This window comes from Nocardia sp. XZ_19_369 (genome assembly GCF_015355715.1).
In the GTDB taxonomy this organism is placed as follows: Bacteria; Actinomycetota; Actinomycetes; order Mycobacteriales; family Mycobacteriaceae; genus Nocardia.
In genome coordinates this window covers 1-56,212 of record NZ_JACVED010000013.1, presented here as the reverse complement: position 1 = coordinate 56,212, position 56,212 = coordinate 1, and the positions used below count along the sequence as shown (strand labels likewise).

The 56,212-nt window shown below is 65.0% G+C and carries 57 protein-coding genes and 1 pseudogene (1 of these 58 cut by a window edge); 14 read left to right on the top strand and 44 right to left on the bottom strand.

Annotated elements, in window-relative coordinates; genetic code table 11:
• The 16 genes from IBX18_RS37850 to IBX18_RS42575 form a co-directional block, all read right to left on the bottom strand.
• Positions 1–252, bottom strand: the beginning of a protein-coding gene (locus tag IBX18_RS37850; protein ID WP_194838242.1) for an amidohydrolase. It extends 1,455 nt beyond the left edge of the window; 252 of the gene's 1,707 nt are visible here — the first part of the coding sequence; it begins with the start codon at positions 250–252; its stop codon lies beyond the left edge, outside the window.
• Positions 253–330: 78 nt separating this feature from the next.
• Positions 331–1,158 carry a hypothetical protein gene (locus IBX18_RS37845; RefSeq protein ID WP_194838241.1) on the bottom strand — a complete coding sequence of 276 codons (828 nt, stop codon included), beginning with the start codon at positions 1,156–1,158 and terminating at the stop codon, positions 331–333.
• Between the two features lie 159 nt (positions 1,159–1,317).
• The gene (locus IBX18_RS37840; protein WP_194838240.1) at positions 1,318–1,719 is read right to left on the bottom strand and encodes a hypothetical protein; all 402 of its coding nucleotides are present in this window, start codon (positions 1,717–1,719) and stop codon (positions 1,318–1,320) included.
• Complete coding sequence (locus tag IBX18_RS37835) at positions 1,716–1,979, bottom strand: hypothetical protein (protein WP_194838239.1); 264 nt, start codon at positions 1,977–1,979, stop codon at positions 1,716–1,718. The genes IBX18_RS37840 and IBX18_RS37835 overlap by 4 nt, the downstream gene beginning before the upstream one ends.
• Positions 1,979–2,341, bottom strand: a complete 363-nt coding sequence (locus IBX18_RS37830; RefSeq protein WP_194838238.1) for a hypothetical protein — start codon at positions 2,339–2,341, stop codon at positions 1,979–1,981. Before IBX18_RS37830 ends, IBX18_RS37835 begins: the two co-directional genes overlap by 1 nt.
• Positions 2,338–2,919, bottom strand: a complete 582-nt coding sequence (locus tag IBX18_RS37825) for a hypothetical protein (RefSeq protein ID WP_194838237.1) — start codon at positions 2,917–2,919, stop codon at positions 2,338–2,340. The genes IBX18_RS37830 and IBX18_RS37825 overlap by 4 nt, the downstream gene beginning before the upstream one ends.
• A 1-nt stretch (position 2,920) precedes the next feature.
• Positions 2,921–3,175: a hypothetical protein gene (locus IBX18_RS37820; protein WP_194838236.1), complete on the bottom strand. Its 255-nt coding sequence runs from the start codon at positions 3,173–3,175 to the stop codon at positions 2,921–2,923.
• 94 nt (positions 3,176–3,269) lie between these two features.
• Positions 3,270–3,551 carry a hypothetical protein gene (locus IBX18_RS37815; RefSeq protein WP_194838235.1) on the bottom strand — a complete coding sequence of 94 codons (282 nt, stop codon included), beginning with the start codon at positions 3,549–3,551 and terminating at the stop codon, positions 3,270–3,272.
• A gap of 118 nt (positions 3,552–3,669) precedes the next feature.
• Positions 3,670–5,052, bottom strand: a complete 1,383-nt coding sequence (locus IBX18_RS37810; protein WP_194838234.1) for a phage major capsid protein — start codon at positions 5,050–5,052, stop codon at positions 3,670–3,672.
• A gap of 157 nt (positions 5,053–5,209) precedes the next feature.
• Entirely contained in the window at positions 5,210–5,929 is a 720-nt protein-coding gene (locus IBX18_RS37805; RefSeq protein ID WP_194838233.1) for an HK97 family phage prohead protease, read from the bottom strand.
• On the bottom strand, positions 5,904–7,139 hold the full coding sequence (locus IBX18_RS37800) for a phage portal protein (protein WP_306796586.1): 1,236 nt from the start codon (positions 7,137–7,139) through the stop codon (positions 5,904–5,906). Before IBX18_RS37800 ends, IBX18_RS37805 begins: the two co-directional genes overlap by 26 nt.
• Positions 7,136–7,291 carry a hypothetical protein gene (locus IBX18_RS42580; protein WP_228542425.1) on the bottom strand — a complete coding sequence of 52 codons (156 nt, stop codon included), beginning with the start codon at positions 7,289–7,291 and terminating at the stop codon, positions 7,136–7,138. Before IBX18_RS42580 ends, IBX18_RS37800 begins: the two co-directional genes overlap by 4 nt.
• Entirely contained in the window at positions 7,288–8,811 is a 1,524-nt protein-coding gene (locus tag IBX18_RS37795; RefSeq protein WP_194838231.1) for a terminase large subunit domain-containing protein, read from the bottom strand. Before IBX18_RS37795 ends, IBX18_RS42580 begins: the two co-directional genes overlap by 4 nt.
• A complete protein-coding gene (locus tag IBX18_RS37790; RefSeq protein WP_194838230.1) occupies positions 8,795–9,091 on the bottom strand; it encodes a hypothetical protein in 297 nt (98 codons plus the stop codon). The genes IBX18_RS37795 and IBX18_RS37790 overlap by 17 nt, the downstream gene beginning before the upstream one ends.
• Positions 9,091–9,495, bottom strand: a complete 405-nt coding sequence (locus tag IBX18_RS37785; protein ID WP_194838229.1) for a hypothetical protein — start codon at positions 9,493–9,495, stop codon at positions 9,091–9,093. Before IBX18_RS37785 ends, IBX18_RS37790 begins: the two co-directional genes overlap by 1 nt.
• A 254-nt stretch (positions 9,496–9,749) precedes the next feature.
• The gene (locus IBX18_RS42575; protein ID WP_228542424.1) at positions 9,750–10,427 is read right to left on the bottom strand and encodes a hypothetical protein; all 678 of its coding nucleotides are present in this window, start codon (positions 10,425–10,427) and stop codon (positions 9,750–9,752) included.
• A 359-nt stretch (positions 10,428–10,786) separates the two neighbouring features.
• On the opposite strand from IBX18_RS42575, the gene IBX18_RS37775 reads away from it, so the two are divergent.
• The gene (locus IBX18_RS37775; protein WP_194838227.1) at positions 10,787–11,062 is read left to right on the top strand and encodes a hypothetical protein; all 276 of its coding nucleotides are present in this window, start codon (positions 10,787–10,789) and stop codon (positions 11,060–11,062) included.
• Positions 11,059–11,280 carry a hypothetical protein gene (locus IBX18_RS37770; RefSeq protein WP_194838226.1) on the top strand — a complete coding sequence of 74 codons (222 nt, stop codon included), beginning with the start codon at positions 11,059–11,061 and terminating at the stop codon, positions 11,278–11,280. The genes IBX18_RS37775 and IBX18_RS37770 overlap by 4 nt, the downstream gene beginning before the upstream one ends.
• Before the next feature lie 12 nt (positions 11,281–11,292).
• Here the strand turns inward: IBX18_RS37770 and IBX18_RS37765 are convergent, their stop codons facing one another.
• The gene (locus IBX18_RS37765; protein ID WP_194838225.1) at positions 11,293–12,543 is read right to left on the bottom strand and encodes a DNA methyltransferase; all 1,251 of its coding nucleotides are present in this window, start codon (positions 12,541–12,543) and stop codon (positions 11,293–11,295) included.
• 690 nt (positions 12,544–13,233) lie between these two features.
• On the opposite strand from IBX18_RS37765, the gene IBX18_RS37760 reads away from it, so the two are divergent.
• Complete coding sequence (locus IBX18_RS37760) at positions 13,234–14,154, top strand: hypothetical protein (protein WP_194838224.1); 921 nt, start codon at positions 13,234–13,236, stop codon at positions 14,152–14,154.
• Between the two features lie 233 nt (positions 14,155–14,387).
• Here IBX18_RS37760 and IBX18_RS37755 read toward each other — a convergent pair whose 3' ends face one another.
• The 14 genes and pseudogenes from IBX18_RS37755 to IBX18_RS37695 form a co-directional block, all read right to left on the bottom strand.
• Positions 14,388–14,663 carry an HNH endonuclease gene (locus tag IBX18_RS37755; RefSeq protein WP_228542423.1) on the bottom strand — a complete coding sequence of 92 codons (276 nt, stop codon included), beginning with the start codon at positions 14,661–14,663 and terminating at the stop codon, positions 14,388–14,390.
• Positions 14,664–15,336: 673 nt separating this feature from the next.
• Positions 15,337–20,214, bottom strand: coding sequence for a type ISP restriction/modification enzyme (locus IBX18_RS37750; RefSeq protein WP_306796585.1), 4,878 nt, complete (start codon positions 20,212–20,214; stop codon positions 15,337–15,339).
• A 506-nt stretch (positions 20,215–20,720) separates the two neighbouring features.
• A complete protein-coding gene (locus IBX18_RS37745) occupies positions 20,721–21,446 on the bottom strand; it encodes a hypothetical protein (RefSeq protein WP_194838223.1) in 726 nt (241 codons plus the stop codon).
• Positions 21,443–22,651: a site-specific DNA-methyltransferase gene (locus IBX18_RS37740; protein WP_306796584.1), complete on the bottom strand. Its 1,209-nt coding sequence runs from the start codon at positions 22,649–22,651 to the stop codon at positions 21,443–21,445. The genes IBX18_RS37745 and IBX18_RS37740 overlap by 4 nt, the downstream gene beginning before the upstream one ends.
• Positions 22,648–23,085, bottom strand: a complete 438-nt coding sequence (locus IBX18_RS37735) for a hypothetical protein (protein WP_194838222.1) — start codon at positions 23,083–23,085, stop codon at positions 22,648–22,650. The genes IBX18_RS37740 and IBX18_RS37735 overlap by 4 nt, the downstream gene beginning before the upstream one ends.
• Positions 23,085–24,119: a hypothetical protein gene (locus IBX18_RS37730; RefSeq protein WP_194838221.1), complete on the bottom strand. Its 1,035-nt coding sequence runs from the start codon at positions 24,117–24,119 to the stop codon at positions 23,085–23,087. Before IBX18_RS37730 ends, IBX18_RS37735 begins: the two co-directional genes overlap by 1 nt.
• Positions 24,120–24,189: 70 nt before the next feature.
• Complete coding sequence (locus IBX18_RS37725; protein ID WP_194838220.1) at positions 24,190–24,345, bottom strand: hypothetical protein; 156 nt, start codon at positions 24,343–24,345, stop codon at positions 24,190–24,192.
• On the bottom strand, positions 24,342–24,716 hold the full coding sequence (locus IBX18_RS42570) for a hypothetical protein (protein ID WP_228542499.1): 375 nt from the start codon (positions 24,714–24,716) through the stop codon (positions 24,342–24,344). The genes IBX18_RS37725 and IBX18_RS42570 overlap by 4 nt, the downstream gene beginning before the upstream one ends.
• 363 nt (positions 24,717–25,079) lie before the next feature.
• Positions 25,080–25,586: pseudogene (locus IBX18_RS42565) on the bottom strand (DNA cytosine methyltransferase); the annotation flags it as partial.
• A 57-nt stretch (positions 25,587–25,643) separates the two neighbouring features.
• Complete coding sequence (locus IBX18_RS37715; protein WP_194838218.1) at positions 25,644–25,991, bottom strand: WhiB family transcriptional regulator; 348 nt, start codon at positions 25,989–25,991, stop codon at positions 25,644–25,646.
• Positions 25,988–26,383: a hypothetical protein gene (locus IBX18_RS37710; protein WP_194838217.1), complete on the bottom strand. Its 396-nt coding sequence runs from the start codon at positions 26,381–26,383 to the stop codon at positions 25,988–25,990. Before IBX18_RS37710 ends, IBX18_RS37715 begins: the two co-directional genes overlap by 4 nt.
• Positions 26,380–26,559, bottom strand: a complete 180-nt coding sequence (locus tag IBX18_RS37705) for a hypothetical protein (protein WP_194838216.1) — start codon at positions 26,557–26,559, stop codon at positions 26,380–26,382. Before IBX18_RS37705 ends, IBX18_RS37710 begins: the two co-directional genes overlap by 4 nt.
• Before the next feature lie 137 nt (positions 26,560–26,696).
• The gene (locus IBX18_RS37700; protein ID WP_194838215.1) at positions 26,697–26,990 is read right to left on the bottom strand and encodes a helix-turn-helix domain-containing protein; all 294 of its coding nucleotides are present in this window, start codon (positions 26,988–26,990) and stop codon (positions 26,697–26,699) included.
• Positions 26,987–27,241, bottom strand: a complete 255-nt coding sequence (locus IBX18_RS37695; protein ID WP_194838214.1) for a helix-turn-helix transcriptional regulator — start codon at positions 27,239–27,241, stop codon at positions 26,987–26,989. Before IBX18_RS37695 ends, IBX18_RS37700 begins: the two co-directional genes overlap by 4 nt.
• A 275-nt stretch (positions 27,242–27,516) precedes the next feature.
• Between IBX18_RS37695 and IBX18_RS37690 the strand changes: the two genes are divergently transcribed.
• From IBX18_RS37690 to IBX18_RS37680, 3 genes are read left to right on the top strand one after another with little or no spacing between them, the layout of a single operon-like run.
• Complete coding sequence (locus tag IBX18_RS37690) at positions 27,517–28,035, top strand: hypothetical protein (protein WP_194838213.1); 519 nt, start codon at positions 27,517–27,519, stop codon at positions 28,033–28,035.
• Positions 28,036–28,055: 20 nt separating this feature from the next.
• Positions 28,056–28,580: a hypothetical protein gene (locus IBX18_RS37685; RefSeq protein WP_373889265.1), complete on the top strand. Its 525-nt coding sequence runs from the start codon at positions 28,056–28,058 to the stop codon at positions 28,578–28,580.
• A 47-nt stretch (positions 28,581–28,627) separates the two neighbouring features.
• Positions 28,628–29,455, top strand: coding sequence for a hypothetical protein (locus tag IBX18_RS37680; protein WP_194838211.1), 828 nt, complete (start codon positions 28,628–28,630; stop codon positions 29,453–29,455).
• Positions 29,456–29,639: 184 nt separating this feature from the next.
• Here the strand turns inward: IBX18_RS37680 and IBX18_RS37675 are convergent, their stop codons facing one another.
• Positions 29,640–29,783, bottom strand: coding sequence for a hypothetical protein (locus tag IBX18_RS37675; protein ID WP_194838210.1), 144 nt, complete (start codon positions 29,781–29,783; stop codon positions 29,640–29,642).
• Between the two features lie 393 nt (positions 29,784–30,176).
• Here IBX18_RS37675 and IBX18_RS37670 point away from each other — a divergent pair, with 393 nt between their 5' ends.
• The 3 genes from IBX18_RS37670 to IBX18_RS37660 all read left to right on the top strand — a co-directional run bounded on the left by IBX18_RS37670 (position 30,177) and on the right by IBX18_RS37660 (position 35,281).
• The gene (locus IBX18_RS37670) at positions 30,177–31,592 is read left to right on the top strand and encodes a competence protein CoiA family protein (RefSeq protein ID WP_194838209.1); all 1,416 of its coding nucleotides are present in this window, start codon (positions 30,177–30,179) and stop codon (positions 31,590–31,592) included.
• 214 nt (positions 31,593–31,806) lie between these two features.
• Positions 31,807–34,254, top strand: a complete 2,448-nt coding sequence (locus tag IBX18_RS37665; protein WP_194838208.1) for a UvrD-helicase domain-containing protein — start codon at positions 31,807–31,809, stop codon at positions 34,252–34,254.
• Between the two features lie 508 nt (positions 34,255–34,762).
• Positions 34,763–35,281 carry an RNA polymerase sigma factor gene (locus tag IBX18_RS37660; protein ID WP_194838207.1) on the top strand — a complete coding sequence of 173 codons (519 nt, stop codon included), beginning with the start codon at positions 34,763–34,765 and terminating at the stop codon, positions 35,279–35,281.
• A gap of 325 nt (positions 35,282–35,606) precedes the next feature.
• On the opposite strand, the gene IBX18_RS37655 is transcribed toward IBX18_RS37660, so the two are convergent.
• The 6 genes from IBX18_RS37655 to IBX18_RS43300 all read right to left on the bottom strand — a co-directional run bounded on the left by IBX18_RS37655 (position 35,607) and on the right by IBX18_RS43300 (position 41,979).
• On the bottom strand, positions 35,607–35,768 hold the full coding sequence (locus tag IBX18_RS37655) for a hypothetical protein (protein WP_194838206.1): 162 nt from the start codon (positions 35,766–35,768) through the stop codon (positions 35,607–35,609).
• Positions 35,769–36,212: 444 nt separating this feature from the next.
• Positions 36,213–36,959 carry a hypothetical protein gene (locus IBX18_RS37650; RefSeq protein ID WP_194838205.1) on the bottom strand — a complete coding sequence of 249 codons (747 nt, stop codon included), beginning with the start codon at positions 36,957–36,959 and terminating at the stop codon, positions 36,213–36,215.
• A 251-nt stretch (positions 36,960–37,210) separates the two neighbouring features.
• Positions 37,211–37,723: a hypothetical protein gene (locus tag IBX18_RS37645; protein ID WP_194838204.1), complete on the bottom strand. Its 513-nt coding sequence runs from the start codon at positions 37,721–37,723 to the stop codon at positions 37,211–37,213.
• A gap of 422 nt (positions 37,724–38,145) precedes the next feature.
• Entirely contained in the window at positions 38,146–39,129 is a 984-nt protein-coding gene (locus tag IBX18_RS37640; RefSeq protein ID WP_194838203.1) for an adenosine deaminase, read from the bottom strand.
• Between the two features lie 37 nt (positions 39,130–39,166).
• Positions 39,167–39,784 carry a hypothetical protein gene (locus IBX18_RS37635; protein ID WP_194838202.1) on the bottom strand — a complete coding sequence of 206 codons (618 nt, stop codon included), beginning with the start codon at positions 39,782–39,784 and terminating at the stop codon, positions 39,167–39,169.
• 38 nt (positions 39,785–39,822) lie between these two features.
• A complete protein-coding gene (locus IBX18_RS43300; RefSeq protein ID WP_306796583.1) occupies positions 39,823–41,979 on the bottom strand; it encodes a bifunctional serine/threonine-protein kinase/ABC transporter substrate-binding protein in 2,157 nt (718 codons plus the stop codon).
• A gap of 363 nt (positions 41,980–42,342) precedes the next feature.
• Between IBX18_RS43300 and IBX18_RS37620 the strand changes: the two genes are divergently transcribed.
• Positions 42,343–43,185: an ADP-ribosylglycohydrolase family protein gene (locus tag IBX18_RS37620; RefSeq protein ID WP_194838201.1), complete on the top strand. Its 843-nt coding sequence runs from the start codon at positions 42,343–42,345 to the stop codon at positions 43,183–43,185.
• A gap of 49 nt (positions 43,186–43,234) precedes the next feature.
• Here the strand turns inward: IBX18_RS37620 and IBX18_RS37615 are convergent, their stop codons facing one another.
• The 3 genes from IBX18_RS37615 to IBX18_RS37605 all read right to left on the bottom strand — a co-directional run bounded on the left by IBX18_RS37615 (position 43,235) and on the right by IBX18_RS37605 (position 46,669).
• Complete coding sequence (locus tag IBX18_RS37615) at positions 43,235–44,455, bottom strand: cytochrome P450 (protein WP_194838200.1); 1,221 nt, start codon at positions 44,453–44,455, stop codon at positions 43,235–43,237.
• Positions 44,456–44,467: 12 nt separating this feature from the next.
• Entirely contained in the window at positions 44,468–45,736 is a 1,269-nt protein-coding gene (locus IBX18_RS37610; RefSeq protein WP_228542422.1) for a cytochrome P450, read from the bottom strand.
• Positions 45,737–46,099: 363 nt separating this feature from the next.
• Positions 46,100–46,669 (bottom strand): TIGR03086 family metal-binding protein, encoded by a 570-nt coding sequence (locus IBX18_RS37605; RefSeq protein ID WP_194838199.1) that lies wholly within the window; start codon positions 46,667–46,669, stop codon positions 46,100–46,102.
• A gap of 176 nt (positions 46,670–46,845) precedes the next feature.
• On the opposite strand from IBX18_RS37605, the gene IBX18_RS37600 reads away from it, so the two are divergent.
• The gene (locus tag IBX18_RS37600; RefSeq protein WP_194838198.1) at positions 46,846–47,667 is read left to right on the top strand and encodes an alpha/beta fold hydrolase; all 822 of its coding nucleotides are present in this window, start codon (positions 46,846–46,848) and stop codon (positions 47,665–47,667) included.
• Between the two features lie 19 nt (positions 47,668–47,686).
• Here the strand turns inward: IBX18_RS37600 and IBX18_RS43295 are convergent, their stop codons facing one another.
• On the bottom strand, positions 47,687–50,356 hold the full coding sequence (locus IBX18_RS43295) for an ABC transporter substrate-binding protein (RefSeq protein WP_306796582.1): 2,670 nt from the start codon (positions 50,354–50,356) through the stop codon (positions 47,687–47,689).
• A 270-nt stretch (positions 50,357–50,626) separates the two neighbouring features.
• Here IBX18_RS43295 and IBX18_RS37585 point away from each other — a divergent pair, with 270 nt between their 5' ends.
• Together IBX18_RS37585 and IBX18_RS37580 are read left to right on the top strand one after the other, a co-directional pair.
• Positions 50,627–51,112 carry a GNAT family N-acetyltransferase gene (locus IBX18_RS37585; RefSeq protein ID WP_306796581.1) on the top strand — a complete coding sequence of 162 codons (486 nt, stop codon included), beginning with the start codon at positions 50,627–50,629 and terminating at the stop codon, positions 51,110–51,112.
• A 32-nt stretch (positions 51,113–51,144) separates the two neighbouring features.
• On the top strand, positions 51,145–51,783 hold the full coding sequence (locus IBX18_RS37580; RefSeq protein ID WP_194838197.1) for a bifunctional 2-polyprenyl-6-hydroxyphenol methylase/3-demethylubiquinol 3-O-methyltransferase UbiG: 639 nt from the start codon (positions 51,145–51,147) through the stop codon (positions 51,781–51,783).
• Positions 51,784–51,833: 50 nt separating this feature from the next.
• On the opposite strand, the gene IBX18_RS37575 is transcribed toward IBX18_RS37580, so the two are convergent.
• Positions 51,834–53,318, bottom strand: a complete 1,485-nt coding sequence (locus IBX18_RS37575) for a wax ester/triacylglycerol synthase domain-containing protein (RefSeq protein WP_228542444.1) — start codon at positions 53,316–53,318, stop codon at positions 51,834–51,836.
• A 220-nt stretch (positions 53,319–53,538) separates the two neighbouring features.
• Here IBX18_RS37575 and IBX18_RS37570 point away from each other — a divergent pair, with 220 nt between their 5' ends.
• On the top strand, positions 53,539–55,185 hold the full coding sequence (locus IBX18_RS37570; RefSeq protein ID WP_194838195.1) for a cytochrome bc complex cytochrome b subunit: 1,647 nt from the start codon (positions 53,539–53,541) through the stop codon (positions 55,183–55,185).
• On the opposite strand, the gene IBX18_RS37565 is transcribed toward IBX18_RS37570, so the two are convergent.
• Complete coding sequence (locus IBX18_RS37565) at positions 55,182–56,066, bottom strand: tetratricopeptide repeat protein (RefSeq protein ID WP_194838194.1); 885 nt, start codon at positions 56,064–56,066, stop codon at positions 55,182–55,184. The two genes, IBX18_RS37570 and IBX18_RS37565, sit on opposite strands and share 4 nt — an antisense overlap.
• Between the last annotated feature and the right edge of the window lie 146 nt (positions 56,067–56,212).

Below are 56,212 nucleotides of genomic sequence, written 5' to 3'. Positions count from 1 at the left end.
CGTCCCGGCGGGATCGAGTGCTTCCACTCTTCCGTGCGCGTCGATCAGCAAGCTGGAGAACCGGTGCAGTCCGCTGGCGGTGCAGGTGTAGCCGCGGACCTTATCGAGCAGGATGCGTTCGGTCCCTGGGTGTGGTCGCGGAGACGTCGAGCACGCGGCCACCAGCCCGCTCGCCGTCGCGATGCTGACAGCTGCACCGGTCAGGCGTAGGAACTGAGCCCGGCTCAGCCGGGCGCGATCGGAATCGGTCACTGACTCTTCCGTTTCTGTAGGAGCTGTCGGCGCTCACGCGCACGACGCGTGCACCGCCGGCCGGACTCGGACGGTCGATCAGGCGGGAGTGACGGTGAGTTTGGTGCCGGTGCCGGTGAGTCCGGTGCCGTTGCCGCTCAAGGTGCCGCCGCCCGAGAGGGTGATCTTGTACGGGCCACCGGCCGGACCGGTCACGGTGACGCCGTCGGTGCCGACCCCGGCCAGCGCCGCGAGCGCCGTGCGCACTGCTGCGTTGGCGGCATCGAAAGCGATTGCGGTGGTGGGCTTTCCGTCGACCGAGAGCAGGAAGGTGCCAGCGGTCGCCGACAGCGCGACAGTCCATTGTGTCGGCGGGCGGCCCTTGTGCACCCACTCATACAGCGGGGTACCGTCAGCGTCCTCGAAGCATTCGACGGTGACGGTGTAGGCGATTGTCTCGGTGTGCACGATCTGTACGTCGTCGACGGTGCTGATCTGCCCGTCGGGGATCCAGATCCGGCGCAGCGCGACATCGGAGTCGAGGGTGTCGATGATCCAGCTCGAGTGCGGCAGTTGACGCTTGTTGTGCCGCACCGCGATCGAGTTACCCGTCACGGTGACGTTGTCGTCGCCATACACAGCGCGCAGGACGAGCGCGTTGATGGACTCGAGGAAAGCAAACTGCGCCGTGAGCGTGTAGTCCGTCTGCAGAATTTTCACGGTGGAGCCGCCGAAGGCTTTCTTCTTGTCGATGTCTCTCGACTCGGCGAGGGTGTAGCCGTCTTCGCCGATGTAGCCGTGATCGAGGAACGCGGGATCCAGATCGCTGGTGGCGCTGTTCGGACCGGGGGTGCCCAGCGGTGCGCGGAGCAGCGAGCCGGTGGCTCGCGGCATTGCCGCGTAGATGTTGGCGACCGTGCTTGCCATGGTCGGTAGCCCCTTTCAGGCGCAAGGCGGACCGGGCCTGCTCGAAAGGGATGTGCGGCGATAGGGATAGAGCGGTGCTGGTGTCAGCGCGGTGGATGTCAGGTGGTGGTGCCGTCGCGACGGCGAAGGACTCGGCCGAAGGGCACGTCGGTGAAGCGGTCAGGCGAGTTGGCCGCGCACGTCGAGATCGAGGGTCGCCTGGTATCGCGGGTGACGGGTGTCAGGATCGGGATGGTTGACCGGGGCGCCGACTGTGGCGGCGGCGCGGATCCGTGGTTCCTGGGGGTCGCGGGGTGCGCTCAGTAGCAGTGCGTGGCACAGCTCGGCCAGTTGTGCGGCTTCGGGTTCGTGCAGGTCCCAGCATTCGATGATCACTATGCGGGAGGCGAGGATCCGCCGGTCGTTGCCGCCACCGGCGGCGCTGACGCGTACTAGTCGGTCCGGGCGCGGGTTGGGGACTTTCGTCGCGACCACGGCCCGATCGCCTCGCGCGGCAAGCCGCGTACTCAGGTAGGCGATGGTGAGGGTCTCGATCGCGGGGTAGACGACGAGTTCGTTCATCGGCTGCGTCCGGCGTTGAGGGCTTTGACCAGGGTGTTGTCTTTGGCGTTGCGGCGGGCCGCTTTGATCGTGCGGGGAGAGATGGTGACCCGCCAGCGACCTTGCGGGTGGCGGGCGCCCTGGCGGGATGTCATCTCGAAGCCCTCGCCCGCGGCTGCTTTCACGCGTCGGCCGCGCGCTTCGACGTCGCGGACCACGCCGGACGCGCGGCGCAGGTTGTAGAAGCCGTCGGGTGTCCATTGGATCTTCGGCTTGGGCACTATCCGTCCACCTTTCGCAGCGTGATGACGTTGCCCGGCGTCCAGCCGAACGGGCCGTGGTTGGCATCGGCAGCCACGCCGATCACCTCAAAACGACCTGCCGGTCCGGATGGCAGATCGATGAGATCTGCTGGTGCGGGCTGGAATTGGGCGGGCGCGTACACCTCGACCTCGGTGATGGCCCGGTTGTGCCCGTCGAGGTCGGGTTCGCTGGACCGCGATGGCCCCCACCCGTAGACGCGCACCGCGATACCGGGTGTGTCCAGGGGCGGGGTGTAGAGCGAGACGGCGTTGCCGTGGGAGTCGGTGCCGCCGTCGCGGTGGCGGTAATGGTTCAGGGTGTGGCGTAGCGGCAGGTTCATGCGAGCGGGACGATGCGATAGGCGGCGAGCAGGTCGCGTTCGACCTGGGTCAGCGCCACCCCGCCGATCGAGCCGTCCGCGCTGACAGTGAGTTGTTCGCTGAACGGTCCTGCGGTGCGGGCGCGTACCGCTGAGGCCGGAGTGTCCTTGGCACGCTTGGCGATTCCGAGCACGACGCCGACAAGCAGCGGTGGGGGCGTGGGCCATCCGTGGGTGATTTCGATCCGGACGCCGCGTTCGCGGGTCGTCCATGCGATCGGACGGCGCAGATATCCAGTCGGCGACCATCTGATCTTGGCGAGGTCGATCGGACGGTCGTTCTCGGTGACCGAGTGCAGATCGAGCAGGCGCAGCGTCGGCACCATCTGCACCCGATCACCAGACCCGTCCAGGATCAGTGTCTCGGTGAGGGTCGGGGCGATGTGCCAGCCGCACCAGTCACGCACCAGAGCGTTGGCTATCGCCACGGCCAGTGCGGGACTGCCATTTTCGTAGTCGGCGAGCACTGCCTCATCGGCCAGCGGCGGGAGCGGCGCGGCGAGGACCGCACTCGGGGTAGGTGAGCCCGCGTCGGTCATCTCAATCGTGGACGGCTGTCTCGGGAGCCGGGGCGGGAGTTGTCTTCGCCTTCGGTGGGCGAGGCCGGCGAGGAGACGCGGTGGAGTCTGTTGCGGTTTCGGGCTGCGAGGACGTGGCCTCTACTTCGTGGCCGAAGCGGCTGCGCAGTACCTGCGCGATCCGCGACGCTTCCTCGGTCCGGCCCGCCCGGCGGGCTCGGTTGTATTGCTCGAGGTACGCGTGAAGGTAGTCGGCTTCGACATCTCGGCTGCTCACGGCGTTTGTCCTCCTCAAAGGATGGCTCAAAGGATGAGTAGGTGCCGCTCGCTCCGGCCCGGTTTGTCGGGCCGGAGCGAGGGACTGTGATGGGTCAGGCGGGCTCGCCGGTACCGGGCTCTTCCGCGCCCGGCTCGCCACTGGGGACGTCGAGGTTGAGGCCGTCGAGGTCGGCGACCAGACCATCGAGGGCGGTGAAGTCGAGTTCGCCGGTGCCGTTGTCGATCTGGTCCTTGAGGCGGGCGATCTCGGCGACGATCTCGGCCTTGGCCTTGGTCAGCTGCGCGGCGAGGCGGTCGATCTTGTCCTGATTAGCCATGAACATGCTCCTGATCTCGGTGAACGGATCACTGGTCGTGATCGTGATGTGCCACATCGGCACTCCTCCCTTTCGGTTAGGGGGGTCTGAGGGGCCTTACTGAGGTCTCACGCGCTGAAACCTGTTGTCCCCGAACGGCGTGCCGCCGCTCGGGGACCAGGTCCCGCAGGAGATGTCAGCCGCCGAAGTCGGGCGGGGTGAGCCCGCCGATCTCGACGATCGACTGCGGGTAGCGCGCGGCTGTGAAGGCCAGGTATCCGTAGACCTGCAGTCGGGTGGTCAGCGTCGCCGAGCGCGGCGAGGGGAAAACCCTTGTGCGGATGCCGGATTCGTAGAGGCGCAGATCCGAGGCGCGCATCACGAGGATGACGTCTTCGTTGTTGGCCGCGCCGAGGGTGATGGGCAGGTTCGGGTCGGTGATGACCGGCAGCCCGTGCAGGTTGCCGACGATCTGTTCGGCGGCGACCGCACCCAGGGTGGCCAGCGCGTTCTGCGGCGAGTTCTGTTGCGGCAGAACCAACGGCCGCTGGGTGTCGTCGAGCTGGGCGAGCAGCCAGCCCCAGCGGCGCGGGTGCATGGCGATCACGGTCGGCGGCTGCAGCCTCTTGGTGTGCACGCGCTGGACCGCATCAGCTATCGCCCCGTAGACCGAGCGAACCGTCGGGGTCGCGGTGATGGTCGCGATGCCCGCCGTGCGCCGAACGCCCAGCACCTGCCCGGCAGTGCCGGACCCGCCGATCACCTGAATGTCGAGCTTGGCCGCGTAGTCAGCGATCAAGTCCGAAAAGATCACCTGGTCGAAATTGATCGGCGACTGGTCCAGCAGCTGGACGGCGATGTCCTGCTGACCGGCGACCGTGCGCACCGGTGCGGAGACGTAGGTGTCGGTCAGGTCGGTGTCGGCGATCTGGGTGTTGTCGGCGGTCTGGGGTTCGGTCGCCGTGCCGGTCGCGACCTTGGGGATGTTGATCGAGTCGGTGCCCGGTGGCAGCACGTCGGATTCGGCGAGGTTGGCGACCGCGCGTCCGGCGCGCGCGAGTTCGATGAACTGGTTCATCAGCCAGATCGGTGGCACGAAGAACCCGCCGGTGCCGTCGACGCGGTCGAGGTCGCGGTACTCCGGAGAGCGAGTCACGTCCTCGCCGTGGTTACGCAGGCGGTCTTCGGCGGTGCCGTCGGCGTCCATCCGGAACGAGAACCGGATCAGGTCCTGCAGGTAGGAGTGGCCGTTGCCGCGCACGTAGGTCGCGGGCTGCTCGGTGACCTGCACGCGTGCCTGGGCGCGCCGGAGTGCGACCGCGCCTTCATCGATCGCGCGGGCGCGTTCGATTTCCTCGTTCAGCTCGGTGATGCGTTCGTCGCAGCCGGTGATTTCGGTGTCGGCGGTGCGGATCTGGTCGGTGAGTTCGCGGAACGCGTGGTCTTCGTCCTCGGTGAGGTCTTCGCGGCCGTTGTCGGCGGCCGTGGCGAGGATGGTGGTGCGCGCTGCGAGCAGCGTCGTGCGGTTTTCTCCTGCTTGCTCGCGCAGCGCGATGAGCCTGTTGAGCCGCTCATCCATGATGAGGTGTCCTTTGCTGGGTTCGGGAATGGGTGAATGGCGGCCAGTGCCAGGCCATTTCCGCCCAGTGCCAGGGCTTTAGAAGCCCCCCGATCCAGTGCCAGGACTCGGGAAACATGATGTGGGAGTTGGGGATAAAGCTGTGAGTGGGTGTGGACTACTTCAGGTCGGTGCCCTCACCGAGGGCGATGAGCTGGGCGACGCGCAGCGTGTCGGAGCGCTTCGGTCGTAGTGCGCCGCGCAGGCGGCCCAGCAGTTCGTGGGCCGAGCCGAGGCGGTCCACGCCGACGGATCGGGCTTCGGCCAGCAGGGCGTCATCGACCTCGACCTCAGCTAGGGCGTCGAGTAGTCCGCGCAGGCTGGCCGAGGTGGCGGGGTTCGCGCCGAAGTTCACGACGCTGACATCGCCTTTGTGCAGGCTGATCTCGGTGATGCGGCGGGTGGTCTGTTCGCGGTTCCAGGAGTCGTTCTTGACGCGGAACGCGAAGCTCATCTCGTCCATGTCGCCTCGGCTCATCTTCGTTTCCAGGCGTACGACATCGGGGTCGCGGCGGTCTAGGTCGGCTTCGACAGCCAGGCCCTGCCGGTCGGCCGAGAGGCGCAGCGTTCCGGATTTCGTTCTGGCCAGGGGCATTCCGTCGTGGTTGATGAGCAGGTGCAGGTCGGGGCGTTCGCGCAGGGTGATGTCGAAAGCGCCGGGGTCGACGGTCTCGTCCCATCCGCCGGCCTCACCTCCGCCGTACATCTCATACGGGGCATCGAAGATCGAGGCGTATCCGCGCAAGGTCAGTTCGTCGTCGCGGCTGCGCAGCTGCACGTGATGGGCTGCGTAGGAACGGATCTCGCGTGAATCACGCAGCTTCGTCGAGCGGTCCACTCGGGTCCTCCTCGGGTATGGGCTGATCGGGGGTGGTGGGGTCCGCGCCGAGCGGGCCGTAGTTGAGGGGCTGGATGTAGGAGTCGCCTCCGGGGATCGGCGGCAGGTCCTCCAGCGCGCGGATCTCGTTGACCGACATCCATCCGGCGTTGCGTGCCGAGGCGTAGGCGTCATAGCGGGCACGCTGGTCTCCGCGCAGCAAGCCACCGACGTTGAACTTGGCGAACTGCCCGCGGGGCAGCAGGTCGGAGAGGGCGTCTTCGATGCAGGCCAGCCACGGGCGCAGGGTGAAGGTGGTGAACCCGATGCCTTGGGCTTCGATGCCCGCGCCCCAGCTGGTCGATTTCTGGGTGTCGCCGATCATGTGCGGCGGGATGCCGTAGAGCATCGCGATCTCGGCGCGCTGGAACTCGCGGGTGGCCAGGAACTGCGACTCTTCTGGGGTGATGGAGATCGGGCGCCACTTCACCCCGCCGGAGAGCACCGCGGGGTGGCGGCGTCCGCCGTGGGAGGAGATCCACTGGCGCTGCAGGTGAGTCACCGCGTCGGCCGAGAGGGGTTGGTCGGTCTCCAGCACGCTGGATGGGTTCGCCGATTGGCCGAACCAGCGTGCCCCGAAGCGCTCGGCGGCCAGTCCGAGTCCGATGCTCTGGCGGGCCTGGGTGATGGGGCTCAGGCCGATCAGGCTGCCGGGGAGCACGAAGCGGCGCAGGTGCACGATGTCGGTGGCCGGGACCGGCTGGCCGAGCACGGAGTAGAAGATCTTGCCGCCGGTGGGGACACCTCGGGAGTCGACTCCGTGCAGGATCACCTCGTCGGGGTGTAGCGGTTCGAGCACGGTCGGGAACTGGCTCAGGTCGCGGGCGGTGATGTGCAGGTAGGCGTTGCCGCGCAGGGCGAGCGAGCTCACCACCTGGAACAGCCACTCGAATCGGGTCCAGCGTGGATCCGGACGCCGCACCCACAGCGGTGCGGGCGAGATCTCCTCCCGGACCTGCCCACGTTTGCGATAGGCGTCGACCGGTAGCGACGCGACCGCATCGGCGAGTAGGCGCACGCAGGCGTAGACGGTGACGTGCTGCAGGGCGGTGCGTTCGGAGACCGCGATCCCGGAATCGGAGATGCCCGCCCAGTTCGATGGGATCGAGGACAGCTCGGTGAGTGCCCGCGCCTCGCCATCAGTGCCGAGCAGGCGCGAGAGCCAGCTCACGAACGATCGACCCGCCGGTCGATCAGCGCCGCAGCGATCAGAAAGATCGCTCCAGCGCCGATGATGGCGAACGCTGGCCCCAATAGCCACAGTCCGCTTAATATCGCCGCTGTGCCCGAAATATCGAGCAACAGTATGGTTTTCGCTCTCATACGCTGGTTTCCTCCCACAATTCCTCGGGCCAGTCATGGATCTGCGGGGCCGGGTCGTCCGGTGAGAGCAGCGCCCACAACGCCGCGATCGCGGCGACCAGCGGCGCGGCGTCGCTCGGTGAGCGTTTGCGGTCGATCACCCACGCATCCCCGACCGGACGCACCGCCGCCGTGGTCGCGGCCAGGTCGAGTCCGGGATGCGGGAGGTGGCGTAGGCGTTTGTTGTCGACCAGGTCGAACGCTTGCCCGGTCGCGCGCCCGAGATCGGGACCGGCCCAGGCGATCACGGGAAGTCCGGCGGCGCTCAGCGCGTCGAGCAGGCTCGATACCGGTGCGCCGTTGGCCTGCAGCACCACCGCCTCGATCCGGTCGCGGCGCTCCAGCAGCCAGTCGAGGACCCACTCGGTGCCCGCGCGGTCGGCGGTGATCTCCACGTGCGCGCGCCCGTCGGCGCGCAACCCTGCCAACGCGATATAAGTGCTTGAGCGGTTCCACGACACGTCCACACCCACGACCCGGCGCGATCCCTCGGCGATGCGAGAGCCAGCGTCCAGGCTCGCCGCCCACGTACCGTCGCCGAAAGGTCCTGCGGCGGCTGATTCGAGCCACCGGCACAGCACCTCGACGCTGAACACCGCCGGTGGGTCGGTGCGCAGGGCGGCGGCAATAGCGCGTTCGGTGATCGTGTAGCCCAGGCTGGGGTTGGCCTGCGCCCAGGCGTCGCGGTCGCGGCGGTCCGCGCTCGGCGGTGCCGACCATTCGAACAGCGCCAGCGAATCGTCCTCGTCGGGTTCGTCGACAAGGTCCTCGGCGACGAGTTCGAGCGCGGTGGCGTCAGCGTCTCCGTCGGGCCAGGCGAGCGCCTGGTGGGCCAGCGCGCGCAGGTAGCGCAGCACCACCGACAGTGAGTCGCCCGCGTTGGAGAAGCCCCACACCTGGGCGTGTGGCCTAGCGAGGGTGGTCTTGGTCGAGGCTCCCCACGCGTCCCAGGACTGGTGCTCACGTAGCTCGTCGAGCAGCACGAGGTCGCCGGAGAAGCCGCGGGCGCCTCGTCGCGACGCGGCGGCGACCCGGTATTGCTCTCCGGCGTGCAGTTTCAGCGACTTCTTGCCGTTGACCTTGACCACATGCCGGATCCCGATCGCGAGATCGGGTACAGCTTCGGCGATCTCGACTGCCTCACCCCACGCCTTCTCCGCGTTCGCCAGGTCCTGGGCGGTGCCGATCACGGTGCGTGAGCCGCGCACGTAGATGTGCCACAGAGCCAGGATCAGCATGCACAGGGTCTTGCCGTTCTGACGGGCTATGAGGACCAGCACCGTCCGGAATCGGTAGAGCCCGTCTTCACGTAGTTCGAGGGCGTGGATGAACAGCCACTTCTGCCACGGCAGCAGCCCGATCCCAAGCGTTGTCTCGGCGAAGTCGATGACCGAGAAGCCGTGGGTCGTCTCGCGTGTCAGTTCCCGCAGCGGCGGGGTGAAGATGCGTGGCTGTTCACAGCCTCTACGCGGGGTGTCCAAACTCGCGTCGCAGCCTGGTCAGGGTGGATTCGGGGCCGTCGCCGCCGCCGTCACCGAAGGCTCGCCGGCCTCCCGGAGTGCCGCCCAGCTCGGCGAGCGCCCGCAGTAGGTGCGGACCGAGGTACAGGGCCTTGGTCGCGTCCTGACCGCCTCGGCTGATCCCGGCTTCGATCTGCACCGCGTAGCGCAGCGCCAGATCCACCGTGGCCTGATCAGCGGGAGTCAGCCACGTCATCTCCTCGACCGCAGCCGCGACCGACTCCGGTAGTGAGCGAGCCATCAGGACTCCACCGCCCGCAGCCGCGTCACGGCGCTCTGTTTGTTCTCTCGCGCAGCGGCTTTCACCGATTCCAAGTAGTCCCCGACCTCGCTGCCGTCGCCGGATGCGGCGCGGTCGGCGAGCATGTCGGCGCGCATCCGCATGACTTCCAGGCCCTGTTCGACGGCTTTCGGATCGCCCTGGCCGATGTGCTTCCACAGGCCGAGCAGCATTGCGTCCAGGCGTTCGAGGTCAAGGCGGGTACGGGTCTCGGGCGCTTCCTCGGGCGCCTGCAGCGCAGCGGTCACCATGTCATAGGCGTCGGCTTCGGCGATATCGAGCTGTTCGGCGATCTTCGCGTAGGAAACTCCGGCTTTGCGGAGCTGCAGCGCATGTTGTGGCGCACCGGATTTCGATCGATTCATGTCGGCTCACCCCTTCCAGAGATGCGCGTAAGTCGCACCAAGTCGCCGCTGCGCTAATTCCTTGTGCCACAACATATTTAACTCTCACCGAACGGCGCGTTCGGGTTGATGCAGCGCCCCGACCAGAGCTAGCTTCACACGGCACAGATGATCGAAATATGAAGGGGTGCAATAGAAGTGAACATTGGGGAAGTCGATTCGAGGCGCGGTTGGACGGGCAGATCAAGGCGGTGCGCACGATGATCAGGCAACGATCATTGACCGATGATCAGGTTCGCGAGATCGTTCGCCTGTACGTTGATGAGGAATTGCCCGTGGCCAAGATCGAAAAGCGCATGAACATCAGCCGGGGAATCGTGAGCCCGATCCTGCGGGGACTCATCTACCGCGACGTCACCGGCGGAAAAGATGTGAGCCGAGCCGATAGCCGAGCAGGACGGCACCTCACCGACGACCAGGCCCGCGAGGTTGTTCGCATGTACGTCGACGAACAGCTCGCCATCGCCGAGATCGAACGCCGCCTCGGTGCCGCCGGAGGCATCGTGAGATCCATCCTGACCGGACGCACCTACCGCCATGTCACCAACGGCCGAAATGTGCTCGGCGAGGAGTTGGACCAGACGCAGTCCGCCTTCCGGCAGGCGGTAGTCGAAGCGGGCATCGCCATAGGGGCATCGCACACTGCCATCGCCCACACACTCGGAGTCTCGACATCGGCGGTACACCTGCGCGCCCGACGGATACGACGCGAGTCCGCAGACTCTCCGAATATCCTCGGGGCCGCTATCGCCGCAGGCATTCGAGTCGGGCTGTCGATCGAGGAGATCGCCCGCGAACTGCGAGTGTCCACTGAAGATATCCAACAGTATCTCGCGCAGGCGTGATCGCCCGGATCCGGGCAGCCGTTGCGTGATCAGCGAGCGGCGGTCCACGCTCCCCTGCCCTTTCCGTTCGGAGCTACCGGCGGGTCCAGGCCGGGCAGCGCAGGCCGCCGCCAGCTCCGGCGAGGCGTGCGTCCCGCCGGGGCCGAGGGTCCGTAGCGAGCGGATGCCCCGTCCGTGTGGAGTCCGAGAGTCGAACTCGGACACCAGCCCTCTGGCTGGGCCTACCGAGGCTCCACCCCGCCGCCCGTCGGCGGCGGGTCCATCTTCCGGTCGCGATCCGGAAGCGATCACACCATAGCTCCGAATCTCGTTGTGCGGCAACGTATTACATGGCTCGATGGCGCTTGACTTCGTTCCCGGTCAGAGCGTTCATGGTGGTGTACCTAGACCAGGAGGGGAGCACCACGATGACCGAGGACCGACGCAAAGAGGAGCTGGAGGTCGAGTGGAACGACGAGCCGGATCCCGAGGCGGGCGACTGGATGGACTGGGAGGGCGTCACGGTGGACGACTGGGGCCACGCCCTGGTCGACGTACGCGGCGGCACCGTACGAATCGCGGTCTACGACGCCATCAACGGCAACGACGTGATCTTGACGCTGTTGCCTGAGCAGGCGACGGAATTCGCCGAGTGGGTCGACACGGCCGTCGCGGCGGCCGTCGAGAATCAGGGGCGGGCATGATTCCCGGCACGCTGGTCTACTGGCTCGGCGCGACCGGCGTCGACGCGACGGTCGGCAAGGTCATCGCCTGCCCGGCGATCGACCCCGACGGGTTCGCCCACTACGGGCTCGCCGAGGTCCGCTGGGCGGAGGGTGAATTCGACCTGTGCAGCCTCGACGAGATCGAAGATATCCCGAACCCGACACCCGAGCAGATCGCCATGGTCGCCGAATTCTGACGTCGAGGCCGATCACCTCCGCGAAGCCGTGAAATCCACGGCCTCGCCGTCGTTTCGGATCGGAACGACCCCGGTGTGCTCCTGAGAGCGGCGGCAAATGACGTCGGCGTAGCGCGGGTCCAGCTCGACCAGTCGGGCGACAGAGCCGTGCTGGTGGGCAGCGATGAGGGTTGAGCCGCTGCCGCCGAACAGATCGAGGACCCGGCCGCCAGGCCGCAGCGAGTTGGCCAGCATCGCTTCGATGAGCGCGACCGGCTTCATCGTCGGATGGTCACGGTTGGCCGAGGGCTTGTCGAACTCGAACGTTGTGGACTGGGCGTTGTCTCCGTGCCAGCGGTCCCCACCTCTGCCCAGCCGCCCCTCCCCGCCGGGGACGAACCCGTACAGGATCGGCTCGTGCTTGTAGTGGTAGTCCGACCGGCCCATAACGATCGTGTTCTTCACCCACACCAAGTTTTGCCGCACCAGCACTCCGGCCTCGCGCAACGCGGTCTCGAACCGCAGGCGCTCGGAGTCGGCGTGCGCGACATAGACCGGTGCGCCGGGCCGGGCGACCGCGACCATCGAGGCGAACGCCCCGCCGAGCAGGTCCTCGAGATCACCGGCGGCGTCCCCTTGGATCCGCAGGGCGTCCTTGGTCTTACCGACGTAGTCGACGCCGTAGGGCGGGTCGGTCCACACGCAGTCGGCTTGCTCGCCATCCATCAGCGCTTCGACCGCAGCGAAGTCGGTGGCGTCGCCAACCGCGAGCCGGTGCGGCCCCAGCTGCCAGATGTCGCCGGTCACGCTGATCGGATCATCGGGCAGCTCCGGGATGTCGTCAGGGTCGGTGTGGGTCTCGCGCGGGATGATCTCGGCGACGAGCCTGTCGAAATCCTCGGTGCTGTAGCCGGTTCCAGCGAGGTCGTCTAGGCCGTCGAGAAGTTCGAACAGCGCGGTGTGGTCGTAGTCGCCCAGGTCGGCGGTGCGGTTGTCGGCGGCGACAATGCGACGCGCAGTCTGCTCGTCGACGTCGATGATCCCGACGCCCAACTCCGCCCAGCCAAGCTGGCGTGCCGCGAGCAAGGTGTGGTTGCCCGCGAGCACCTCCATTGCCCGGCCAGTGAGAGTGCCTTCGTTGACCACGACGGGCCGGTACTGGCCGGTGGCGTCGAGGGACTGCGCGATCGCGTCGACGTTGCCTCGGCGTGGGTTGCCTTCGAAGGTGCGCAATCGTTCAACGGCGAGGGTGTCGAATCGTATTGAGGTGACCGGGCGACTCATGCCCGCACCTCGCCGGCCGCTGGAAGTTTCGCGTGCCTCGCGCGATGGGGGTATGCCCGCGGGGGGAGATTGCCCAGTGCCCGAGGAGTAGACAAGCCGATCACGTTCAACTTTCCACCCGCCCCTCCCCAAGTTTGACCTTGTTATATAGGTGTGTCGGCCCAAGCTATGTCGCTATTTCAAGGCCATGCCCGGCGTCAATGGAGCTGAACAGTCTCAGGCCAACGAGCTGCTGGATGCCATTGTCGGCAAGGATTTCTCATCGCTGGCGTACAAGGAACTGCCCCGACGCTGTACCATTGCTGGCACCCCGCTACCTTGAGCTGCGCACCGTAGCGCCAGCGGAAATATTCGGGTCTCATGCTGAGTGCGGCGCTGACGCGCACTACAGGTCCAACCGTGATCGTTGATCCATTGGCGGAATCAAGATCGAAGAGATAATGCAGAAAATGGTCTACGCCAATGACATCAACTCCTCCCGACCGTCGAGGTGACTTTCTCAAGCTCGTTGGACCGGGACTCCTCATTACACTGCTGCAAACGCTTCTCAAAGACAGCCTAGGATTGTGGTTCCAAGTCCCTGCGTGTTGCGCGTTGATCGTCTGGATCGCGTGGGCTGCATCTGCCAGCCCGTATTTGCCGTTAGCCCAGCGAGTCGCTCTGCCTTTGGTCGCATCTGCCTACAGCACAGTGCTCATCACGATCGCCGTACTACCAGCCATTCCGCCAGCTATCGCTGTCAACGTTATTGCGACAGTGTGGATTGTGGCAGCTGTAGCCATATTTCGACTGATCGAGGACCGAAACCGGACAACCGCTGCCTCGGGTTACGGCGGTATAGCAATCAGTGGCCTCGGTATCGCGGTCCTCGGCATGGGCGCCGAGGCCTTCCGACTAGGTCACCCTCATTGGGGCCTTGCCACAGTCTTTGACGGATTTACGCTCCTCGCCGTCGGCGCAGCAGTGGCATCCAGAGACCGTCAACTCATAGGCGCAGCGATGATCGATTGGGGACTCGCGATATTTTGGATAGGGTTGGTCACGATACTTGACAACAACCAATGGCATGGCCTGTACGGCAAGTTGACAGGCGTACCACTCGCCGCGTTTGGAATGGCAGTGGCCGCTGTGGGTGTCACGTTAATCGCCGAGAATCGACGATTCCTGAGGCACTCCGTGATCGCTGCGGGGGTCACGCTGGTCGTCTGGGGCATAGTGCTGCTGGTGTTCGGAATGCAAATCGGTGTGGCCGCTTCGGGGTTTGGCATAGGAGCGTCCGGCATCGGTGTCGCAGTGATCGTTGCCGGATATGGCTGGAGTGCTAGCAAAGCCAACCTTGTCGGCTACGCCGGAACCGCTGCGGGAGTGTCGCTGGTCTTGTACGGGGTCGCCAGCGGGCTGGACGGCGGCCTTGCCTTCGGACTCGCGGTGGCCGGCCTCGGAACCGCAGCTACATTGGCATCAATCGTGTACACCCGCAGAATATCGCGATCCGAAACAGCTGCAAGCAAACAGAATTCAAGGGTCAAGCTACAGCGGCATCGGCTTCGTTCGCCACGTCACGCGTCGTTGGTGAGACGAACGACGCGCGGGAGAGAACGCACGCGGTGAGTCTGATGCCGGTCGGTATGAGCAACCTTGGGGGTCGTCCCCTCTCCTGCCATCCACGATTCGACATCAGCGAGCGGTGCGTTCAGCAGGATCTGCATTGGCAGACCTTGGAGGCCGAGCCAGACGCCGATCATTCGGATGTCTGTGGTCAGTGTCCGTACGTTATCCCCAGTGGAGGCGACATGCGAGGCCGGTCGTCGATCTCAAAGTGACAAAACACGATTAACCGTGATTCAGAAGTCCGACCGCACCCACGCTCCGGCCGCCGGAGCGGTGTTGCCGCGAGATCGGTTGCAGCGCATATGACTAGCTCGCGCGTTCGCCGGATCCAGCGCCAGCTGCGGGTGCGTACTCACCGGATAGAAGTGATCGGCCTCGAAGCCCTCCGGCGCGAACCTGGGAGCTTCGTAGGCGATCGCCTGACCACACCGCCAGCACGGCAACTTGCGGGCTCGGAGGTCGGCGACGATGGCCCGCCACCGATGAGTCTGGCGCGGGTCCGTCGTCACCGATCTCACGGTCGGTTCTTAGCTACCGGTCGGGAAACCAGCAGAACCACTGGCAGAGCCGCTGGCCAGCTGGCCGACGGCGATGAGCCAGAGAATCAGCTGCAAAAACACAGGCATGTCGAGTCCTCTCAGTTGTTGGTTACCTACTCGACGAACGGAGCCCAATGAATGAGCCGTTCGAGTCCCCCGACGCCGCGAATGCACTCCAGGCATGCGGACTGCCGCAGCTCACCTCGGAAGTGCTCGGCGACAAGGGCTTTGAATCCCCGGCGTGAGGGGCGGCACAAGATTTCGGCCCACCGATGCCGGGGTTGATCTGGGAAAGTGCGGCCCACGTGTTCGTCCAGCACCCGGTGACAACGACTTTCAATCAGATCGGTTGGGGGTCGCCCTGGCACTGGCACCTATCGGATTCGATGAGAGGAGCGCGCCTTTCAGCGCGGCATCGACTGCCCATCAACGACGAAGACCTCGATCCAGAGATGGATCGAGGTCTTTCGGATACACGTGTACCGCTGTTTTCAGCGTCCCCGAGACGCGCGGTGGATGTCAAGTCGCCCCGTCCCGCGTCCGCTACACGCGCACCATCAGATGGCATTTCGGCGATCGACCACGAACACCGGGCAGCACTCGATCGGCTCTGACAGAATGCGGGGAGGTGCCTCGCGGTGTGCTACTTGTCAAGTATCTCCAGCGGAGGCAAAGCATCCACAACCTTCATCGTCGCGAGGCTGACCGTCACAATCCGCTTGATGAGGTCGATAATGTAGCGCGGATCGTCGGACCAATCGTTGGCGTCGTTGGTGATCTCCGTTGCCTTGTCGACCTTGATTTGGTATCGGTCGATGATCCACTCGATCGCGGAACGCGCGCCGAGCTCATAGCGATACGCCTCCACCGGGATGTTGGTGAGGGTTACGCGGTTGTTGTAGACGATGGTTGAACGGTCTTGCTGGCTCTTTATCTTGGGGATCTTCATCTTGGTGACGCGGTACAGCTCGCGAAGTGGGGTGCCGGACACATCACCGGAGACCTTCTCGACGATGCCGCCGTACGGCTCTGCCACCTCGTACTGAAGATGCAGGTCGGCGAGTTTGCGGCCACCCTCGGCGAAGGCCCGGAAGTCGTGCGCCTTGGGGATTCGGGGAAGGGTTTTCTTCAGGTCAGCGGCGAAGCGGTCACGATACTCCGGAGAGTGGAGCAATCCGTAGGTGTAGTAGAAGATGTCGTCTTTGGTGATGGCGGGATCGTTGTAGGTCGTCTGGAACCCGCGGAGGGCGGTGTCGGTGATGTTGTCGACGCGCTCGTAGGAATCGTCGACGTCGCCGAAGTCGAAGCCCCCCTCCGCGCTCAGCTTTCGGTATGTGTAGCGAGCAAAATGTGGGCCAACACTCTTGGTGCCGACCGCGTGCAGATCAGGAATTGCGTCCGTCATCAAGACCGAGAACGGCTCGTCGGATCCGGTGCCGGTGATATAGAAGCCGACGTTGTCGTGCTCTGGGGTCGGGAACATCCGGGGAAGCTGGTAGACCGTGTTGTTCAGCTTCCGGTCGAAGTACGCGAACTCCCGTGTGAAAGGGCGATATGTAGAGGTGAATATGCGGTCGGCATGGAATACGTACTTCTCTGCCTTCGCGATTCGCCCCTTGTCCGCGCGATCCCAGCTGATCTTCTTCGGATCGAGATCGATGAACTTGTCCACATCCGATGCAGTGGGTGACGTGATTCCTTCGGCGATGCAGTGGTCGGCGAAGCCATACATCTGGCTGTTGTAGAAGTCGATCGTCGACGCCATATTGTCCTTGAGCCGTTGCTCGGAGAAGTTGTAGGCCCAGAAGTCACGTCCGGTTTTGAGCCCGCTGGAGTGAAGGTCGAATATTGTCTCTGCCCGGTCTGACTTGTCTTTCTTGCTGATCGACTGAAAAATCGAGAAACGCTCGTCCCTCTGATTGATCCAGTCGCCTTCGGCGTTTGGGGCGATTTGCTGCCAGTCCACTGTGTTCAGGGTCTGTGACCCGACGAGGCGGAGCTTGTCGTCGCGGCTAAGGTAGTCCCCGATATCCCGGTAGTACAGCTCGCACGTCTTGTCTGTGCCGGAGTTCTTCCCACCCTTGACCAAGATCAGGATCGCGACGGTGTTCCGGCTGCCCGAGTCGAAGATCTTACCGCCCTCCTTGCGGGAGAGTTCGCCGGACGTGCGCTGGTTCCCGCGCAAGTTGTAGCAGTAGATCGCGTCGAACTCGTCAGTGAGGGACTTGCGCAAACCGTCTGCAGTATTACCGTCGATGTAGCCGCCGTTGGAGACGTAAGCGACGACGCCCTCCCCTTTGATGCGATCGGAGGCCCAGCGAATAGCGCGGACATAGGAGTCGTAGAGGGACGTCTTGAGTGTGGCGGTGGAATTAGCAACGTAGGTTTCAGCAATGCGGTCGTCCAGGTTCTGGTACTTCAAATTCTGATTGTTGTCATTCGAACTGTCCTGCCCCACCGAGTACGGCGGGTTGCCGATGACGACGCGGATAGACTGTTTCCGTTGCTTCTTGACCCTCTCACTGTTTCCCTCCAGGACGTCCATCCCGTCGAGTTTCGCTGTGCCTTCGGCGAGCTGGAAGGTATCAGTGAGGACGATGCCTTCGAAGGGTTGGTAATCGCCGCCTACGAGGTCGTGGAATGCGGCCTCGATGTTGATGGCGGCAATGTAGTACGCGAGGAGCACGATTTCGTTTGCGTGCATTTCGCTTGTGTATTTGCGGAGCAAGTCCTCTGGCTTGATGAGCCCAGACTGCAGGAGCCGCACGGGGAAGGTGCCGGTGCCGACGAAGGGGTCGATGATCTGTACGCCTTCGTCGGACAGGGAGCGGCCGAGATGCTTGGCCAGAGCCTGTTCGGTGGCGCGGATGATGAAGTCGACGACCTCGATCGGCGTGTAGACGATGCCCAGGGAGTCAGCGGTTTTCGGCAAAGCGGTCTTGAAGAACTTGTCATACAACTCGACGATGACGCGCTGGCGCCCCTCGTGGTTGTCGATGCCCTCGGCGCGATCCTTAACCGAGGTGTAGAAACCCTCCAACGTCTTGGTCTCTGCGTCCAGGCCCTGGTCGTCAAGGATGTCGAGCATCCGCTGCATAGCCTTCGAGACCGGGTTGTGTTCGGCGAAGCCATAGTCCTTGAACAGGGCGTCGAAGACTGGCTTGGTGACGATGTGCTGGGCAAGCATGTCAATGGCGTCGGAATTGGTGACACCGGGGTTGATGGTCTCGCGCAGCTCGCCGACGAAGTCCTCGAACGCGGCCTGCTTGTCTGGAATCGCCAGTGCGACCTTGATACGGGTGACGTGTCGGTCGGCGATCTGGGCGATGTCCTTGGCCCACTCCTCCCAGTAGTGGCGCTCGCCAACCTTGTCGACAATGCGGGCGTAGATAGCGTCGCGCCAGTCGCTGATGGAGAAGAGTGCCTCCTGGATGCCCTGGGCACTACGGGCTTCCTTGTCCTTGGCTGCTTGGCCGCTGTCGGAGGTGCTGGAGCCGTCCTTGTCGCCGATGGTCTCGTCGCTGGGGCCGATGTGGCCGATGCCGATCTTGTTGTCGGGCTTGTTCTTGTTCAGCTCGATCTGGTTGACCGTCGCGTTGAAGCGGTCGTCGTGAGCGCGCAGAGCCTGGAGGACCTGCCAAACGGTTTTGAACCGCTGATTGTCGGCGAGTGCTTTCTCGGCTGGCATACCGGCAGGGATGGCGACGGGCAGAATGATGTAGCCGTAGTTCTTACCTGTGGCCAGGCGCATCACGCGGCCCACGGATTGGACAACATCCACTACGGAGTTGCGGGGGTGCAGGAACAAAACCGCGTCCAGGCTGGGAACATCGACACCCTCGGACAAGCACCGGGCATTGGACAGGATACGGGCTTGATTCTGGCCCGGATCCTGTTTGAGCCAGTCGAGGAGCCTGTTGCGTTCCAGGGTGTTGAAAGTGCCGTCGACATGGTCGACCTCGCAATGCAGCAAGTCGTTGTCCGCGTCGTCGTAGGCGTCGACGACCTCGTTGAAGCGGGCGGCGATGTCCTTCGAATCAGCGATGGAGCGAGCGAAAGCGACGGCTCGCTTCATCGGTGGCTCACCCTTGGCGAATCCGGAGCCGTCGGCGAAGGTGCCAGCACGCTTGGCCATCGCGTTCCAACAGCCGATGATCTTCGCAGCGTCGTCAATGTTCAGGTCAGAGGATCCGCCAGCGAGACCCTTCTGGAGGGTCTTGGCGACCACACCCTCGTCGATGGTGAGGATCAGAACCTTGTAATCGGTGAGCAGGCCCTGTGCCACCGCCTTGCCGAATCCCAGGCGGTGAAACTCCGGCCCGAACATCTGCTCGTTGTCCATCGAGGCCAGAACTGCAGCGGCGTTCTTCGCATCAGTCTTGGTGTCCTCGTTGTAGATGCGCGGGGTCGCCGTCATGTAGAGGCGCCGGTCCGCACCGAGGTAGGTGTCGTCGTGGACCCGCACGAATGCCGACTCGTCGTGGCCGGCCAAGGTGACACCGGTCGTACGGTGCGCCTCATCGCACAAAATGAGATCGAAGCGTGCCAGCCCCTTTTTCTGTGCCTCGGAGACGGTGCCGATGGACTGGTAGGTAGAGAACACCACGGTCAGCCCGGCGGTCGACTTCACCGAGGCCATCTGCTGGATCAGACGGTCCGAGTCCGTGGTCGGTGGCAGGGCCAGGTCATAGGTGGCCATGTCGTTGTCGTCACCCACGGTCCGCTGCTTGCCGACTTTGCGGTCGGAGCACACCGCGAAACCGCGCAGCGGCACTTCGGTCTCGAACGACCATTCACGCAGCGTCTGCGAGAGCAGTGCGATGGACGGAACCAGAAACAGGACAGTGGTGTGGTCTCCCAGCCCCGCGGCGGCGCGCTCCTGCTGCAGCCGCTCGACGATCTTCAGTCCGGTGAAGGTCTTGCCGGTGCCACAGGCCATGATCAACTTGCCGCGGTTGTTGTCCGCGAAGCCCGCGAAGACATCCTCGATCGCGGCGCGTTGGTGCGGGCGTGGTTCTTTCTTCCGTTGCAGGCTCAGCTCGATGGGAGCACCGACAGTGGGGAGGTGCCACTCCACCGGACTGTTGGCAATCTGTGACAACCCGAGGCGAGTGACAGCGATCTGCTGGTCGTTCAGGGCTGCCTCGGCATGCACACCCCACTTGTCTGTCGTCGAAATAATCATGCGGCGGGTGAAGCCGCCCTTGCCCGACGCAGTGAAAAAGGAGTCGATGTCCTCTTTGCTGACGGTGTGGTGGGGCTCGTAGAACTTGCACTGGATCGCACAGAACCCGCCGGTCTCCCGATCCTGAGCTACCAGATCTATGCCGGTGTCGCGCTTGTCGGCATCTGCTCCTGGCCAGTCGGCCCACATCCACACTCGGCTGAACTGCTCGGTCCACTCCGGGTCGGTGCTGAGGTACTGAAGCATCAGTTCCTCGAAGCGCGTACCGCGATCGCGATTCGAGGTGGCACCCTCGCGGATCGCCTTCAGAACGTCGTGCACCGTCGTGGTGGCCACTTAGCTTCGCTCCCCAATCACAGCTAGAGGCACGCGCCGTCACGCGCCGAGAACATCGCACCAAAAGTACTCAAAACCCTACTGGTACTCGCGGGCGTCCCGCGCATATTGGTTACGAGTCGGGCTGTTTCAGACGGGTGGCCGTTATGGCCTGGTAGTGCGGGAGTGCCTGCGCAGCACTTCACCGACCACGTACCGGGGTGATCCATCCAGAGCCGGTCGCGATGCGATCAATCCCCGATGAGCCCAGGTGCGAATGGTCGAAGCGGGGATGCGCCAAAAATGCTCGATGTCGCCAGCTGACAGCTCGGCATCGAGTGCGTACTCGGCTAAGTGAGCCGGTAGCTCGACAGGTGCGACCCATCCTTGCCCGAGTTCAACGGCGCGCTCGTCAAGTTCAGCGCACCGCTGTGGGTCGATCGCATGGAGGGCGGCGCGGTAGGAACCAGCGACCTTGCGGGCGCGTTGCAGCGCGGTGTCGCCTGGGAACGGCCATGGGTCGCTGGTCACGATGCTCGTTTCATGTCGAGAACACCGACGCCGTTGAGCCGGGCAAATTCTTCCTTGGCCCACGAAGCGCGGCACGCTTGGCAGGTGACAGTCTGCTGGTCTGGGGAGGAGGTCAGCGCTTTTACACCACAAAGGTGACAGGGGTCCGGGAGCCAAATGCGGGTCTCGTTGAGGCCGAGTACTTCTCGGGCGCGGCGATGCAGGTCAGAGAGACCCAGGACCGCGTCGACGCCATCGACTCCGACGTGGATGAGTTCGTCGCCACCGTCGGCGCGTGGCGCCATTCGCCATCGTTGTCGCCATGGCTGGTCGACCAGGGTGCCGAGGTTGGCTGCCACGATCGTCACGCACTTCTGGACGCACTTCTGACGTTGAGTCGGCACGGGATCGCCGCGGGTGATGATCCTGGCCCAGGTGAGGGTCTCGTCTTCGATACCGGATTGGATGGTGTCGATATCGAGGCGGATCGGGATCGAGTACGGCGTCGAGTGAGTGACCTTCGGTGCTCGATCCTTTGGTGGTGGCTGAAGTTTCGCGGCTTCGAGCAGCAGCCAGTCGTCGTAGAGCTGTCGAATCGAGACGAACGCCGACTCCTCGCAGGCTCGACACAGCGCATCGGGGCGTTCGACTCCGCCGCCGTGCCAGCACCCCTCGTCGTCACGAATGCGGGACTTGCAGCGGACGCCTTGGCGACATTCATGAATCGGCTCGTCACTGGTCATGAGGCGGCCCCGAGGTCGAGTTCGCCCTGGCGGAGCCGGGTGCGAAGAGACAGGTCGAGATAGGCGCTGTTGAGGTCGATGCCCACGTAGGCGCGTCCGTGGCGGTGGGCGGCCAGGCCGGTGGTGCCGCTGCCGGAAAAGGGATCCAGAACGATGCCGCGCCGGTAGTCGTTATGGCCGCAGTCTGTCCAGCCGGTCGCGCTCGGGCGGGCGAGCAGGTATTCGCGGAAATAGCCGCCGAGTGCCTGTTTGGCTTCGGCGGCCAGGCGCTGGACCTCGTCGGCGTTCTTGCCTGTGCCGGACTGGGATTCGGCCGCCTTGCCGCTGTCGGTGATCCCGACCGCACGTATCGCGTGGAGGTGGTCGTCGGTGAGTCCGGCGGCCTCGGCGAGTGCTTGTGCGCGGCGGGCCTGCGTGCGGGAAAGATTGAGGACTGGAACGCCTCTCGTTCTGGTCGGGGCTGCACCACAGGTCCGGCAGCGGCGAGGCGGGCAGCCTGCTCGGATACAGCGTTCGGCGATCGCGGTGGCCATGACTGCGAAGTGGGCTTGGGCGAAGGGCTGATTGGCCTGCTCCCAGAGATCGCCGGGGTTGCCGCCGGCCGGATGTGCGGCGGTGTGGCGGGTTCCGTCGGCGGCGAGGTTGGTCTGGGCGTTCCATGGGGTGGCGATCGAGTTCGGTTTGGTGGTGCGCCCGCTGCGGGAGCGCCGCGACGCCGAACGATCTCCGGTGTAGGGCTTGCGGATGGCGTCGAGGTCGAACCAGTACCTCTTGGAGCGGGTGAGCAGGAAGATCAGCTCGTAGCGGGAGGACAGGCGGTCAGCCGCGCTGGAGGGCATGGCGTTGGTTTTGTACCAGACCACGGCGTTGCGGCGGATCCAGCCGTCGCGCCCGAGCGCGAGGGCCACCATCCACGGCACGCCGACCAGGCTCTTGTCGAGGTAGGTGTCGCCGAGGTTGAGCCAGCAGGTGCCGTCGATGGTGAGGACGCGCCGGACCTCGGCGAACACCGCTCGTAGTGTCTTGACATATTGCTCGGGTGTGACCTCTTGCCCGTACTGGCCGGGCACGCCGTAGTCGCGCAGCCCCCAGTACGGTGGCGAGGTCACCACGCAGTCGACGCTGCTGGCAGGCATTTCGCGCAGCACCTCGAGCGCGTCGCCGAGGTGCAAGGTGGTGAGGTCGTCGCGGTGATAGAGGCTCACGATGGCCTCGGTTCGATCTGGGTGCGAGTTAGCTCCGCGATGAGCGCGGCGACCGCGCGAGCGCAGTCGGTCGACAGCGAAACGATGTCTCCGGTCTCGGTGCGCCAGATGCAGGGTTCGGCGTTGAATAGCGATAGCTCGTCGGCCCATTGCGCGAATTGTTCAGGCGTCTCAATGGTTTCGGTGTTGCGGTTCCAGCGGACTCGCCACCACATGATTTGCTCGGGCGCGGTCTGGGTGATCGCCCATTCCTCGATGCGTGCCTGGTCGTTGTCCGGGCGTGCGTTGTGCCCGACAAGGAACACTCCGGCCTCGATGGGGTCGGTGAAGACGCGCACGATCTGGTAGTCGGCCCCGGTGCCGCTGGTGATCACATGCACTGCCGGGCCGTCATGATTGAGGGCTAGAAGCGGTCGTCGGGCGGTGGGTGCCATCAGGATGCCTCCTCGGAGGTGTGCCAGTGATCGAGGCTGGTCGGGGTGCGGTGGTCGCATCGCACGACCGGCGGGTCGGGGTGCCGGGCCAGCAGTTCGGCGGGTGGGTTGCGCCAGCGGCCGTCACACATTCGGCATCCGTGGCCCGCGTCGCGGTCTGCCCGCACGGTGGAGCGGATCTCGTTGGTGTGAGCGCGTTCCCACGCGTCACGGGCTTTGCGTGCCTCGCCGCAAGAGCGGCAGGGAGGGGGTGAGGGTTCGTCGCGGTGCGGGGGGCAGCGCCGTGGTGGCGGTTCGCTGCCCGCGGGTGCGACGTGAGCTTCCGTAGTTACGTCACCACCGCTAGAAGGTGTGGGGTGTGGGGTGTGGGTGCTGGGAATCGGGACCGATTTCGATTGGTTATTCGATTGGTGTTCTTCGCTCGGGCCGGGAACGGTATCGGTGACCGGTTCAGGATCGGTGTTGTGGACCGGATCGGTATTGGTGATCGGATTGGTATTCGAAACCGGTTCGGTATTGGTGTCGGGAACCTGAATCGTGTTGGTGTAGCCGACCGTATCGAGGTTGGGCATCCTCAGTAGTTGCCCGAGCCGCTCGGCGGAGTCCTTGTGGGTCCACGAGCTGTACTCGGAGTGTTCGCGGCGCACCCGTTGGATCTCGGTGACGATGGCCGCACGCAGAGTCCGCGACGCGGCACCGTAGTAGGCGGTGGTGACCGCAGCGGCCATCTTCGGGTTGCGCAGCAGGTTGTCGCGGCGAATGAGTGAGCGGACCAGCACTTCCTCGGTCGCGATGTCGACAAGGATGTAGCGGCGGCGTTCGAGTTCGCTTGCGGCGGCGAGTATCCTGGGCAGGGTGAGGTCGCTGGCGCGGCCCACGAGCCTGTTGGGGCGCCAGTCGGCGATCCCGCAGTAGGACAGGGTGGGTTCGGCCAAAAGCACTCGTGTGTAGAACATTTGCGCGTCCGCCGTCAGCGATTCGAAGTCGACGTCGCCGTTGATGCTGAGAAACAGTTTCGCGAACTCGCGAGCCACGGCTCCTCCTTTCGGTGTCGTGGAGGAAGCGGAAATCGCGGTGGTCGCATCGCGCGGACGCGGAAGGTGTTCATGCCGCGTTCCTCTCCCGAGAAAGTCGTCGCCGTTCTGCGGCGGCGTGGTAGTCGTTCCAGCGCTGGGCGGAGGAGAAGCCGAGTGCTCGCGCGATTGCTTCGAGGTCGCTTTCGGACACGACGGTGCCGTCGGCGTAGCGCAGGACCCTCATGCCACCTCGTCCAAGGGCTGGCGGTGGCGCAGATGCCGGTACGCGGTGAGCGCGCACGGAACGACGACGCTGTTGCCGATGATGCGCAGCTGCTGTACCCGTGAGAGTCCGATCTCGGGATCGGTGACCCATGACGGGGGCATCATCATCATCCATTCCGCGAAACCTGGTGACAGGCGGGGGTTTCCGTCACGATTCGGCTCAGCTGGCGGCGGGGCCGGGCGGGTCAGTGCCTCCTGGCGGGCGATCGCGTCCGCGTAGACGCCCCACGTGCTGGCGTCGGATCCATGTGCGTGCTCGGTGTCGGTGTTGTCGAGGACCTGCCCGCGGTGAGGGGCGTGGGTAAGTGCGTAGATCGCTGAGGGCAGCATGAAGTCGCCACCGGATCCACGTTGGCGGGGTGAGCCTTTCGCTCCGTCGCTGGCTCGGGGCGTGGGCAAAAGAGTGCCCGCCGCGTGCGCGCGGGCGATGCCGCCGAGCAGCAGCTCCCCGATCCGGGCGCCGGAACGCGAGACGTGTCCGCCGGTGCCGTCGGCGACCGAGGGCGTCGGCAGCAGCCTCAGATCCGGTCCACTGCGTCGGGCAGCGTGTCGTCGCCTCGGGTGCGCGGTCGGCTCTTTCGGGTCCGTCCGGGCGGATCGGCCTTGCCCTTGTGGTCTCGCGACATCGGAGTGGGCAGCAGTGTGGGCGAGGATGAAGATTCGGCTTCGTCGGTGGCAGGCTCCGATGGCGGACGCACGTAAGCTCGTCCATTCCGCATCGAGCCCGAGCGTGGCCAGCGCGCCGAGAACGGCACCGGCAGCCCGGACACTAGATCGATCTCGGCGCTCTCCCACAGCATTCGGCGGGGATTCCATTGCGCGTAGGGCGTAGGCACTCAAAATTCCTTCGACATTCTCGATGAGCACATGTCGAGGTTCGAGTGCCACGATTGCCTCGGCCATGTATGACCAGAGCCCGGAGCGTGTTCCCTCGCCGAGACCGGCGAGATGTCCGGCGAGAGAGACGTCCTGGCAGGGAAACCCGCCGATGAGAACGTCGACGGGTTCTACTTCGCGCCAGCGGATTTCGGTGATATCACCCAGGTTGGGCACCTGGGGCCAGTGGTGTGCGAGTACCCGGCTGGCGGCGGGGTCGTTTTCGCAGTGCCATACAAGGCGTGATCCTGGAAAGAGTTGCAGCGCTGCGAGATCGAGTGTTCCAGCGCCGGAAAATAGTGACCCGATCTTGATCTCATTCATCACTGTCGATGCCTTCGTCTGTGTCGGGCGGCGCGGAAACCGTCGGCTCTGCGGTGCTCATCGCCTCGCGCTTCCTCGGCTCGGATGCGGGCAGCCACCGCCGGTTTTCGTGCTGGCCATCGGGCGATCGGTCAACGTGTCGATCACGTCGAGCAGCCTGGTGCGCGCATCATCGTCTTGGAGGTCGATGCCCGCGTAGAAGCCATGTCGCCACCGGCGTTGAAAGGTGTCCAGACCGAGTCGAGCGCAGTTGAGTCGCACCGAGCATCCATCACAGATCCGGCGCGGAGTGTCTCGATCGGCCGGGATCGGACGCGTGCCCGGCCTGGTGTGCGAGAGGGGAAAGAAGACCTCGGGATGCACGCTGCGGCACGCGGCGTACTCCTGCCAGTCGTAGGAGCTCACCGGCGGCCCTCCGCGATCGCTGCGAGGTCTCGGCCGAGCTGATGTAGGTCGCTTCCTGCTGGGCTGCTCAGCAGTCGCCGCGCGATATCGTTGACCTGCTCGACTACCGAAGTGCTGACATCTGGTTCTTCGCCAGCGGCCGGCCTCGGCAGGTTCAAGGCGAGCTTGGCCGCCTCGGATTGGTAGATCGCGTGCGCCAAGGTGATGGCCATCGAGGCTTCCTGCAGGTGCCGGTGCCGATCGAGCACTCCGGCCGCGGCATCTAAATTCTCCGGCAGGCTCCGGTTGCGTTGTGGCCCTTGCGGGGACTGCGCTAGAGCAAGTCGCACCGAGCCGATCGTCGCCGCTTCCAGCAGATCGGCGACTTGGCGAAGATCCTCGTTCGCGTTCATGCCGCCGACCCCCCGCCGTCGTAGTCGTTACCGTTGTCGTTGTCCTCGGAAGGTTGGGGCGATGGCTCTGGATCTGTGCCGTGATCGTTGCGGCGCAACCGCGCCTGCAGGTCGCTCACCGCAATGGCGTACGGGCGGTCGCTGCGATGGCGACCAGTTCGGTCTTTGTTCGACATCTGTTCTCCCACAAGATTGTTCGATGTGTTGTGCGTCCTGGGAGCGCGAGCTCTGAGGGACTCGCGTGGCCTCTCCCAGGACGCACGCCCTCAGCCCCGGTCGGCGCGGCCCAAGCCGAGGGAGCCTGCTCGGCCGCTCACGCGCGGCGAGGTGGTCGCTTTCGGCGACGAAAAGCGGACGGCAATCCGGCCGGTAACGGCGCGCGCGCACCGGCGGGCCGCGCGGTCAGCAACTGTGCTTGCCTGACGTCGGATTCGGTCAGATACCACTGACGGCCAGCCTTGTGACCAGGCAGTGCACCGCTGCGCAACTTGCCCAGATACCAGCCCTCGGTCTGCTTGAGGATTGCTGCGCCCTCGGCGACGGTGAACGTCGGCTCGACCTGGGCCACTTCGCTGCCCTCATCGTGCGTGTCGGCGAGAGCAGTCACGCCGCACCACTCAAGTTGCGAGTGTAGATATCGCTGACTGTGTGATTTTTGGACACGAAAAGAAGATCCACGGGCACCGCGAGAGCCTCCGCGATTCGCGCGGCCAACTCTGGGGTGCAGCTGCGCTTGCCTTCCTTGCAGAGCTGTCCGATGAAGCTCCGCGAACATCCAGCTTTCCTACCCAATGAGTCCATGGTGTCACCTCTTTGGCGCATCAGCGCCCGAAGTGTCTCCCCTGATGTCAATCGCATCGCGATCCTTCCCGCCCCGGTGGACCTATGTTCGAATGCGACCGATCGTGCCAGGTAGACGCGCCGATTTCAAAGAGCCTGTGACGTTAATGTGCGCAGCAGGTGGACGAAACCCTATGCTTGCTGTTGGCACATACCTCACAGCCTGCGTATTCTCCGGCTCAGCGTCGCGTCAGCCGGTGGATAAAAAGTTTGCTTTCTGGTTGAGCGAAATGGTGTGCAGGCCAGTGGAATCGGACGCCAGGCAAACGACGGCACCGGAACGGAGGGCGATCATGAGCGAGTTGCTACGGCTCGTGCAGAACCACCTCGACCGCTGGGGGGTGAAGAAGGCGGAGTTCGCCCGGCGGGCGGGCACCACCCCGCAAACCCTCTACACCTGGGCAACCCGACCCCTGCGGCAACTTCCCGACAAACACATCCTCGACGGGATCGCCCGCGAGGCGCGGTACCCGGACTGGCTCATCCTGGATGCCGCACTGATCGATGCGGGCTATCGCAGCAGCTATCCAGATGTAGCCGAGATCCGCCAACGCCTCCGCATGCTCACGCCTGATGATTGCCGTGAAATTGCCCGCGAGGCAGGCGATCTGGCCGACTACGCTGAACTCAAACAACAGCGAACCCTCAGTGATCCAGGCCATATTGCAAGGGGTGCAACACTTCCGCACACTCAGGCGCAGACAGCGGACTCCGGCGCCTACCGGCCCAGCCCATGGATTGAAGATCTGCTGGACAACGGGCGCAAGGTGATCGAGCCGGAGAGCGAGGGGGAGCACGCCCGCGGGGGCTGAGACGAGCAGGGAGGGGAAGCATGGGTCTGCCGAGATGGACCGCTGACGGCCTACTACCGGCGGGGTGCTGGCCAGCAACTTTGGCGGAGGTCCACGAGAGGCTCGTGATCGACGCACAGCACTCCGACACTCGTCAGGTGGTCTTCTACGGGTTGCAGGCATATCTGGGTCAATTGCGGGAATTCATGACCAGGGGACATCTTTGGCTCGACGGAAGCTTCGTCACCCGCGACGGCCAGCCGGGCGTGGGGCGGGATCCGGCGTTAACGCTGGCGGTGTTTCCCGCGAACCTGGCCGAGTTGGAGTTGCTGACGGGGGAAAGGCGTAGCCGGTTGAGACGACTGTTCACGATGAGCGATGTGGTCATCGGCGGGGACGGCCGCACGAGCTCATACCTCGGGGCAATCCATCCTGTCGGCTTCCACATCGCCGCATACTTGGGCACCGACACCGACAAGGAGCACTGGCTACGTGGGTGGGCTACCGGACTCGACGCGGAGGAGGCCGTGCTCGCCGACCGAGGGTTTGTGGAGGTGCCGTGGTAGATAGCACACCTTTTCGGCAAGCCATGGCGCGCCACCGAGGTGGCGGCATGGTTGAGGAATTGCTCAGATCCTCACTCTGGGCCGCCGAGGCTCAATACTTCCCGGAGGCTCACCCGCGGCTGATCGTGGATTCCGACGACGGCGTGTCTGCTCGCGATGCGCGCAAGATTGCCCTCGCGCTGACCAACGCCACCGGGCTGTTCGCCCACCACCGCATCTCCCCACACATCACCCGCACAACCCATGACCTCGACCAGTCGCTCGTGCCCGAACTCACTCGGCTGGTGATGACTCCCCACATGATGGTTTTCGGGCTCCCACCCGAACCCCGTACGGCAGACCTCCCTCCCGAGACCAACGCCGCGTCGAGCGTGCGCGCGGCGTTGGAGCTATGTCAGACGCTTCCGTCGACAGCCGACGACTGGCTGACAGTGGAAACGTTGCAGTCGCTGCCGAGCACCTTGCGAACGGCCGTCGGGTTGGTGATCTCAGTGGTAGCCGAGACGAACCGATCGCTGGGGATCGAGATCCAGTCCTCGCTAGGTGAAGACCGTTCGTTGGTGACCTGCGAACATGCACTCGCACTGCTCAACTCTCCCCTGCTGGACGATCCTCTGGCCAAGGAAACCATCACGAGCACAGGCATTCTCGACGCCAGCAGGACGAGCCGCCGAACGTTCTATCTCGTCAGTCCCGACGACCCCGGAGACAGCGACATCTACGGCTCGGTTGTCGAGTCCGCACTTCCGTGCGTCCCTCAATTGCTCGGACGTAAGGTCACAGCACTCATCAGCTCGTCGATGTATCGCACCGCCGAGGGGCAGATACAGGCAAGCTACCGTCTCCTATCCGTCGCCCCCGAGGACGAGCAGTAGGACTGCATGCCGCGTTGAACGCCTGGGAAACCTCACCGTGGCCGGCGAGGCTCCCAAGCCTCGGTGGCCAACGCCAGCAGCTCCATTGCTGCACGCATTTGCGCTGCCGCTAGTTCCTTGCCAGCCCCAGCCTTCGCACACCAGCGACGGCTACGCCGCGTTTGCGCAATCAGCTGCGCCGCCGCTATTCGGCGTTCTCGGGCCAGTTGCGAAGCCACAGCCCCCAGCACTTGAGGATGTCCGCTACCCATTGCTGCCCGGCCGCCACCTCCGGATCATCCGGATCCACGCCGATCTCGCGCAGCGCCTCCCGCTCATCTGAGTCCATGCATTCCTCGACGCGCCAGTGCCCTTCCTGGATCCCACGGCTATGTGGTTGTCCGCTGCTTCGCATGTTCAGCCCCAGATCAGCCCTACCGGATTCCAGCCCGTCCCGGCCGCGCGCCGTTCTGCTGAAGGCATGGCCAGTCGACATCGAGGCGGAGTCGTCGTAGCATCAGCACAGGCCGCACGTATTAGCAACTGAACTCGTGAACCTTGATCTTCCCGGCGCTCGATACAACTGACATATTTCCTGAGCAACGAGCTCTCCCGTAACTCACCTCAGCCGGACCTAGACACCTCCTCCCTAAGTCGAATAGCGCGGTCTCGCAAGGGCTTTCCCAACACACTCGATGCTGTCGGGGAGAGCCTCCGCCTATTCCGAGAAGGGTGTTCTGAGGTGCGTTCCTCCAACAACCTCACAGTCGCGCTAGACGTGGTGCGACACCAATACCTCTGCGCTCCAACCGATGCCGCCGATCCGCGCATGAACGAGTTGCGGCACAAGAGCTATCGCGGGGACCAGACGCTGCTGTGCGCTCTGTGCTACGCGGGCATCGGTACAGCGCCAGGCAGCGAAGTGCCGGTGATAGTGAAGGGCCGCATCGGCGGTGTCCGACGGCCGCACTTCGCGCACCCAGCGGGCCACGGCCCCACCGGTGGACAGCATGAACCGGAGTCGGAGTGGCACCTGGCCAGCAAAGAGTCTCTCGCGGCCTGGGCTCGCACCCAGCCCGATGTCATCGACGTCCGCAACGAGGTATGGCTACCGAACCGCGAGCGCCGATCCGATGTCCAGGTCACGTTCGCCAACGGCGGCGAAGTTGCACTCGAGGCACAGAGCTCTCCTCTAACCGACGCCGCATGGGCCAGTCGGCACCATGACTATCAGTTCAGCGGGGTAGTTGACGTATGGCTCTGGCACCCGGATAGCCCAGTCCCGTGGGTGATCCTCAATGACACCGAACACCCACAGCAGTTATGGATGCTCGATCCCTGGAAGGGCAGCATCACGCTGATGGTCGGCGCGCCGCATCAACACCAGCCCATCGCCGCCCACGACATCAACCATCGCGTACAGCACCTGCCGCCATGTACCGGAGACGAACTCGCCCCCTACGAATTCTCGCTGTCCGACATGACTTTGACGCCCCGCGGGATCGAAATCCCTGCGGAACTGAGTAGGCAACTAGCCGAACAGCAGGAGCAGGAACTTCGACGCCTCCAAGCGGTCGAGAACGCACGCAAACAAAGCCCGCAATCCAACGCACCGGTACGACTACCGACCCCATCCGGGAACACCGCCAGTGAGATCGAGGGGCTGTGGCCAGCGATCCGGGAGAAGGCGCGTCAACTCGGCGGCGGCACCGTCTATGCACTGCTAGTGGGGGTATGGATAGCCCGCTTGGAAGAGAAAACCGTCGTACTGGCCCATCAACACGCCCCGTTGAGGCAGCGCCTCATGAAGCCGACGCACGTGGATGCGCTACATGCGGCCGTCCGAGAGGTGCTGGGGCGTAAATACGAGATCCGCTGGGAGACCGCGGCACCACTCCAGTCACCAGCCGAAAAAAGCTCGGCCAGAAGGACTTCGATCCAGTCGGCGCTGCGATTCGATATCCAAGCCTCACACGTGGAGGATTTCGACAGGATCTTCGACCTTCTCCAGTTGGCCGGCGCCAGGTACAAAGGTGACAACCGCGAGTTCGTCGTCGAACATTCGACATTCACCTTCGCACAGGTCTGGGCGTTGATCGAACTGGTTCGACACCCCGAACAACCCGTCGTGGAAACGCTATGGCGACCACAACCCTGAGGAGGAAGCACAACCAGGTGCTTGGCTGGTTAAGCACGCCGACCAGAACCGGCCCTGCACCCCCGTACGGCCTCTCTAAGCATGCTCCGAGGGGATCACAGCCAGCTTCAGCCGCGGTCGAAGGCACCGTTGGTGTCGGTCATGCGGGCTACCTTGAGATTTCGGCAAGTCCGCCTAGCCCGTCGAGGGGCGGTTCGATCAGGAGGGGCGCGTAGTGACCGGTGACACGGTTGGTGATCTGGCGGCGGCATGGGGAATTCGCGACTGCACGGTAGCGGCAGACCGATTTCTCCAACCCGACTGGTTGTACGAGGAGACCCTCGCCACCACATGCCCGCAGGGCCACTCCACACTGCATGCCGTCCGGAAGCCCTACGAGAACAACGGAAAAACGCTCCGCTACACAGCGCTGATCTGCCCCGAATGCAAGCACGCCTACGAGATGCGCGACCTTGGATACAAAACTTACGCTGAGCTACGCAAGGCTTCTGAAGGCCAGTCCTGCAGTCCCCCGATACCAGCAACGGACAGACCACGTAGGAACGCAGCCTCGACTGCGGCACGAACACAACTCACGCCCACCGCAGAGCAGCAGGCCATCATCGATGCCGCACGGGCACAACAGAACCTGATCGTGCAGGCCGGTGCCGGTGCAGGAAAGACGAGCACCTTGGAGATGGTGGGCCACGCCCTTACAGGCAAGAAGGTGGCGTACATCGCCTACAACCGGACCACCAAAGACGACGCCAAAAAACGCTTCCCCGACCACGTGCACTGCTACACCGCCCACGGGCTCGCCAGATCCTTCATACAGCGCTATCGACATCGCATTGAGAACGCACAGCGCCAGCGGGCCGACGAGCAAGCGCGAATCCTCAATATCCGCCGCACGATCGAGCTCACCTCGACCGTGCTGATGCCGCGCGATACTGCCAGGATCGCGATGGAAATGGTCACCAGATACTGCCACTCCGACGACGCGGAAATCGGCCAACACCACATCCCACACCAAGTCGGCATCGACGACGACGAGCTAGCCTGGCTCGCGGACGCGATTCTGCCGTACGCCCATCTCGCCTGGGCAGATATCCGAAACATCGACGGCCGGTTGAAGTTCGATCACGACCATTACTTCAAGATGTGGGCGCTGACAGAGCCACCTCTGCGCTACGACGTCATCATGCTCGACGAAGCCCAAGACACCAACCCCGCCCTCGCCAAAGTGATCGCCGCCCAGGACGCACAGCAGATCCTGGTCGGCGATTCGAACCAGCAGCTCTACTCGTGGCGAGGAGCGATCGACGCACTCGACAACTGGAACGCCGATGTCCGCCTCCAGCTACGCCAGTCCTGGCGCTTCGGACAAGCCATCGCCGAAGAGGCAAACCAGTGGCTCAGCGTGATCGGCACCGAACTACGGCTCGTCGGCAACCCGACTCGGAACTCGACAGTCGGACGAGTCAGACAACCGAAAGCGGTCCTGTGCCGGACCAATGCCGAGGCCATCAAGCAAGTGATGCGGATCCTCGAAACGGGCCAGCAGCCCGCACTTGTAGGGGACGGCCGCACGATCAAGACACTCGCCGAAGCAGCTCTCCAACTCAAAGGCGGCAACCGCCCCAGCCACCGCGAACTGTTCGCATTCCGAACCTGGGGCGAGCTGCAAGACTACGTCGAGAACGACAGCGGCGGGCGAGACCTGAAGCCGTTCGTCGACCTCATCGACGAACACGGCGTAGAGGCGATCCTGCAGACCGTCGACCGACTCGTCCCTGACGACCCCGCCGCTGAAGTTGTTGTATCCACTGCGCATAAAAGTAAAGGGCGAGAATGGGATACGGTCGCGATAGCCGAGGACTACCGCGAACCAGCACCAGATGACGACGGCAGCCCCGGGCAGATACCACCCGCAGACGCGATGCTCGCCTACGTCGCTGTTACCCGCGCAAAACAGCGCCTCGATCGCGAGGGACTTGCCTGGATCGACAACTACCTCACAAGGCGAACCGCACCCCAACGCCGCGGACCGACAACAGCAACAGCGCCTATCCGTTCATCAGTTCCGGCCGCCTCGCTATGCGGTCCCGAAGCGACTGTGCACGAGGCCCTTCCATCTGCACAGGAGCTGGCCGAGCATCTGCATCAGCACGCCGGAACCATCATCGACCGCATCGAATCACGCGACATCTCCGGAAACACCATCGGCTACACCATCCTCGTCTGCAGCCACGCTGCTTACCCCATAGTCACTGTCGCCACGACAGGACTGCGGTTCAGCACTCCCCGACCCGACACGGAAATCGCGATCACGGCCTATAGCGACCAAGTCGACCTTGCACGTGCCCTGCTGGACGTCACCGCGATGACAAGTCTGGCCAACTCCTACACCCTCGACACCGGACACCGAATGTTCAGCCCGGAACCGTTGGTGGTCGGCACCGATATACACGGAATCGTCGCCGACCACCACCCGTACTTCGGAACCGAATTCGGCGTTGTACACGGTCAATCCGGCCACGAACTCATGCGGCTTGTCACCCTGCTGCCACTCGTTGGCGACGAGGTGCAGTACGTACGCAGTTTCGGACCGCAGACTTTGAGTGCCCTGTGGCGGAACAACAAAACAAGGCTTCCCGACCTAAAGCGTCGCAGTGCAACGTGACCCGGCCACGTGTCAATAGGCCCTGCGGGGACCGAGCAGCGCGCCAGCCTACGACCTCCTTCCGCGACAACAGCCCAACGCCAGCGTGAGCACCCGCGAGCAATATCGCCCCCGACCCAACCTTTTGACTCTCGGGAGCCCTTCAGCTGTAGAGCACCGATGACAACCGATGGGATCGAGGGCGTATGACCGTAAGCTGGCGCAGGTTTACGAACTTCAGTGGATGGGGCATGTGGAGTTATCTGACCGCACGAGTTCACGGACGCACCGTGATCGAACTCGAGAAGGAGCGGAATCGGGGAACAGCCGAGGCCATCCGCTCCGTCCCATACGGCGGGGAACTCATCGAGAATGAGCCAGGTGGACGCTTGCGGATCATCCGGATGCCTGGGTGCACACCCATCTCACCTCCGATCATGGACTGGGCGGTCGTGCAGCCCGCTCTGGGCCAGCCTCCCGATACGACAGCCCCTGGCTATCGCGCCCAAACGGAGGATCGATTCGCCGAATGAGCGGCAACACAGACCTCGATGACGACTTCCGCGGCTTCGTCCAAGAACACTGGCTGAGATTGTGCGGCTACATCACCTCGCTAGGCGCCCCACCGGACGTGGTCGACGAAGCCGCGCAGGACGCCTTCCTGGTAATGGCGCGTGAGTGGCACCGCCTACGCAGCCAGGCACCGAAGGCGTACCTCTTCGCTGTCGCCCGCAACCGCGCGATCAGGCTCATCCGCAAGCACCGCAGCTACGCAGCGATCACCGAGTCCCTCGAAGCGGCTGGCGTCGAGCTGATCGACCCTCGCTTCGACCTCGTCCATGTCATCAACCGAGAAACACTCATCAGCATGCTCCGGCGACTCCCGGCGCGTCAGCGGCAAACAGTTGAACTGCGCTATATCCACGAGTTCAGCATCATCGAGGTGGCCGAGATCATGGGCGTTTCAGTGGGCACAGTGAAACGCAATGCCTACGACGGAATGCAAGCTCTCCAGAAACTCACCGAAGAGGGAAAGGAAGTCCGATGACCCTCGACGAGAACCCCCCCAACATCGGCGAGGCACTGATGGCTCGCCGCCTCGCAGCACTCCGCCCACCCAAACTGAACGAAGCCGAGACCACCCGCGTCTATGCCGAGATCCTGGCTGCGTCCGCAGATCTCCATCGCAACCCCGGCCGGGCAGCAGCACTCCGCGAAGCAACGGCTGAAGTCGATCGCGACCGACAACGCACCCGAGGCAACCGCATCCAGCGGCCCCGCGCAACACATAAACCCACACCCCCCGTAGGCAGCGAACGCAGGCAGGCAAGGCGAACCAATGCAAGTCCGCGGCAGCGACCCAATCGGGCGGCTCAGCCGCTACGCCGAATGTTCAGCTGGGCGAGCGAAACCGCAGAAAATGGTTCGGCGACGGCCTCTGCGATGTTGCTTCCGGGCACCGTCACCATCTTGTGGATGCTCCCTGCGAACATCGCACTAACAATTGTGGTGGTGATCGTGCTGGCCTCCGCCATCGCATGGGTGTGCCTGCTCTGCCTCGCGAGGACGCGTCCCTCGTTTAGCGAACGACGACAGATAGTACGGGACCTAGGAACGGCCCTGCGACGAAACAGGCGGGATAAGGATGAGCCTGTAGCTTGACGGCCGCCAAAATACACAGCGCAAACCTCGCGCGGGGTATGGGAGCCACCTTCGCTCTCCCGCCAGGTCGAATGACTCAGGTTGGGCGTTGACCGCGTCAACACCTGAGCCTAACGTTTGCGTTGTCAGTAGCGCTGAATCAGGCTGAATTGCAACGAGTTTCGCTGGTCGCACGACTTTCCTGCGGAAATGGATGGGTTCAAATCCCCTATCCTCCGCCACGAAAAGGCCCTGATCACTTGATCAGGGCCTTTTCTGTGTCACGCGGTCGTTGAGTTCGATGCCGGGCGCAGTGCGCCTCGGCACGGGTCTGCCAGCTAGTTCAGCAATTCCCGGACACTGAGTCGTTCGCCGGGGGTCAGCGAACGAAGCCCCGGTGCCAGTGCGAGGTGGTGGTCGCGCAGGAATTGGCGGACGCCGCGGCCTGCGGCGCGATGCCGGGTGACCGACCAGGTCACGGTGTAGTCGGAGTTGCTGCCGCATCCTGCGGGCGAGTCGGAGCCCGGGTAGCGGATCGTCTGGCGATAGGTGGTTCCGCCTGCCGTATCGATGGCCTGGTCCCAGCCGGCTTTCGTCTTACCGACGCTGCCGATCGCGACGAAGCCGTCGCAGTCGGGGAACAGGAACGACCCGAGGCGGACCAGCGGGATGTACTGCAACCACGATCCGTCTTTCCATTCGATGCCTGCACCGTTCAGGGCAACGCCGCCGGAATCCGGGTAGCTGACTTCGGGGCTCGGCCGTCCGGCCTGCTGGACGAAGTCCAGCGCCTTCTCGCCGAGGATCTCGTTGGCCGCGGCCAGCCCGCCCGCCAGCTTTCCCGTGTTCCCGTTGTAGATCGTGTAGTTGAACACGAGCGGTGTCGCGCCGTCGGCGACGACCACGGAGGGGAAGATCAGGTTGACTCCGTGGTCGCCGTCGTCGACGTCGCCCGCGTAATGCGACTGCGTAGGGAAGGACCGTTTTCCAGCCCTGAGTCCGAAGGCCACCGTGTTGGTGTCGTCGTTGCGGGAGCGGGTGGTGTCGATATGGAATTGCTCCAAGGTGACGCTGTAAACGGCCACGATTATCTCACTCCAAGTCGCAAAACGGAGCCGACCTATTGCTCGGCCGCACCGCGGAGGCAGCGAATTACCCTTGCCGCCTGCATTTCCGATGCGAACCGCGATCTCATCCCCTGTTGCCGACCAGCGTGGCAGATCGACGCCGCGTCTCGCACCTGCTCGTTCCGCTGAGCGAACCGCAGTTGCCTGTGGACGTCGGTTGGACAACTCGGAGCCGGATGCGACTCCCGCCTAGGAAGCGAGGTTCGGGATCACCGCGGCAGGATGGGGATGGGGCTCGGCTCGGCCACGGTCACCAGAACGACGACATCGGCGTAGGGTGCGTCGCCGTGGCCGAGGCGATGAGCGAACCGCGCCATGGGGATTCGCCACTTGTACTTGGCGGCGATCTCCGACTCCGCGTAGGGCAGGAGCGTGCCCGCGGTCACTAACTGGGCTTGGCCTTGCCGCTGATGGGAGCCGAGGGCAGGGGTACCCCGCCGGTCGCCCGGCTGGACGAGCACCCGGCCGTCACGCGCCAGCTGTAGGGCCTCCTCCGACTGGGACGACACGCGGAAAGCGAGCTGAGTCTCACCGATCGGGATCACCAGTCGCGGCACAGTCATCAACTGGCGCGGACCGGTAACCCGGGTCACCAGCACCGTTTTGGCGTCCCGCCACACCTTCGCGTTGTCCGAGCGTCCACCACTCCACCTCTGCGGGCGGACATCTGGGCGCGCAACCTGCCTGCTGTCGACCGTTAGGTCGACGAGGGTATCTGTCATCGCGTTCGATCCTTTCCCCTGAGGAATCCACTGCTCGATCGGGTTCGGGCGCCGGCGAATCGGACGGGCCCGCATTCAACGGCCGTACCCCGGCAGCCGTTGCCCAACCTTCTTCGATCACTTCCGATTGTCCGGGTGGTGGCTCGGCGCGCAACAATGGACAAAGCGGCCGACGTCGCCCGATGCAGCGAGATGCACTGCGGCTCAATGACATACGATCGCGCCGATCGCCTCAGCAGGAGCGTGAACGTGACCTACGGAACTCGGCGGAGTACTCGCACTGAGCCTCGGCCGTGCCTGGCTCTACTGCGGTGCAGGGAGCGACTCCGTTCACCGCGGGTACTTCCGCAAGATGCGGACCAACGAAGCATGGACGCCCGAGGTGGATGCGGCACTACCCGCCTGGCCGCCGAACGACCTGATCAAAAGGTGTAAGCGTCGACCTCACCCAGGTAGCGGGCACGGGTGTGCTCGTCGATGAACGAGGCTTCGAAGGAGTTGCGGGCCAGGGTGCGGAGGTGGTCGACACTGAGGTTCAGGGCTTCTCGGATGCCGTCGAAGTTCTCTTGGACGTAGCCACCGAAATAGGCTGGGTCGTCGGAGTTCACGGTGGCGACCAGGCCGAGTTCGAGCATCTGGCGCAGGGGGTGGTCGGTCAGCTTGTCGATTACGCGCAGGCGCACGTTGGAGAACGGGCAGACGGTCAGGGGGATTCGCTCTCGGACCAGGCGTTGCACCAGCGCCGGATCGTCGAGCACGCGGATGCCGTGGTCGATGCGTTCGACGTGCAGCACGTCGAGGGCCTCGGCCACATATGCGGCGGGTCCTTCTTCACCGGCGTGTGCCACGGCGCGCAGCCCGAGCTCGCGAGCGCGCTCGTAGACGGCGGCGAACTTGGCGGGCGGATGACCGACCTCGGCCGAATCGAGGCCGACCGCGACGATCCGGTCCAAATACGGCTCGGCGGCGGTGAGGGTGTCGAGGGCAGATTCGACCGACAGGTCGCGCAAAAAGCACAGGATGAGCTTGGTGGTGATGCCGTAGCGCCGCTCGCTGTCGTGCAGCGCCTTCCACAGGCCGTCGATGACGGTGGCGAAGGGTACGCCGCGAGCGGTGTGGGCTTGGGGGTCGAAGAAGATCTCCGCGTGCCGGACTCCGGCCGCGCCGGCGCGGGCCAGGTAGGCCTCGGCCAGGTCGGTGAAGTCCTGCTCGACCCGCAGTACATCGGTGAGCCGGTAGTAGAGGTCGAGGAAGGACTGCAGGTCCTCGAATCGGTAGGCGTGGTGCAGCTCGTCCACCGAGGCGAACGGCAGTTGGGCGCCGTTGCGTTCGGCCAGCGCGAACGCGAGCTCGGGTTCCAGCGTGCCTTCGATATGCAGATGCAGTTCGGCTTTCGGTACGGGCATTCCGCGGATCCTAGCCGCGGGGCGCTCGAGGCCTGCGTCACTGCCAGGGGGTGCGGGCGAAGATCTCCCGCAGCGTGGTCTGGTTGCGGGTGCAGAGGTTGTCGGTGTCGGTGGGGGTGGCGGTGGCCGCGGTGGTGCGCTGCCGGAGCAGCACGGTGACGGCCCGGTTGCCGCTGTAGCCGACGAAGGCGGCGCAGTCTTCCACGCCCGCTTCGACGGGATTCTTGCCGAAGCTCAGGTGGGCGGGGTGACCGAGTTGTTCGGACATCCACTTCGAGGTGGCGTCCTGCCCCTGCTCGACGCCGCCCAGCTGGTCCCGGAGCTGGAACGACACGGCCAATGGATCGAAGCCGTCGACCAGCCAGCTGCAGGTGTCGATGGTCGCGGCGGCCGACATGTCCGGGTGCATTCCGCCGTTGCGGTTGGGCCGCGGATCGGGTTTGCCGGACAGGGCGGCGGCCTCGGCGGGGGTGGTGATCGAACAGGGGTCGAGGCCTTCGAAGGCGGCGGGTGGCTGGTATCCGCCGGCGGCGTCGTGGTGATGATCATGATGGTCGCCGGTATGGGCCGCCGAGCCGTCGTCGCCCGCGCATCCGGTGGCAGCCAGCGCGGCAACGGTGATCAGCATGCACCCGGTGGTGATAACTCGGTTCATGGCTAAATCCGATCCAGGAGTTGATATTTCGATGTGGGTCAGCTGATGGTGTAGATCCAGATTCCGGGGGCGGTCAGTTGGCCGTTGTCCGACCAGCGGTAGGTGCGGGCCAGACCGTTGCCCTCGTAGCCGCGCAAGTAGGTCAGCAGGTCGGCGCGGGTGCGATGGCCTGCGGCGATGCCGTTCAACGCGATGGTGGCCAGATCGTAGGCTTCCACCGCGTTCCAGCCCGCCCCTTGGCCGTTCAAGGCGCGGAAGTCGAAGTAGAACTTTCCGGCGACCGGGCCACACGAGCAGGTCAGTGTCGCGCCTTGTGCCGAATCTCGCGCCTGGGCAACGAAATCCACGCTGAGCGCGCCTTCGGTGGCGACGAAAGCTGCTGTGACGCCGCCCTGTTTCAATCGTTGAGCGAAGGCGGCGGCTTCGGCGCTGTACCCGGAGTAGAGCACCGCGTCCGGCGCGGCGGCGGCGACTGTGCCCACCACCGCGGCGAAGTCACGCTCACCCTGCTTGACCTCCACCCGGCAACCGGGGTCGGCCGCGGCACCGAGGATGGCGATGACGTCGTGCGCCATCCCCTTGCCGAACCCGCTGTCATCGCGGACGACGCAGATCCTGCGGAAGTGGGCAGTGTCGAGCAGGTACTTCGCCACGGCACGGCGATAGACGTCGTCGGTGGCAACGCCGCGGAAGAGACTGCGCCAGGCCGTGCTGGTCGGATCGACGGGCGTAGTTCCCGGAAAGAGGAACGGCAATCCCGCTTCACTGAAAATGCCACCGGTGGAACGGATTTCGGACGACAGCGGACCGACCAAGGCGACGATCGACGGATCGCCCACGATCTGCCGCGCGACATCGGCCGCGGTCTGCGGGAATCCGCCGGTATCGAACTCGCGCACGGCGACCCGGCAGCCGGGGTTCGCCCTGGTGAACTGGTCGACGGCCAGCTTCACCCCACCGATCAGACCGCGCGCGGTTCCGGCGTTGTTACCGGTGAGCGGCGCGGTGGACGCGATGGTCACCGGTTCGCAGGTGGCCTTGCCGTCGCCGGCCGGGCTGGCCGCGGCACTCGGCCGAACCACCTCCTTGCCTTCGGCATCGATCTGCGTCAGCGCCCGGAAGGGTGCGGGTCCGGTGGTCGTCCCTGGCGCGACGGCACCGGACCAGTCGATCGGCTGCTGCGCATTAGGTCCGGTGCGGACGGTGGTCTTCGTCGTGGCACGGTCGCCCTTCGCCCACAGGAACCCGGCCACCAACACGATCACCACCCCGAGCACCAACCCACCGATACGAAGTGACCGCTTCGTCGCAGCCCGCGCGTCCTGCTCCTGTGAAATCGCCTGCGGCAGAGCCGGTATCTGCGGCTCCGCCAAAGCTTGCTGCGCCGCGACCGCGAATTCCGTACACGACGCGAATCTTTCGTCGGGCTGCTTGGCCAGTGCCTTGACCAGCACAGCGTCCACCTCGGACGGCAACGTCTCGCGCACGCTGCGCACCGACGGCGGCGCGTGCTGCAGATGACCGGCGATGATCGCGGCGGGACTGCCCGCCGCGAACGGCGACGAGCCCGTCAACAGCCAGAACAGGCTGCACGCCAACGAGTATTGATCGCTGCGGTGGTCGACCGGGGTGAACGACAGCTGCTCCGGCGACGCGTACGCCAGCGTCGCGGCGAGCGCTCCGGTTTCGGTCAGCTGCCGGGACTCCTCACGCAGTCGGGCAATACCGAAGTCGGTCAGCAGCACCCGCGCACCCTGTCCGGCGGTGGTGCGGGCGAGCAGGATGTTGGCAGGCTTCACATCGCGGTGCAGCACTCCGACGGCGTGGGCGTAGTCGAGCGCCTTCGCCGTCTCGACGATGATCTCCGCCGCCCGCTCCGGCGGCACCGTGCGCGGGTGGATGCCGGCGGCGTCGACGCCGTCGATGTACTGCATGGAGATCCACAGCAGGCCCTCGTCGAAGCCGCGGTCGTAGACCTGCACGATGTTCGGGTGGTCCAACCGCGCCACCAGCGCCGCTTCACGCTCGAAGCGGGCCCGAATCTCGTTGTCGGCATACAGTTCCGGGTCGAGCAGTTTCAACGCGGTCAGTCGCGGCAATCGCGGGTGCTGCGCCAGGTACACCGCGCCCATGCCGCCGCGACCCAGCCGACGCTTGATCACATACCCGGCGAAGACCTCACCAGCGCGCAGCATCCAGCCCCCTCAGGCCTCGAGTCCGCCGTACCGCTCGACCGAGTTCGATGCCGACCGCGGGTCGCACCGACGGGCGGGCAGCCGACCGCCGTATCGGTACGAATGCGGCGTCGCCCGTCGCACCAATACTAGCTGCGAGATCATCTGCCGGACTGGGGAATCGACTGTGGCTCTGGTGTAAGGTATGCACCCGACAAGTTCCGAAACAGCCTGAAGTGCAAGCGAACTCGCCGAATAGCGGCGTTCGGCCACATGTTCGGGTCGCGGTCTTCCACCATCGACGAGGCCTCGATCATCGCAGGTGATCCGGGACTTTCGGGCAGCCCTGACCGCAGGGCCTGCGGATCCACGGGAGGGGATCGCATGCTGATCGAGTTGGCCGTGGGGGACGCGTACGGCGCCGGGTTCGAGTACGCGGACCCGGGGCTCGTCGCCGAGCACAACACGTTGGCCGGGTATATCCAACATCCGACACATCTCGGCGTCCGCCCGGGCGCTTACACCGATGACACCCAAATGACCTTGGCGGTAGCGGAACTGCTGGTGTCGGACGAGCCGTGGGAACCGGCCCGGCTGGCCGAGCATTTCGTGCAGGCGTATCACCGTGATCCGCGCGACGGGTACGCCACCCGGTTCCAGCAGTTCCTCGACACCGTGCACACCGGCGCCGACCTGCTGCGCCGCATCGACCCGGCCAGCGACAAGAGCGGCTCCGCGATGCGGGCCGGGCCGATCGGACTGCTGCCGACCGTCCGCGAGGTGATGCAGTACTCGGACGTGCAGGCGCGCGTCACCCACGACACTCCCGCCGGAATAGCGGCGGCCCAGGCGGCCGCGCTCGCCGTGCACTACTGCCACCGGCAACTCGGGCCGGTGGCCGAACTCCCCCGCTGGATCGGCGATCGGCTCGATCCGAGCTGGACCCAACCGTGGCACGGCAAAGTCGGATCCAAGGGCTGGATGAGTGTGCGCGCCGCGCTCACCGCACTCACCTCGAGCCGCAGTCTCAGCCAAATCCTGCGCACCGCAGTGGCTTTCACCGGCGACGTGGACACCGTCGCGGCCATCGCCCTGGCCGCCGGATCCCGTTCGCCGCAGATCGAACAGGATCTACCGAATGAACTGGTGACCGGTCTCGAGAACGGCCCCTTCGGCCGCGACTATCTGCGCACGCTGGACGCGCAGTTGCTCGCTACCTTCTCCTGATCCTGCGCGAACGTGGGGTGCCGCCGGACGACACCCCACGCACAGCAACCTACTTCGTCAAATACACCGGCAGTCGGCGGTGCCCGTTGGAGACGAAGCTGCCGACCGGCTGCAACTCTGCCGGATCCACTGCCAACCTCAGGTCCGGGAAACGCTCGAACAAGGCGGGCAGCGCGATCGCCGCTTCGAGGCGGGCCAGCGGGGCGCCGATGCAGTGGTGCGCGCCGTGGCCGAAGGAGAGATGGTCCTTGTTGGTGCGGTGCACGTCGAACCGGTCGGCGGTTGGACCGTGCAGGTTCGGATCCCGTCCGGCACCGGCGTAGGAGGCAAGAATGGCCTCCCCCTTGGGAATCCGGATATCGCCGATCTCGATGTCGTCGACGGCGTAGCGCAACGGCAGGTGCGCGACGGGCGCCTCGTAGCGCAGCGTCTCTTCCACCACGTCCGACCAGGGCACCCGGCCTTCGACCACATCGGCGCGTTGTTCAGGGTGGGTCAACAGCGCGAAGATCGCCTGGTCGAGCAGGTTGACGGTGGTCTCGTGACCCGCGTTGATGACCAGCATCAAGGTGTCGACGAGTTCCTTCTCGGCCAGCTGTGCGCCGTCCTCGTCCTGGGTCGCGATCAGCACGCTGGCGACGTCGTCACCGGGCGTCTCGGTGCGGTAGGCGACGAGTTCGCTGATCAGCCGGTACATCTCGAGATAGTTGGCTTGCGCCTGCTCGGGCGTGAACGAGGTATCGAAGAATCCGTCGACACATTTGTGGATGGCGGCGCCCAGATGTTCCGGCACGCCCATCATCTCGGTGATCACCTGGATCGGCACCGGGTAGGCGAAACCCGCACGCAGGTCTACCGATTCGCCCGGCAGAGTGGCTGCCAGCGCGTTCAGCAGGTTCTCGGTGATCGCCTCGATCCGCGGCCGCAGCGCCGTGGTGCGGCGGTGCGTGAACGCGGGCGAGACCAGCTTGCGGAGTCGTCGATGGTCGGCACCGTAGGCGGTGAACATGTTGTCCACCGCGACCCAGGGCAACAACGGCCAGGCTTCGGTGATCTCGCCGTTGATGAACGCAGACCAGTGCTGCCGTGGATCCTTGGACACGCGCGGGTCGGCAAGGAGGCTCTTGAGCACGGCGGCATCGGTGGCCGACCACGCGGGCACGCCGCCGGGTAACTCCACCAGGGTGACGGGCCCACGCGCGCGGATGCGCGCGGACTCGCCTTGGATGTCGGCACCGGTCGTGTCCAGCACTATCGGTTCATGCTCCATCGGACGCTCCTTTTACACCATGTTCAACGGAGGGGACTTGGGGAAGACGACCGGCAATGCCGCGACCGCACGGTGGAACGGCCCTGGCCGCCAGACCAATTCGTCCACCCCGACGGCCAGTTCCATTTCGGGGAGCGCGTCGAGTAGCTGATCGATCGCGTCCTGCACGACCATGTAGGCGACGGACTTGGCCGGGCAGGCATGCGGCCCGGCGGCCCACGCCAGGTGCGAGCGGTTTCCGGTGCGATCACCGCCGCGGATCTCGGGATCGTTGTTGCAGCCCGCGAGACTGATGAGCACCGGCTGGTGCGCGGGCAGCCAGTTGTTGTCGATCAGGATCGGCTGGCGCGGGTAGGAGGTGCAGAAGTTCGCCATCGGCGGGTCGTTGAACAGGACCTCGTCGAGCGCGTCGCGGGTGGACATGCTGCCGCCGAGCACGTCGCCGCCGAAGCGGTCGTCGGTGACCATCAGCAGCAGGGTGTTGATGATCAGGTTCTGCTGCGGTTCGATGCCCGCGCCGTAGAAGCTGATCAGCTGGCACAGCATTTCGGTGTCGTCCAGGCCGGCCGGGTGGTGCGCTAGTCGGGAGGTGACGTCGTCGCCGGGGTCCGCGCGCCGCAGACCGATCAGCTCCAGCAGGGCCTCGCTGAGCATCTGCATGCCCTGGGCGGCGTTGACGGTGTCGAACAGCGCGGCCATACCGGTGGCGACCCGCTGACCCAGTTCGGCCGAGCAGCCGACCATTTGGTTCAGCACCTCGAACACCAGCGGGAACGCGTACTGGGTCACCAGGTCGGCGGAGCCTTCCTCGCAGAAACTGTTGATCAGCGGGACGGCGATCTTCTCGACGGTCAAATGCAGGGCGTGCAGGTCGATTCCGTCGATGGCGGCGGTGTAGGCCTGTCGATAGCGCGCGTGTGCGGAACCGCTGTTGCGCAAGGCGTTCGGGTACCACTCCATCATCGGCTTGACGGGTGAGTCGTCGGGGATGTGCTGCTGCCAGGTCCGTGGGTCCGCCGGAAAGTGCTCAGGGTCGTTGAGGATTCGCAGCGCCGCCTGATAGCCGACTACCAGGGTGGCGGGCACGCCGGGGGCCAGCTCGATCGGCACCAGCGAGCCGTACTTCCGGCGCATGTCGGCGTAGGCGCGATGCGGGTCGGCGGCGAACTCCGCGGTGTGCAGCCGCACGCGGGGGCCATCGGTATCGATCGGTGAGCCGTGCTGGACCGGGCAGACCCCCGGTGTGGCGGTATCGGACACGGTGAAGGGCGGCGTGGTCAAAGACGAGACTCCAGACGGTGTGAGCGCGGGCACGTGCCTCGGTCACGTGCATCAGGAATGGTCGGAGGTGTATCGGGACCCAACCGACCATAGGTGACCGCGGTGACGGGATGCACGTCGAGGACCGGAACGCAGTGCGGCGACTGTAAATTCACCGTGCCCCCCTCACAGTCCCTGCAGGACGCGGGATTTCGGCGAGCGAATCCGGGCTGTCCTGGCAGCCGTCCGGAACATGACGGCGCACTCACGGTAGCAGCATTGCGACAAAGTCTCTCTCGATGTGGCAAGGCGCTACGGCGTGCAAATATGCTGGGCTATCAGGGAATAGACCGATGCTGTCCGGTGTTTGCGCAGAAACTTCGGTTACCCGCGCAGGGCTGTCTCCGCCCACCGGGGGTTGCGGCCGGTGATGGCGACTGTGCGATCGATCAACGGGGCATTGTCGGATGTCTGGACGGCGGGACCCCACAGTTCGGGGACGGGAGCGTTCGGGACGAAGTCGGCGACGTGGTCGAAACAAGCCTGCAGTGTCGCTGTGGGCAGGGCAAAGGGGCGGCCGGTGGCCACCGCGAGATCCCAGCCGTGCACCACCATCTCGGTCAGCGCGATCTTGCCCCACAGCTCGTTCGGCAGTTCCAGTCCCGCCCTGAGTTCGGTGGCGCCTTGCCAGGCTGCCGGGTCGCCCCAAGCCTGGTCGAGGAGACGGACCGAGACGGCACCGGTGCGGCGGTGGTCGGCACCGCCATCCGGTGCTGCGGCTTCGCCGGTGTCCTTCCGTGCGATGGCGGCGAACGCCTGCGCTACCTCGTCGATGTGATCGATGAGTTGGGCGACGTTGTACTCGCTGCACGGGGTGGGGCGGGCGAGCTGATCGTCGGAGGTGCCGAGCAGCAGCTCGATCATGGTGTCGCAGGCCGGCTTCAGGTCGATCATGACGGTCTCCTCTGGTCGCGCACGCGTCGTGCGCCTCTCTTGTCGAGACGAGGAAGCGGACCCGAATTCATCGGTGCGCGGAAATCATTACCTCGCAGGTAATCGCTTCTGGTCAGCGAGGTTTCGATACTTGACGGACTGAGATCGACTCGGTGCGGACCAGGAGGCTTACCGACATGCTCTACATCACCACCGGCGACGATGTGCAGCTGTTCTACAAGGATTGGGGTTCGGGGGCGCCGGTGGTGTTCACGCACAGCTGGTCGTTGAGTTCCGCGATGTGGCAGTACCAGATGATTCCGCTCGCCGAGCAGGGGTTGCGGTGCGTGGCATACGACCGGCGCGGGCACGGGCGGTCCGATCAGCCTTGGGATGGATACGATTTCGACACACTGGCCGACGACCTCGCGGCCGTGCTGGAACGGCTCGACCTGCGCGGTGTCACCTTGGTGGGGCACTCCACCGGAACGCCGGAGATCGTGCGCTACCTGGCGCGGCAAGGATCCGAGCGGATCGCCAAGATCGTGCTCGTCTCCTCGGCGCTGCCCTTGATGCTGAAGACGCCGGACAACCCGGATGGTTTCGAGGCCGCTGAGCTCGAGCAGATGCATGCGTTGTGGCCCATCGACTTTCCGCGGTGGGTGCGTGAGGTGTCCGAGCCGTTCTTCGGGGTAGGACTGCCGGGCAACGAGATCTCCCGTGACCTGCTCGAATGGAGTGTGGCAGACACTCATTCGGTGTCGGTGCGAGCCATGATGAGCCTGGCGCACCCGGTGACCGAGACCGATCATCGCGACGATCTACGGCGAATCGATGTACCGGCGTTGGTGATCCATGGCGAAGCGGATGCGTTCAACCCGGTGGGGTTGTGTGGGCGGCAGACGGCGGCACTGATCCCGGACAGTCGTTTGAAGGTGTACGACAACGGTCCGCACGGGCTGCACCTGACGCACCGCGAGCAGCTCACCGGCGATCTGCTCGAGTTCATCAAGCAGTGACGCGAAGTCACCCAGCTGGTCAATTGACCTTGTAGAGCCAAGTATGGGGAGCGGCGAGTTCGCCGGTGGTGGACCAGCGGTAGGCGCGGGCGAGGCCGGTGCCGTCATAACTGCGCAGGTAGTCGACCAGGTCGGCGCGGTTCGTGTGACCGTCGGCGATCCCCTTCAGAACGATCGTCGTGAGGTCATAGGCTTCGGCGGAGCTCGGGCCTGGAGCGTGGCCGTTGAGAGTCTGGTAGTCACTGGCGAACTGGGCGACGACAGGGCCGCACGAGCAGGACAGGATCGCGCCCGCGGCCGAATCACCTGCCTGGGCAACGAAATCCGGCGTGACCGTGCTTTCCGCGGAGACGAAGGGGGCGGTTACACCTGCTCGTCTGAGCTGCTGGAGGAGCGTGGCCGCCTCTTCGTAGAAGCCGGAGTAGAAGATCGCGTCCGGCTCAGCGGCTACGACATCGGCTGCCAGCGTGGTGAAGTCGCGGTCTCCCTGTGCGATGTCCGCAGCGCAGTTCGGCGAGGCCGCGGAACCGAGGCTGGATACGGCGCTGCCCGCCAGGCTTCTGCCGTAACCGTTCTTGTCCTGGATGACACAGATCTTGCGGAAGCGAGCCGTGTTGACCAGGTACTTCGCCAGAGCGGTACCTTGGGCATCGTCGGCGGCCAAACCCCGGAAGAATGTGCGCCACCCATTGGTGGATAGTGCGGGATCGGTGGCCGACGGGGTCAGGAACGGCAGGCCCGCTTTATCGAAAATCTGTCCAGCGGCTTGGGTTTCGGCGGAGAACACCGGGCCGATCAACGCGACGATCGACGGGTCGTTCACGATTTGCGCGGCCACTCCCGCAGCCGCCTGCGCGCCGCCCGCGATATCGAATTCACGCAGTGCGACAGGGCATCCCGGGTTCGCCTTCGTGAACTGATCGATGGCCAGCTTCACGCCACCGTCAGCACTGCGACCTGCGCCCGCGTTCGGACCGGTGAAAACGGCTGTCGTGGCGATGGTTACGGGCGCACACCTGGCCTTGCCATCCCCAGCCGGAGTACTGGCGGCACCGGGCTTGCCGACTTCCTTACCCAGCGCATCGATCTGAATCAGCGGCTCGACGCCTCGAGGTGCACCAGCGGTCCCGGGAGCAATGGCACCCGACCAATCGATCGTCTGCGTCACACCGGGCCCGGACGAGGCCGGACCATTCGAAAACGATCCCGCATTCGCCCAAAGAATCCCCGCCACAACCGCTGCCACGGCAACCACCGCCGCCCCCGCGAGCCCGGCATTGCGCGCGGTCCGACCGGGACGCCGTGCCAGATCAGTCCCAGACGCACCCTCCCGCACTCCCGCCCGCTGCTCGCGCTGGTCCGCCGCCGGTGAGATGCGCTCACTGAACGCCGCTCCCCGGCGGGTATTGGTTCGCTCCTGCTGCCGAGTCCGCTCGCCCTCCGCGAGACCTGAGGCAAGACCGCCCGGCTGTTCCCGCTGGGTGGGCTCGCCCGGCGCCGCGCCTGTGCCCACGTCGCTCGACTGGCCCTGCCGTGTGCGCTCGCCAGGTGCCAGGCGTTGTGCGGATTCGCCGAACGCCGACTGCGCGGCTCGCTCAGTCGCGGCCGAACCTTGGGCGGATACACCCGACTCGGCCTGCCGAGTCCGCATGCTCGGAGTGAGCGGTTCCGCTGATTCGCCCCGCCGCGCGTGCTCGTCCGGCACTGGTTCCTGCGTGCCCTCACTCGGTTTCGCTTGCCGTCCGCCCGGAGGTGCCCACGGCTGCGGCACGGTAGGTGGTGCGTGGCCGGCCGATGCTTGAACACTCGGCGGTTGACTCTCCGGGCCGGACTTCGTACCGGTTGCTCCCCCGGGTACACCGGTCAGTGCTCGGCGCGCTGCGGTGGCGAGTTCCGAACAGGAGTCGAATCGGTCTGCGGGTTGCTTGGCCAGGGCCTTTGTCAGTACCGCGTCCATGGCGGGCGGCAAGTTGGGGTTGCGGGTGTGTATCGACGGTGGGGGTTGGTGGAGGTGGCCGGCGATTATTGCGGCCGGGTTGTCGGCGGTGAAGGGTGCGGTGCCGGACAGCAGCCAGAAGAGGGTGCAGGCCAAGGCGTACTGGTCGGAGCGGTGGTCGACGGACGTGGCGGACAGCTGTTCGGGCGAGGCGTAGGCCAGGGTGGCGGCGAACATTCCGGTTCGGGTCAGCTGGTGTGCGTCGTCGCGCAGGCGAGCGATGCCGAAGTCTGTCAACAGGACTCGCTCGTCCTGGCCTGCGGTCGGGTGGGCCAGCAGGATGTTGGCCGGTTTGACGTCGCGGTGCAGGACGCCGACGGCGTGCGCGTAGTCGAGGGCTTTGGCCGTCTCGGCGATGATGTCCACCGCGCGTTGCGGATCCACCGAGCGCGGATCGAGGGCTCCGGCGTCGGTGCCGTCGACGCACTGCATCGAGATCCACCGGATACCGTCGTCGACCCCGCGGTCGTACACCGCGACGATGTTCGGATGGTCCAGTCGCGCGACCAGTTCCGCCTCTCGTTCGAACCGGGCTCGCATCTCGTCGTTGGTGTGCAGTTCCGTGCTGAGCAGCTTCAACGCGATTCGCCGAGGCAAGCGCGGGTGCCGCGCCAGATACACCGACCCCATCCCGCCGCGACCGAGCTGGCGCTCGATCACGTATCCGGCGAAAACCTCACCAGCGCGCAGCATCCCGTCCTCTCAGACGTCGAGTCCCCGACCACATTCGCTCGATCGATGCGCTGCCGATCCCGACGCACCTACGCGGTCAGGTTGACCACCCGGTTCGACCGTGCCCGTCGTTCGGCCATCGTAACCTGCACATTTGCTATGAAGGACGGCCGAATGCGCTGGCTCGGACGCGCTGGAAGCGGGCAGTCATGCCACCAGGCACGGCGACTTCCTGCTACCACAGCGGAATTCCGTTGACCAGCGCCTGGCCAGTCGACCAGGCTCGACGCCGTGCACAGGAATACGGAACCGGTCAGGCTCGAGCCGCTGACGGAAGGCAACCTCACGTTGCTGCTCGACGCGGCGGTTGCCGATGCGGATCCGCTGGAAGTGATGCCGCCGGTGGACGGCGAGCCGGGCTGGAATGCGGCCCGCCGGCAGGCATTTCTGGACTTTCATCGCGGGCGGGCGCTGCGGGCGGAAGACCCCGTGGAGTACACATACGTGATCGCGGTGGGTGATCGGATCGTGGGCGCCGCCCGATTGCAACCCGGCGAGGACGGACCAGAGGCGGGGGTGTGGATCGGCCGCTCGGATCGTGGGCGTGGGGTCGGCCGCGCCGTTGCCGAACAGCTACGGGCACTCGCCGCGGAGATCGGCGCACACCAAGTCGTGGCCACCACCACCGTCGACAATTCGGCAGCGCGCAAGCTGCTCGACGCGGCGGCATCGACGGTCGACGGCAGCACTGTCACGGCGAAGCTGGCGCTCGACTGACACTCCGAAAACCTGTGGCAGAGTGGGGATTGATGTTCGGACTCGAATGGGATCACAACAGCTTCTACCACCGGTTTCTCGTGCGGCAGCTGCCGAAACCGTGCGCGCGGGTGCTGGATGTCGGCTGTGGGGCGGGAGCCTTCGCAGTCGAACTGGCGCGGCATGCCGACCAGGTGGATGCCCTCGATCGGTCGCCGGTGATGATCGACGCCGCGAAGCAGACGACGCCCGACAATGTGACCTGCCTCTTGGGTGACGTCCTCGAGCACCCGCTGCCCGCGAACGCCTACGACGCGATCGTGTCGATCAGCACGCTGCACCATATGCCGCTCGACGAGGCGTTGCCGGTGTTGGCCGCGGCGCTGCGACCCGGCGGGGTACTCGCGGTCATCGCGCTGCCGCGCGCCGATCTCCCGCGGGAGCTCCCGGTCGAACTCTTGGCGGCGGTCGGTCAGCGGGTGCTCGCGATCGGCTTCGCTGTGCTCCGCACACTAGGTCGCGGCAACTGGTATGCGAAAGGACAGAACCACGGCGACATGCCGGTGGTGCTGGATCCGCCGCTGACAACTCGTCAGGTGCGGCAGCAGGCGGCCGCGCTGCTGCACGGTGCACGAGTTCGGCGGCTCGTCTACTGGCGGTACGCACTGGTGTGGCGCAAGCCGAACAACTAGAACTGCCGGTCACTCGAGTTATCCACAGGTCGAATTGCGCTGTGGTGCAATCACTTCAAGCTGTGCACTGTTTCCGACAACGCGGCGCGCAACAGCTCGGCGTAAGCGTCGATATCCGGCAGGATCTCGGCATCGGCATGCAGCGAGATCGTGACGGTCTCGCCGAGTCCGTGGACGCCGTGCGTCAGCCGCATGACCGCACCGACGGCCGGAAAACCCCCGGTGAAACGGACCGGACCGCCACCGAAGGCGAGGTCCGCCGGACCGCGGTGGACGCTGGAGACCACGGTGTGACCGGCGATGGAGTCGGGCACCGTATCCAGCGGGTAGCGGGCGATGTCGCGGCGGAGCAGCGGCGCGGGAACAACAGCGGTGACCCGATCCTGAGCTGTCAGTAGCGGATGCTGTGCCCGGCGGCGACGGTCGGCCAGCGTGGCAGCGATCTTGTCGGCGCGGCGACGGAGCTCGGGTTCATCGATGAACAGGTCGACGCTGAGGCTGCGATAGTTGTTGCGCGCGTGCGCTGCCTCGGCATCCAGTGCCATCGGCACCTGCGCGCCGAGCCGCTCGACCGACGCGCCCCGACCTTTCAGGTAACGGGCGAGCGCGAGCGACACGGCGGTCAGCACGACAACCGTCACGGTCCGTCCCGGAACGCGCAATTCTGTTGCCGCACACACGATCAGCCGCACCTGATGGGCCGAGTCCGTGGTCGGTCCGGCCCGGTTGATCAGGCTGGATGGGAAGTCGGGTCCAGGTGGTGGCAGCTCCCCCGCCGTGGTGAGCTCGGCGAGTTCCCGCTGCGCCCGAAACGCCAGATACCCGCGAATTACCGTCCTGGCCAGGCGAATCGGCAGCTGTGCCAAGGCGAGCGCCACGGCAATCGGCGGCTGCTCGGAAATCCGTTCCTCGACCGACCGTGCCCACGTCACCGCTGCGGCAACAGGGGCGGAGCGCACCGCCGCATCCCGCGGGTCGGACCACGACTTCACGTCGACCGCCGCTGCCATGTCGGCGCCGGACAGCCGATTCGCTGGGGCCGCTCCCCCAACAGTTTTCGAAGCGGCGTCGTCTTCCTCGTTGAATAAAGCCCGCGCAATCCGAGCAGCACGCCGACCGTCGGCAAGCGCGTGCGACATCTGCAACACCACTACGAGCGCGGGCCCCGACTGACTCCCGGGCGCATCGGCGATGCCGCGAAACACATGCAACCGCCACGGCCGGACCGCCGCATCCACACCGGTCCCGACCACCGCACCGACCGCCGCCTGCAAGTGCGCCCAATCCGGTTCGGCCAGCGCATGTTCGACGAACTGATCGTCGGCGAACTCACACGGCACCCATGACGGATAGTCGAGATCCCCCGGCACGGCACGCGCCCGGACCCGCAGATCGGGGATGCGCGCGCTGCGCTCGGCAACGAAGGCGCGCAGTTCAGCGGACGGCCGCCCACTGTCCGCGAAGCAGTACAGCAGGAACAAATCGTTGCGGGTGCGGCCCGACAGCCAATACATCGTCGCATCCTGCGCCGCCATCGAGCTCACCCTCCGACAGTATCGAACCTGGCAGCAGCCCCGGTGCCCGGCGCCGAACGGGACGTAGCGGCGCCGGATCACGACCCATCTCGCACCCGCCGCCATCCGCGAATGATCTTGATCTGCAAGTAGATCGGCGAAAATCTATCGATTACAGCCGGACTACCTGCTACCGTCTGTAGTAGAACGCATACCACTCTCCAGGGGCGGGGTGTCGACCATGGCAACTCGAGTCGGTCGCAAGGTCAGCGCGCAGGCGAACTCCGCCGACGAGCGATATCAGGCCGCCAATTTCCTCAAGCGCTCGATCAACAAGGTCTTCCCGACGCACTGGTCGTTTCTGCTCGGTGAGATCGCGCTGTACAGCTTCGTCATCCTGTTGCTGTCCGGTGTGTACCTGACCTTGTACTTCGACCCGTCGATGACCGAGGTCGTCTACAACGGGTCCTATCAGCCGTTGCGCGGCGTGACCATGTCGCGGGCCTACGAGACGGCGCTGAACATCTCGTTCGAGGTGCGTGGCGGACTCTTCGTGCGACAGGTACACCATTGGGCCGCACTGCTTTTCGCGGCGTCGATCATCGTGCACCTGTTCCGGGTGTTCTTCACCGGCGCGTTCCGCAAGCCGCGTGAGGCGAACTGGGTGATCGGCTCGCTGCTGCTGATCCTGGCCATGTTCGAGGGTTACTTCGGCTACTCGCTGCCCGACGATCTGCTGTCCGGCACCGGCCTGCGGGCGGCGTTCTCCTCCATCACCCTCGGCATGCCGATCATCGGCACCTGGCTGCACTGGCTGATGTTCGGCGGCGACTATCCGGGCACCATCATCATTCCGCGCCTGTTCATCGCGCACGTGCTGCTGTTCCCCGGCATCATGCTCGCGCTGATCGCGGCCCACATCGCGCTGGTCTGGTACCAGAAACACACCCAGTTCCCCGGCCCGGGCCGGACCGAGCAGAACGTGGTCGGCGCGCGCATCGTGCCGGTGTTCTCGCTGGACCAGGGTGCCTTCTTCGCATTCACTCTCGGCATCGTCGCGATCATGAGCGGCCTGTTGCAGATCAACCCGATCTGGAACATGGGTCCCTACAACCCCTCGCAGATCTCCGCGGGTTCACAGCCGGACTTCTACATGATGTGGACCGACGGCATGATGCGCCTCATCCCGCCGTGGGAGCTGTATCTGGGCCGCTACACGGTGCCTGCGCCGGTATGGGGCGCGCTGATCATGGGCTTGGTGTTCACGGTGCTGATCGCCTATCCGTGGATCGAGAAACGGCTCACCGGCGACATCGTCCAGCACAACCTGCTGCAGCGACCGCGAGATGTTCCGGTGCGCACCGCGATCGGCGCGATGTCGATCGCGTTCTATGTCGTGCTCACGCTGTCCTGCGTGAACGACATCGTGGCCTACAAGTTCGACATCTCTTTGAACGCGACGACCTGGATCGGCCGGATCGGCATCCTGCTCGTGCCGCCGCTGGCCTACTTCGCGGCCTACCGGATCTGCTTGGGCCTGCAGCGCTCCGATCGGGAGGTGCTGGAGCACGGCGTGGAGACCGGGGTGGTCCGGCGGCTACCGCACGGCGAGTACATCGAGATCCACCAGCCGCTCGGCCCGGTGGACGAGCACGGCCACCCGATCCCGCTGCCATACCAGGGCGCGCCGGTACCGAAGAAGATGAGCAAGCTCGGTGCGGCGGGTAAGCCGGGCACCGGCAGCTTCTTCCGGCCCGATCCGTGGCAGGAGTCCGAGCGCAATCACGAGGCCGATCACGCGGAGGAGCGCAGGCAGCTCGCGGTGCTACGGAAATATCAGGAGCGCGGCAACGGCTCGCACGGTAACGGCTCGCCGCCTACGTCTTAATCAGCAGATGGCAATACTTGTTTGGCTTTCCAATGCGCAAGCTGTTCCTCAGTAGCAAGGACGTCGGGATGATCCGGCCCTACCAACCGCAACCGGTCCGCCAGTAAGTCCGAAAAACCGGTGACTGCCGCCGCCACATCTCCACTCCGTCCACACCACGATGCAAGGTTGTGACGTGCACGGAGTGTGTCGGGATGATCGGGTCCCTGAACCCGTAGCCGATCTGCAAGTAGCTCCTTATAGCCAGACACCGCGCCGGCCAGATCCCCACCTGCGCCTCGCCATGCGGCGAGGTTGCCCCGTGCTGCGAGAGTATCGAGGTGGTCCGGTCCGATCAGACGCGGAAGATCACTCAGCAGTGACTCGAATTCACGCACAGCCTCCTCGAGATGCCCTTCGTGCGCACGCAGGTTCGCGAGGTTCTGACGAGTGTTCAAAGTAAGCGTGGCGTCGGGTCCAAGTACCCGAACGCAGTCGGCGAGCGCCAGTTCCAATCCTTGAATTGCTCCAGCCCGATCCCCGCTCGCCCCCCGCCAGTACGACAGGTTGCGCCGAGTTGCGAGAGTATCAAGATCATCTGGCCCTAACACCCTCAAACTGTCCGCCAGCAATTCCTCGTACTCAGCGACCGCCGCGACGGAGTCTCCACTCTCGCCTCGCCAGTCCGCCAGGTCGTCACGGACGTCGAGCGTATCCGGGTGGTCGGGCCCCAAAACCCGTACGCAATCCTCCAGTAGGCTCTCGAATTCTCGAACCGCTTCACCAGGATCGCCGCTACTGCCACGCCAATGCGCCAAGCTGCCTCGGATGAGGAAGACCTCGACATCATCGGGTCCATTCACCTTTACGCTGTCGTCAAGCAGGTGCCCAAAACTTGTCACGGCAGCGTTCAGTTCGCCGTGGGCTGTCCCGGGTTCTTGTCCGCCGGGTCACGAGAATCAGGAGACCGATTGTAGATGGCGGTTGGTCTTCTCGAACTCCGATGGGGTGAGCCAGCCGAGACTGGAGTGTCGTCGTTGGCGGTTGT

What these genes read in the sequence shown, in the direction of transcription:
- IBX18_RS37845 (WP_194838241.1), bottom strand. Translation starts at nt 1,158, where the DNA reads ATGGCAAGCACGGTCGCCAACATCTACGCGGCAATGCCGCGAGCCACC.
- IBX18_RS37840 (WP_194838240.1), bottom strand. Translation starts at nt 1,719, where the DNA reads ATGAACGAACTCGTCGTCTACCCCGCGATCGAGACCCTCACCATCGCC.
- IBX18_RS37830 (WP_194838238.1), bottom strand. Translation starts at nt 2,341, where the DNA reads ATGAACCTGCCGCTACGCCACACCCTGAACCATTACCGCCACCGCGAC.
- IBX18_RS37825 (WP_194838237.1), bottom strand. Translation starts at nt 2,919, where the DNA reads ATGACCGACGCGGGCTCACCTACCCCGAGTGCGGTCCTCGCCGCGCCG.
- IBX18_RS37815 (WP_194838235.1), bottom strand. Translation starts at nt 3,551, where the DNA reads ATGTGGCACATCACGATCACGACCAGTGATCCGTTCACCGAGATCAGG.
- IBX18_RS37810 (WP_194838234.1), bottom strand. Translation starts at nt 5,052, where the DNA reads ATGGATGAGCGGCTCAACAGGCTCATCGCGCTGCGCGAGCAAGCAGGA.
- IBX18_RS42580 (WP_228542425.1), bottom strand. Translation starts at nt 7,291, where the DNA reads ATGAGAGCGAAAACCATACTGTTGCTCGATATTTCGGGCACAGCGGCG.
- IBX18_RS37790 (WP_194838230.1), bottom strand. Translation starts at nt 9,091, where the DNA reads ATGGCTCGCTCACTACCGGAGTCGGTCGCGGCTGCGGTCGAGGAGATG.
- IBX18_RS37785 (WP_194838229.1), bottom strand. Translation starts at nt 9,495, where the DNA reads ATGAATCGATCGAAATCCGGTGCGCCACAACATGCGCTGCAGCTCCGC.
- IBX18_RS37775 (WP_194838227.1), top strand. Translation starts at nt 10,787, where the DNA reads ATGACCGAGGACCGACGCAAAGAGGAGCTGGAGGTCGAGTGGAACGAC.
- IBX18_RS37770 (WP_194838226.1), top strand. Translation starts at nt 11,059, where the DNA reads ATGATTCCCGGCACGCTGGTCTACTGGCTCGGCGCGACCGGCGTCGAC.
- IBX18_RS37765 (WP_194838225.1), bottom strand. Translation starts at nt 12,543, where the DNA reads ATGAGTCGCCCGGTCACCTCAATACGATTCGACACCCTCGCCGTTGAA.
- IBX18_RS37745 (WP_194838223.1), bottom strand. Translation starts at nt 21,446, where the DNA reads ATGACCAGTGACGAGCCGATTCATGAATGTCGCCAAGGCGTCCGCTGC.
- IBX18_RS37735 (WP_194838222.1), bottom strand. Translation starts at nt 23,085, where the DNA reads ATGGCACCCACCGCCCGACGACCGCTTCTAGCCCTCAATCATGACGGC.
- IBX18_RS37725 (WP_194838220.1), bottom strand. Translation starts at nt 24,345, where the DNA reads ATGAGGGTCCTGCGCTACGCCGACGGCACCGTCGTGTCCGAAAGCGAC.
- IBX18_RS42570 (WP_228542499.1), bottom strand. Translation starts at nt 24,716, where the DNA reads ATGCTGCCCTCAGCGATCTACGCACTTACCCACGCCCCTCACCGCGGG.
- IBX18_RS37710 (WP_194838217.1), bottom strand. Translation starts at nt 26,383, where the DNA reads ATGAACGCGAACGAGGATCTTCGCCAAGTCGCCGATCTGCTGGAAGCG.
- IBX18_RS37705 (WP_194838216.1), bottom strand. Translation starts at nt 26,559, where the DNA reads ATGTCGAACAAAGACCGAACTGGTCGCCATCGCAGCGACCGCCCGTAC.
- IBX18_RS37695 (WP_194838214.1), bottom strand. Translation starts at nt 27,241, where the DNA reads ATGCGATTGACATCAGGGGAGACACTTCGGGCGCTGATGCGCCAAAGA.
- IBX18_RS37690 (WP_194838213.1), top strand. Translation starts at nt 27,517, where the DNA reads ATGAGCGAGTTGCTACGGCTCGTGCAGAACCACCTCGACCGCTGGGGG.
- IBX18_RS37685 (WP_373889265.1), top strand. Translation starts at nt 28,056, where the DNA reads ATGGGTCTGCCGAGATGGACCGCTGACGGCCTACTACCGGCGGGGTGC.
- IBX18_RS37680 (WP_194838211.1), top strand. Translation starts at nt 28,628, where the DNA reads ATGGTTGAGGAATTGCTCAGATCCTCACTCTGGGCCGCCGAGGCTCAA.
- IBX18_RS37675 (WP_194838210.1), bottom strand. Translation starts at nt 29,783, where the DNA reads ATGGACTCAGATGAGCGGGAGGCGCTGCGCGAGATCGGCGTGGATCCG.
- IBX18_RS37660 (WP_194838207.1), top strand. Translation starts at nt 34,763, where the DNA reads ATGAGCGGCAACACAGACCTCGATGACGACTTCCGCGGCTTCGTCCAA.
- IBX18_RS37655 (WP_194838206.1), bottom strand. Translation starts at nt 35,768, where the DNA reads ATGGCGGAGGCCAGCACGATCACCACCACAATTGTTAGTGCGATGTTC.
- IBX18_RS37645 (WP_194838204.1), bottom strand. Translation starts at nt 37,723, where the DNA reads ATGACAGATACCCTCGTCGACCTAACGGTCGACAGCAGGCAGGTTGCG.
- IBX18_RS37640 (WP_194838203.1), bottom strand. Translation starts at nt 39,129, where the DNA reads ATGCCCGTACCGAAAGCCGAACTGCATCTGCATATCGAAGGCACGCTG.
- IBX18_RS37635 (WP_194838202.1), bottom strand. Translation starts at nt 39,784, where the DNA reads ATGAACCGAGTTATCACCACCGGGTGCATGCTGATCACCGTTGCCGCG.
- IBX18_RS43300 (WP_306796583.1), bottom strand. Translation starts at nt 41,979, where the DNA reads ATGCTGCGCGCTGGTGAGGTCTTCGCCGGGTATGTGATCAAGCGTCGG.
- IBX18_RS37620 (WP_194838201.1), top strand. Translation starts at nt 42,343, where the DNA reads ATGCTGATCGAGTTGGCCGTGGGGGACGCGTACGGCGCCGGGTTCGAG.
- IBX18_RS37615 (WP_194838200.1), bottom strand. Translation starts at nt 44,455, where the DNA reads ATGGAGCATGAACCGATAGTGCTGGACACGACCGGTGCCGACATCCAA.
- IBX18_RS37605 (WP_194838199.1), bottom strand. Translation starts at nt 46,669, where the DNA reads ATGATCGACCTGAAGCCGGCCTGCGACACCATGATCGAGCTGCTGCTC.
- IBX18_RS37600 (WP_194838198.1), top strand. Translation starts at nt 46,846, where the DNA reads ATGCTCTACATCACCACCGGCGACGATGTGCAGCTGTTCTACAAGGAT.
- IBX18_RS43295 (WP_306796582.1), bottom strand. Translation starts at nt 50,356, where the DNA reads ATGCTGCGCGCTGGTGAGGTTTTCGCCGGATACGTGATCGAGCGCCAG.
- IBX18_RS37580 (WP_194838197.1), top strand. Translation starts at nt 51,145, where the DNA reads ATGTTCGGACTCGAATGGGATCACAACAGCTTCTACCACCGGTTTCTC.
- IBX18_RS37575 (WP_228542444.1), bottom strand. Translation starts at nt 53,318, where the DNA reads ATGGCGGCGCAGGATGCGACGATGTATTGGCTGTCGGGCCGCACCCGC.
- IBX18_RS37570 (WP_194838195.1), top strand. Translation starts at nt 53,539, where the DNA reads ATGGCAACTCGAGTCGGTCGCAAGGTCAGCGCGCAGGCGAACTCCGCC.